Source organism: Burkholderia sp. A2, from assembly GCF_001729305.1.
In the GTDB taxonomy this organism is placed as follows: Bacteria; Pseudomonadota; Gammaproteobacteria; order Burkholderiales; family Burkholderiaceae; genus Burkholderia; species Burkholderia sola.
Map to the genome: position 1 here is coordinate 1 of NZ_LZXX01000109.1, position 56,652 is coordinate 56,652.

Here is a 56,652-nt window from a genome sequence, read left to right on the forward strand (position 1 = left end):
GCGTCTGACTGCAAGAACACACAGTCCACCGACCGCCTGCATGCGCAGGCGGTCGGTCAGCACGTTCCCGTCATTTATCCGAGCGCCGCGTGACCACTACCGAATCGCTTTCTTCCGAAGCGAAGCACCATCACGCGACCTCTGGCGTTCGACGTATCCGCAAGCGCCGTCAATTCACCCCGACAGCACTCCACGCGCGCGCGACCGCCGCGCTTTCGGCCGAGTTCGCGCCATACAGGTCGTTCGCCGCCTGGATCGACGCGCGCCGCGCGTTCGGGTAGCTCGAGTTCGCGTTCAGGTACACGGTGAGCGTCCGGTACCAGATCTTGCCGGCCTTGTCGCGACCCAGCCCGCTGAACGTCGTGTCGCCGTTGCAGACCAGTTGCGCTCTCGACAGGCCGGTGTCGGTCGACGGCACCGACGGCCCTTCCGACAGCAGGTAGAAGAAGCGGTTGCCGACCCCCGACGTGAAGTGCGGATCGTGGCGCGGATTCGACCACGAGAAGCCGCCCGACGGGTAGCAGCTGAACGACCGGCCGTCGAGATCCTGCTTGTACATCTTGCGCAGGCCGCCGCTCACCACGCGCGCGCCGATCACGTAGTTGCCGGGATCGTTCGGGTTGTTCGCGTAGAACTTCACGAGCGTGCCGAAAATGTCGGACGTCGCCTCGTTCAGGCCGCCCGCGTCGCCCGAATAGTTCAGGTTGGCGGTGGCTTCGGTCACGCCGTGACTCATCTCGTGCCCGGCGACGTCGACCGACACCACGGGTTTCGGCAGACGCGTGCCCGGCTCGCCGTCGCCGTACGCCATCACGCGCGACGACAGCCATGCCGCGTTCGCGCCGGTCGTGCCGCTGCCGGTATTGAACACCACGTGAGCGTAGCTTCTCACGCCGCGACCGTCGTTGAAGATGCCGTTGCGATTGTGCGCGGTCTTGTAGTAGTCCCAAGTCAACGCGAGCCCGTAGTCGATGTCTGCCGCAACCGTCTGCCGGTCGGTGGTCGTGTTGTTGCCCCACACGTTCGTGCTGCTCGTGAAGATCGGCAGGTCGGTCGCTTGCTCGACCTCGTCCGAGCTCAGGCCGCGGCCATCGTAGACCGAGCCGCCGCCGCGGCCCGGATCGAGCATCCGGTATGCGTTCGTGCCGGTCTGGTCCGTCGTGAGCGTCAGGTTGCCGTAGTACAGCGACCGGCCGGTGCCGGTCGCGGCGGCGGTCTTGATCAGGTCCTGTGCGTCGAGCACGGCGCCGGTGCGGGCGTCGACGTAGTACAGCACGGCGTCGCCGTGCGTGTCGGTCGACTTGCCGTAGACGCGTACCGCATAGGCCAGCGTCGGCGTGACGTCGCGGGCGAACACGACGAGTTCCGGGTCATCGACGCGGCGCACGTCGGAGTTGAAGCGCGCGGCCGCGATGTGTCTGGCCCGCGTCGCGCCTACGTCGGGTGCGTTGCGTACCACGGCGCGGTTGCCGACCTTGCCGATCGTGCCGGCGAGATTGATCGGTGCGAGCTGCGTCACGCTTGCCTGCTTCAACTGCCCGTTGCGCGAATGGACGACCACGTCGCCGCCGATCACGGGCAGGCCCGCGTGGAAGCGATCGAAGCGCACGTGCTCGGTGCCGTCGGGATCGACGATCACGTCACGCACCTGGAACTGGTCGCCGTCGGTTGGGGCGCCTGCTTGCGGTCCGGCGAACTTCAACGTGCGTGCCGCGCCGCTGGCCGCCACGCTGAAGGTGGTCGGGTTCTGCTGGATCAGTTGCAGCGCCTTGTCGACCGCGGCCGGCTGGTCGCCGGCCTGCGCAAAAGCGCTGAGACTCGCGACGGTAATCGCGGTGATGGGCAGCAGTCGAGACAGTTTCTTCATGTAATTCCCCAGGTTATGAGTGGGTTTGTTCGAGGAATGCATCAAGTGATGACTTTTAAACAAGACATGTCGCGAACAGCAGGGGGATGCTAGGAGGTGATTTTTATAATTACAAGATATTTTCTTTGTTATTAATTTTTCATATCGTTGCCGTTAATCAAGTCGGGATTTGGTGAGGAATTTGAAATGATCGTGTCGATGGCGATAACGGGGCGATGTCTCTACGGCGTGTCACCGCGACGCTTTGCGGCTTTATCGTCGTGGCAGGGTTGTAAGGAGCGCGGGCGATGAGATCTCGAGTTAAGTGAATGGTCGGAATCATTTTTTATTAAATATTGACTTCGATTGTTGATGATCCGCGTGCCGTAAAATCAATTTTTTATGCTTTTGATATCTTCTGGTTGTGACGTGGAGTCATTAAATGTCGATGGGCGTCGGCGAGCGAGGATCGCATGACAACTACGGGAGGTGATTCGGGGGATCTTGCTGATCGCTCACGGCGATGTTCGAGCCTTGGCGGACCGTAGGGCCGCAGACTGCGTGCGGACGGTACTTATGTCGATGTAAATTGACATAATGCGTGTTATCGACATTTTTGTTTGTGGCAGCCATATCCTAATGTCGTGTTCTGGCTATTTACAGATGTCGTGTTTTTGACTGCTGGCATGCTGGACGGCTCGTTGAGCAAGCGCGGGAGCCGACCATGCAGCCAGCCGGATTGGTGACACTGACGATGCGAGAGCTTGATCGACTCAAGGTGATCCAGGCCGTGGTGGATATGGGTTTGAAGCCCGGGCGTGCAGCCGAACGGCTGGGCCTGAGCGTGCGCCAGGTAGAACGGCTGGTCGCCCGGTATCGGGCTGCTGGCCCGGCCGGACTGGCTTCGCGCAAGCGTGGCGTCCCGGTAATCGGCGGCTGGACGCTGATCTGGCCGATCGGGCACTGTCGATCATCCGTGATCGCTACGCCGATTTCGGGCCGACGCTGGCCTGCGAGAAGCTGTATGAGTGCCACGTCCTGGCGCGCCATCGAGACCAACCATACCTTCACTTTGAAGGGGTATATCGGGCTGTCCGGCACGGTGGCGCGGGGAATCTTGAATATCCCGACCAGCCCGACCGCTGCCTTGGGCGTATCGGTGCGGACACCGAGTTCGATCAGCCGCCACACGACATCCCAGTCGGCGCCCCACGCTGTTCGCCATCGTTCTCGGCCCGCAACCGTCAGAACTTGTGCCGAATGCCGATCCGCGCTGCGGTCTGAAAACTCGTGCTGGACGGCGATCCGAGCGCAGCCTCGATTTGAGCGCCGTGTGCATGATCGTGCGCGAGCGCGCCAACGAAATAAACGTCCGTTCGCTTGGAAATGAAGTAGTCCGCACCGATGGTTATCTGATTCGCGCTGCCAACCCCGTTGTTACGCTGTTGAAACTGGAACCCTGCTCCGAGCGAAATATCGGGCCTGACAAAGTATGTCATGCCGCCGTCATAGGTCAGCGCCCGAGCCTGGGTCCCGCTGCTCAGCTGGACATCGGTCACCACGCCGAATATCTGGGCTTTCCCCAGGCTGTAAGTTGCGCCACCGGCGTACTCGGTCAAATTCGCGGAAGTCGTCGCGTTATGCTGCTTGAAATACGACAGCGATGCGGCAAGCCCGCCTTGGCTGTAGTTCAGCAGAAAATTCATCGAACTGTTGGTGCCCAACGAGCCGGCGACATTGCCGAAACCATACATGGCGCCGACACTGAAACCCGAAATCGTGGGCGACAGATACTTCACCGAGTTATTGATGTTGTCGCCCCACAGTCGGTTATCGAGCGTATACCCGCCAGCCGCATACGCCGGGATTCCCCAGCCCAAAATACCCGCCGCCGTGTTGCCCGCAATCGAGTATGCCGGGAAAATATCACCGATGAAGTCGTATTGCCGCCCGAGCGTCAGCGTGCCGAAGCGCCCGTCAAGGCCGACGAAGGCTGCGCGATTGAACAACAGCCCGCTCTGCGCCAACGCGCCGTTGGAAAGTTGAAAACCGCTTTCGAGCGTGAAGATCGCCTTAAGCCCGCCACCCAGATCCTCTTTACCCGTCAGCCCCCAACGATCTCCCTGCGAGGACCCAGACGTAAACTGCACGAGCGCACCATGTCCCGTGCTCGATTTCGCATTGTTCGTGTACGTGATGCCGGCATCCACCAGCCCGTACAGCGTCACTGACGACTGCGCATGTGCCACGCCACACCCAACCGCGGCGCACACCACCATGCTTCGCTTGATGACCGTATTCATATCGCTTTCCTAATTTTATGGCGTAGTTTTCGTTAACGAAATGACTGAGGAAAACGTCCCGCCGGAAATGCGTCGGAATCGTTTGGTCAATGGGCAGGCGTCTCCGGGTAATCCTCCAGCTCGCCTCTACAACGAACAGGCTCAGCACGTCCGCTTCCCACTGTGCGTCTACTCTATGAGCCGCGTTTTTTGAGCCCCATCGTTAGAAATATCGACAGGGACATTCCGGACCGAGCCTGCGCTCACGAAATTCAGGCCCCGCGCGAGCGTCCCATCCGATCCGCAATAGGCAGTGCACCTGACTGCGGCATGAATACAACGGACGGACAGAGGCAGCGAAGTTCGTTGCTGATCAGGATTTTTTGCGCTGCTATGCTTGGTGTGTAATGCGAACCAGTCTTTCAAGGCTGTCACGCATGCTGTCTCCTGATTCTTCCCACCGATGAGGCACCCTTGAAGCCACAAGTTCACGATCTCACGCTCGACGAACTCCGACTTTTCGGCGACATCATCGGACGGCTCGAAGAGCTCGGACCGATCGTGGATGTCAGGCGCGTCGTTTTGTCAGACTTGACCCGGCTGCTGCGATCCGATTTCTGCGTCTCCTACAACTGGGATGCCGAAAAAGGAACCTATGTCGACCCGATTGCGGTCAACGTCGATTCGGATCACGTGCGTCGCTACACGAGCTGGTACCAGCACAATGACCCGATGACGGCGCAACTCTGCAAGCTGCGCAGGGCCACGTTGGTGGAGGAAGTGATGGACCGGCCTGCACTGGAGAAAAGCGAGTTCTACAACGAGTTTCTCGCGCAGGACGGTTTGCATCACGGGATCAACGTGTTTGTCTTCGACGGCGAACGCCAGCTCAGCGATCTGAGAATCTGGCGAACGAGGAATCGGCCTGAGTTCGAGATGCGCGACAAACTCGTGCTCGATGCGATCGAACCGTTCCTTTGCCGCGCGATCAAACGTCGGGCAGGCAGCGCAACGGGACTCACGGACCGTGAGAGCGAGATCGCGCAGCTGGTCGCAAAGGGTTGTACCGATCAGGATATCGGCCGTCTTCTCTGCATCAGCCTGTCGACCGTGCGCACCCATTTGCGGCGGATCATGGACAAGAAGGGATTCTCCAACCGCGCGGAGCTTGCTGCCTGCGTCGCCGCGGCCGTCACGACCGCGCCGTCGTGACGATTGAACGGCGCGGTCGACGGCCACGTACGCACGATGAGACGAATCGCCCGATACGGGAGACTAGACTGCCAACACCGCTTCGAGCCGGTCGCGAGACATATCGATCGAGTCGCCCGACAGCACGACCTCTCCATGATCCAGACCGATGAAATGGTCGGCGATCGACGTGAGAAACGTCAGATTCTGTTCGACGACCACGAACGCCGCTCCGTCCGCGATTCGAGACCGGATGACCGACGCCATCCGCTCCAGATTCTCCTGCTGAACACCTTCCGACGGCTCGTCGATCAGCGTGAGAGGCGAACGCTCTGCGATGACCCTGGCGAAGGAAAGTAACTTTTTTTCACCACCGCTCAACTTCCCGGCCGGTTGGAACAAGCGTTCCTTAAGCCGCGGGAAAATCCGGAAGAGATCGTCGTATGCGTCCAGGCTTCGGGTCTTGAATCCGAGTGTCAGGTTGTCCGCGACGCTCAAATTGTCGAAGACGACCCGCTCCTGCGGCGCATAGCTCATCCCCAAACGTCGCCGTTGATGCGACGGCACTTTGCCCACTTCGCTGCCGTTGACGGTGACCGTACCGGACGCGGGCTGGATGACGCCGGCCAAAGCGCGCATGAGCGTCGACTTGCCCACGCCGTTGCGGCCGAATACGCCCAGTACGCTACCTGCGGCCACCTCGCCGCTGATCCCCTTGAGCACCATCGTGTCGCCGTAGCCCGCGACGATCGACGAAAACCTCAGCATGGCTTCTCCCCGGCGCTCGCTCACTTTCTTCCTCCCGAGTAGACGGCCTTGACGTCTTCCGACATCTTGACCTGTGCCAAAGATCCGACCGCGAGGCTTCTGCCCTGATGCAGGACCACCACGTTGTCGGCGATCTTTTCGAGTGCGCTCATGTCGTGCTCGATCACGATGGCCGACGCGTCCAGTTCGCTTACGGTCGACGTGATCGCGTCCATCATGTGACGGGTTTCGTGCGCCGAGAGACCGGCGCACGGTTCGTCGAGCAGCAAAAGACGCGGCTCGGTGATCGCCACCATCGCGAACTCCAGCATCTGGCGCATCCCTTGAGAAAGATCCCCCGCACGAACGGCCATATTCGATTCGAGAAATCCGAATTTTTCGAGTGTGCGAACGCGTTGAAGCGAATTCCAATGCAGCGGCGCCGCGGCCAACATCTCTCGAGGACGGATCCGGTTCGCCCACAGCGCGATCTGAAGATTCTCGTTGACGGACAACTGCGCAAAAACCGACGGAATCTGGAACTTGCGGCCGACGCCCAGTCGGGCGACCTGCCACGCCGGCGAGGACGAAATCTCGGCCCCGCGAAAGTGGATTTCACCGGAACGAACCGGCAAGCGGCCCGTCATTGCGTTGAACGTCGACGTCTTCCCGGCGCCGTTGGGACCAATGAAACAATTGACGCCCCCTGCTCCCACCTCGAGATCAAGCCCGTTGAGAATGTTGACGCCGCCCTGGCTGACTTCCACCTTCCTGAAACTGAGCAGCGTGGATTGAGCCGGTCGCAGGTCGATCGTCGCGATGTCGTGCGCATCGATCCGTTTCTCCGGAATGGGGCTCGCGACGCGCAGACCGGCCATGCGCGCAAGCGCGGCCGCCGCGCCGGCCAGGCCATCGGGAAATAGCCGCACCACACCGATGAAAATCAGCGCGACCAGCACTTCCCAATAGGTGAACAGGTCACGCCACGTCGCGGCGAGCAGTCCGATCACGACGGCGCCGAGTTGCGCGCCCAATGGACTGCGCTTTCCGCCGACGGCCGCCCAGATGACGAACTGCGCCGACAATGCCACGCCGACCGCCTGCGGACCGACCAGACCTTCGTGCGGCGCATACAGGGCGCCGCCCAAACCAGCGATCGCGCCCGAGAGGCCGAAAGCGGCCGCCTTCAGCTTGTGCGTCGCAAATCCAAAAAACTGGAGGCGATCTTCATTCTCCGAAATCGCTGCCCAGAGCGTCCCGATCGGTCTGCGGTTCAGCCAAGTGATCAGTGCCGTGACCCCGACCGCAGCCGCTGCGATCACGTAATACAGATTTCCATACCGGTCGGTCATCGGCAGATCGGGGATATCGGTGAGCCCGTTGAAACCGCCGGTCACGCTGCTCCATTGATTGGCCAGCAGAAACCCCAACATGCACAACGCGAGAGTAATCAACGAAAAAAACGGCCCGCTGTCGATCCGGCGCGAAAAGACGATGAATCCGATCGCATAGGCCAGCGCCGCCGGCGCCGCTATGGCAAGCGGAAGCAGAATGATCTGCCATTTGCCGCCGGCCGCGCCCGCGGAGCGCAATACAAACGCGCTGACATACGCGCCCAGCCCGAAGAACAGGCTTTGGCCGAGCGGCAAGAAACCCGAATTCCCCCAGCACAAGGCAACGCTTTGCGTCGCCATTCCATACAGCAACAGCAGCCCGATCTGGTTTGCGCTGTAGTCGCCGGCCCACAGCAGCGGCAAGCTCAGAAGAATCGCCGCCGTGGCAACCTGGAGGGCCGTTTCAACGGCGCGAGACGAGGCCATTTGGGCGACTCCACAAGAAATAGATGGACAGGATCAGAACAGCCGTATAACCCGACGTCTGATCGATGAAACTCGACACCGCGACCTGCGTTCCGCCGATGACGAACGTGCCTACCGCGAGACCGAGCAAGCTGCCCAGGCCACCGACGACGAGCACGAAAAACGAATTGAGCAGATAGTCGAGGCCCATGTACGGCTCGACCCGCACGATCGGTGCGAGCAGCACCCCCGCCAGTCCGGCCAGCACCACACCCGTGATGAAAGTGCCGCTGGCCAGTCGCGTCGTGTTGATGCCGGCCGCCTTCGCAAGAATGGGATTCGCGACCATGCCTCGGATCCGCGCGCCCGTCTGGCTGCGGCTGTACCATGCCGCGAGCCCGGCGAATGCGAGGCCCACCGCGAACATCATCGCGAGCCGGAATGCCGGATACGGCGTGCCCAAGACATCGATCGATGCGCCATCCACACCGGCCACGTCCTGGTAACCCTTTCCGAACAATGCGACCACGCCTTCGCGCAGCAGGATCGAAACGCCCCAGGTTGCGAGCAAGGTATCGAATGGCCGCTGATACAAAGGACGCACCAGCAGGCGTTCGACGATCCATCCGACGGCGGCGCATACGACGATCGCCAAAGGTATGGCAAGCAAGGCAGGTAACCCGAGACGCTGCACGACGACAACCGAGTACGCGCCGAGCATGATGAACTCGCCATGCGCCATGTTCAGCACGCCCAGCAGGCCGAACACGATGGCCAGGCCTATCGTCGTGAGCGCGAGGGCCGCACACGCGTACCCGAGATTGAGAAGATAGGAAAGCAGCATGACGTTAACCCGCGCCCGCTCCGCTCGCACAGGTCTCGGCCGAGCCGAGTTGCGAGAACGTCTTGACGATGTCGTAGCGGGCGCCCGATGCCTTCGCGAGAAAGATGTCGGCCGTCACATTGCGGGACTTCATCGTCACCACGCCGCGCGGGCCTTTGTAACTGGCCCCATCGGACGCCTTCGTCAGCTCGCCGATCGACACGGCATTCGCCTTCCTGGCCATCGCGTCATACATCAGGATGCCTTCGTATGTCGACTCGCCAATGCTGCTCAATACCGCCGAAGCGCCGAACTGCTTGTGATAGCGCTCCAGAAACTGCGCGGACGTGGCGGTCGGCGTCGAGAAAAAGCCGGAAGCCGAGTAGAGGTTCCTGGCGTTGGACGCACCGATGCCGATCAACGTGTTTTCCTCGATCATCGTGCCGAAACGGATCATCTTGTCGCTGAGACCGAAGCTCGCAAAACTTCTGTTGAACGTGACGGCCGAGCCGCCCACCAGCGTGATGAACACCGCATCTGCCTTGCTGTCCCGGATCTTGCCGAGTACCGCGTCGAAGTTGTCGACGTCGAACGGCACGTACTCTTCGCCGACCACGGTCGCGCCGGCACCCTGAATCGCCTTCTTCGCCACTTCGTTCGACTTGCGCGGCCAGATGTAGTCGTTGCCGATCAGGAACCAGCGCTTGATCTGGTGTTGGGCGGTCAGCCACGGAATGACCGGCGTCAGTTGCTGCGCGGGCGTCTCGCCGACGAAGAACGTCCCCTTCGCGCAATCGCCCCCCTCGTACATCGGCGTATAGAAGTATGGCACCAGGCCTCGGAACAGACTTTCCAGCGCCGTGCGCACGGCACTGTCGTGCGATCCGACGAAGACCTCCGCCTTGTCGCGCTTCCAGAGGCGGAGCGCCGTCTGCGCCGACTCGGAAGGTGCTGCGCCGGCGTCGCCCACCAGCAACTCGAGCGGGCGCCCCAACACGCCCCCGCGCGCGTTGATCTCCGCGATTGCCATCGCTGCGCTGTTTTTGCAGGCTTGGCCGAAGAATGCGGCCGGCCCGCTCATCGGCGCCATCAGCGCCAACTTCAGCGGCTGATTTGCCGCGCGTACCGATGCCGGCACGAGCCCGCCAACGCCCACCGCGGCACTTGCAGCACCGAGCGCAATACTCTTCAGGACATTTCGACGATTCATTTGCTTGCCTTTCTCGTTAAGCCGTTGCCGGATGGTTCAAACGGGTGTGTCGAGACGCGGGAACGTCGCGGCACACAGGACACGCTCCATTTCCTTGCCGATCTGCAGAATTCGCTGATCCGAATACGGAGCACCGTCCAGCGCCAATCCAACCGGGAGCCCATCCTGGGTCAGACCTGCCGGCACGGTGATGCCGGGTACCCCTGCGTTGCTGCCCGGTTCGGTATTTCGTGTGTATGCGGCAAAGACATCGAGCGCTTCGGACCCGACCACCACCGTTTCAGCGCCGATGCTGCAGGCCGGAATCAGGACTGTGGGAAACAGCAGTGCGTCTGCGTCCACTTCGCGAAGACACGCCACGTACGACGTGCGCGACTGCTCTCGCGCGAGAAGCGCTTCGGCGTATTCGGTCGCGGAAATCGCACCGCCCCCGAGGATGTGGCCGACGATTCGGGCCACATCCGGGCTCTCGATGCGGGCGACGATCTCCGGGAACGTCACGGCTACGCCGCCTGCTTCCAGATAGCGCGCCACGGCACCGGCAAATTCGAAGAAGGGGATGGTGGCGTTCTTCTTCGCACGGAAAAACGGATAACGTCGCAGGTCCACGTCGACCAGTTCGAAGTCGGCTTCCTCGAGCTGCTGCAGCGCTCGTTCGAGTACCGGCCGGGCATCGGGCGACAGCCCCTCCCACATCGTCGAGTACGGGACTGCCAGGCGAAAGTCACGTTCGCCGTCGATCACGGGAAGCGCTGAATCACTTCCCGACAGGATCTCGTCCAGCAGTATCACGTCGGAGACGGTGCGGGCAATCGGGCCGACCGTGTCACGCGTGGGCGATATCGGTACGACGCCCCCGGACGGATAGCGTCCATGCGTAGGACGAAAGCCGACCAGTCCGCACAGCGCCGCCGGTATCCGTACCGATCCGCCCGTGTCGGTGCCGAGCGCCGCCGGCACCGCACCGCTCGCCACCAGCACGGCAGACCCACCGCTGCTTCCGCCGGGAATTCTGGACGGGTCATACGGATTCCGGGCCGGGCCAAAACATCCGTTGTCGTTGGTGCAGCCGAAAGCGAGTTCGTGCATGTTGGCTTTGCCGGCTGCCAGCGCACCGGCCTCGATCACGCGTGCCACGACCGGCGCGTTCGCTCGCGGTACGGCGTGGCGGAGCGCTGCCGTTCCAGCGGCTGTCGGCATGCCCGCACAGTCGATGTTGTCCTTGATGGCCAACGGAATGCCGGCAAGTGACATCCGGCCAGTTCGGGCTGCGAGCGCTTCATCGTGCGCCCGCGCTGCTTGCAACAGCGCCTCGGCGTTGAAATACACGAACCCGTTCAGCGACTCGGTTTTGGCCTGTTGATCGACCAGCGCCTGAACGTATTCCAGGCAGGAAATCTCGCGTCGATCGATCGCGCCTTTTGCGTCGACGACTGAAAGCTGCGGCAGGGTTGGCATCTACGTCTCTCGTGCATGTCGGTCTTCGTAGATTGCGCGCCGACATTTTTGTCGCGCATCGTCAGAAATGACGACGACGCAGTCAACCCTGGCAGCGTCGCCTCATCACCGGACGTTCAGGCCGCGTCGATGTTCGAGACGGCATGCTTCGACGTCGCGGCGGGCACCGTTTCGTCGAGAAACATCCCGACGAACGCGCTCACCAACGACACACACCCGACGATCAGCATCGGATAACCCAGGCCGAACGTGTCGGCGAGCCCGCCTGCCACCACCGGCATCAGGACCCCGCCAATGAGTTCACTGACAGCGGTTGGAACGCCCACGGCGGAGCCGGTCAGCGTCGACGGTACGGATTCGCAAGGAATCACGGCAAGAAAGAGCGGCGCGATCCCGAAGCCACAGATCCCGGCAGCAAAGAGGTTGGCGAACATCACGATCGGGGAAGCGTGACAAAGCACGAACGCCAACATCAGGAGGCCATAGCAGGTCGCGGAGACGACGAGCACGATACGGCGCCCGAGCCGATCCGATATCGCCGGAACGGCGATCATCCCGATGAACCCGCCGAAACCCCATCCGGAGATGATCAGGCCGACCGTACCGAGGCTGAGGCCCACCACTTTGGTCAGATAGAGCGCGACGAACGTCGAGAACACGAACAGGCCCGTCTGGAACAGCGATCCGATGACCGTGGTCAACCAGATGTTCTTGTATCTCAGCACGGTCAACGGGCCGCCCGATGCGGATCGGACCTGCTTGTCGCGACCGGTCTCCGTCTTGCGCATGGTCCTGCCGATCAGGAACGTCAGCAAAAGCCCCGGGATGCCGAGCACGAAAAACACCCACTCCCAGTGCATGTGCATCACGAGCTGGGTAGCGATGATCGGCCCGAGGCCGATACCCAGAAGCGGGAAAAACGACTGATGAATGCCCAGATTCAGGCCGCGCCGGCTCGGCGTCGATATTTCGTCGATGGTCGCAACGCTGGCGCTGAACACGCCACCCTCGCCCACGCCAAGGAGGCCTCGCACGAGCAGCATGCTGTGGAACGACTTGGCGACGCCGGTAAAGGAGGTCATCACCGAAAAGAAGATTGACGACCCAAGAAGGATCTTGCGACGCCCGTGGCGGTCGGACAAACTCCCGAGCACCCAAGTCGAAATGGCCCAGGTCAGCGCGAGAACCGACGCGATGGCGCCGGCCTGCGTGTTGTTCAGCTTGAGCTCCGGCAGAAGAACCGGGAACAGGTACACGATGACCAGACGGTCGAGACCGACGATGCCGAACAGCACCGCAAGCAAGACGACCATCTTCCATTCGTAGCTTCTATTTTCTTTGTAGTTCATATCGACATCCTAACTATATCGTCTTGACTGGATGGTCATCGCTTCGAAGAATAGCCATCCCACCTTAATCGGCATCAAGCCCACACGGCAGCGACACGAAGTCTCCAACCGGCTCGCCATCGAATGACATGGCGAGTCCGGCGGTCCCACTACCGATCTCCGCCACTTCTCGCTGGCTCGGACGGGCAGCTGTTGTCCGATGCAGTCTGATCATCGGCAACCTCCTCCCCAGGCGCTCTGTCGAAAATCTCGGCGACAGGGGGGCGCGCTCGCCGGTCGATCAGCAACCGCAGAACGTCAGGCCGCGAGTAATGCCCCACCGGATCGAAAACGCACTTCGAAAGCGATTGCATGCCGAGATCGATATCGGCGTAGAGCAGGCCTTCCGCGGTTTCGTCGATCTTGTCGAACAGTTCCGCCCCGTCGGGCCCGTATCCGACGCTATGGCCACCGCCTGCCCGCAACAGCTGACGTTTGTCCTCGGTGTCGCAAAGGCTCTCGACCATTTCCTGGGTCACGACTGTCGAAGGCGCGAGGACGAAGCAACCTCCTTCGACGGCATACGTCCGCGAAACCGCGTTGTTCACCTGGTGGCTCAATGCGCTGGCAAATTCATAGAGCGAGAAGCTTGGCCAGGCCGCAACGTGGACCTGTTCGCCTTGCGCATACATGGCGGCCTTGGTCAAAGGCTGCACGTGTTCGGCACAACAAAGCCCGCCGAGCTTTCCCAACGGACTGTCGATTACGGTCAGGCCGCTGCCCTCCCCGTCACCGAAGACCGTCCGCTCGAGGTGGGTAGGCTTGAGTTTCTGTCGTTGCAGGAGGGTTTCTCCGTCGGGGCCGATGATCCATTGGGAGATATACAACGAATGGCCCTTGCGCTCCGAGAGTCCCATCACCACCGTGATGCGGTTTTTTCTCGCCGCGTCCCTCAGTGCATCGGCTTCCGGACTGTCGTAGCTCAGCGAGTTGTCGAAATATCGCTGAACATAGCCTTTGCTCATATACCAGGCCGGTGTACCCAGCCAGACGTAGAACGGGTAGCCCGGCAGCCACACTTCAGGGAATGCGATCAGGGCGGCGCCGGCCTGCGCCGCCTCTTCAATCAGGCGTATGGACTTTTCGATTCCGGCTTGAAGATCAAGGAACGCCGGGGCGGCTTGCACGACAGCCGCCTTATATTGGGGATGGTTGAGAGCCAAGATACTCCTCCACGACTCGCGGGACGGGACGCCCGCAACGTTGTAGAGGAAGTGTCCGGGGCCAATATGGCGGACGCTTGACTCTGACAGAACAGGATTTTTACTTATGCTGCCAGCCGGTGGGATCGCCGCGCAGCCCGCTCAGGGCGATTCAAATAGCGCTGCGGTGCTTCGCACGGTAGTCGCGCGCGGACATGCCGAAGTGACGTCGAAACGTGCGACTGAAATGCGATGCGTTATTGAAACCCCATGCCATCGCAATATCGGTAATCGAGCGGTTTGCGTATGCACGTTGCCGAAGCCACTCGCCGCACCCGTTGAGTCGGGCCGTACAGATGGTCTCGCCGATCGACTCCCCGACCTCGGCGAACAGCCGGTAGAGGTAACGGCTGGACACCCCCAGTTCATCGGCGATCCGTTCGGGTCCCAGTTCCGGTTCGTGAATCCGGTCCTTGATCAACGCACGTGCCCGAAGCAGATGCATCTCTTTCACGTTGGATCTGGGCAGCGGAACCGTGTTGAAATAATCCGCCAACGCCAGCGCGACCAGGTTGGCGGACACATCGCCAAGCCTCTCGCAAGCGGTCATCGCGTCTTTGTCTGACGAAAGCACTCGGTGCAGCGACGCGATATGGTCCGCGGCGATACGGCGTATCCCGGTAGCCGCAGGAATACGCACCGCGGTGTGCTGCCGGCCGCACGGCACCAGTTTCTCCAGCGCCTGGCGGGGAAAGCGGATCGTGTAGTGTTGTCCGGAAAAATGCCAGACGAAATGGCGCGATGAGTCGAACAGCACCATGTCTGTAGGGTCGACGAACGCGGTGCGGGCATCCTGCTCGAGTGCACCTCGCCCCTCGATCTGTATCGACACGAGCAGGTAGTCGTCCGCCGTGCGCCGCACGTCGTCCCAGTCATGAGCCGCGACGTGATCGACCGCCGAGATCCGCGACACACACACTCCGCCGGTGTTCACGCTGGAAATCTCGCCACGAAATCCCTGATCGGATTTGGTGCTGAAAACCATGGGGACGCAACTGGCCCGAACCTGATCCGCCCATGCCAAAAGCCGGTCGTCGCGATGGTAATGATCCGTGGTCGTCACTTGATTCATGGCACAAGGTTCCGGCGGCAAATACGCGGGAGTGTTACCCCGAACAATTGCGCATCCAGAATCCGCCGTCAATGCGCAGTTAACTATGATGGCCGCTTCGAAATATAGCTGCGATCGAGCTCGCCCACCGAGCGACAACCGATGAGCGCGAGCGTCCGGTCAGTTTCCCGTTTGATCATGTCGATGACATCGCTCACGCCGGTTTCTCCTCTGGCAGCCAGCCCGTACAAGGTGGCGCGCCCCAGCATCACGGCGTGGGCCCCCAGCGCGACCGCCTTGACGACGTCGGTCCCCGTCCGGATGCCGCTGTCAAGAATGACCGTCGTACCCGAGGTGCGCTCGACGATATCCGGCAACACGTCGGCCGTCGCGGGCAGGTCGGCGAGTTGCCTGCCGCCGTGGTTCGAAACGATGACGCCGTCCGCGCCGAGCGCGACGCACCGCGCGGCATCGTCGGCCGTCACGATGCCCTTGACGAGGAGTTTGCCCGGCCATTCGTCCCGCAAACGGCGCAGGTCGTCCCAACTGAAGCTCGCATCCATCTGCCGGCGAAGAATCGCCGCCTGGGAGGCGGTGTCCGATGCATCGTCCGTGGCGAAATTCTTCAACTCCGGCATGCCGTTCATCAGATAGGACCAAAGCCAGCGCGGGTGCGACAGTCCGTCGACTGCCGCACGTGCACTTGCCTTGAACGGCATGGCAAAGCCATTGCGAAGATCGCGTCGGCGAAAGCCGTTCACCGCGACATCGGCAGTGAGGATCAAGGTCGAATAGCGAGCCGAACGGGCACGATTGACCAGACTCTTCGCGAGGTTGCGATGAACGACGTACAGCTGAAACCAAAGGTCTCCGTCGGCCCCTTTTGCCACCTCTTCGATGGACATGTTGGAAGCCGTCGATAGCGCAAACGGAATACCGGCCTTGCCCGCTGCGCGCGCAAGTGCGAGGTCGCCCTTCGGCCAGAACGCGCTATTGAGGCCCGTCGGCGCGATCACCAGCGGTAATGGAATCCGCCGCCCTAAAAGCGGCACCGACTGCTCTCGCGTGCTGACATCCGACAGCCGGCGCGGCAACAACTGCAACCTGTCGAACGCCGAACGGTTATGCGTCAATCCCGATTCATCGTCCGCCGCGCCTTCCAGATAGTCGAACACCATGCGCGGCAGCCGCCGTCTGGCTTCGTCACGATAGTCGCTGACGGAGAAAATTCCGGGAAATCCTGTTGTCATGATTGAAGTACTGTCAGAGTAAGTCGTAATGCAAAAAGCACGAGACGCACTGCACGCCGGTTTCGCGCGTCTCCGTCGATCGTCCGAGCCGGAAAACGACCGAGCAACAGCACCGAAAGCTAAACGACAACGCTGCCGACATAGTTTTCCGCCATGGACCTCGCCGCAGTCTCGGACGTAGTCACATGTTCGAGTTCGGCAACCTGCAACTGCTGTTCAAACGGCGAGGCATCGTCGAGGCGATGCATCATGCGGGTCATCCAGTAGGAGAAATGCTCCGCGCGCCAGATCCGCTTCAGCGCGGACTGACTGTACGCAGCGAGTTGCGCTTCATCGCCAGTCCGGTAATACGCGTCCAGTCCACCGCTCAGGATTCGTACGTCGGAGACTGCCAGGTTGAGACCTTTTGCTCCGGTGGGCGGAACGATATGAGCGGCATCACCGGCAAGAAATAGCCTGCCATGCTGCATCGTCGTTGAGACAAAGCTTCTCATGCCGACGATATTCTTCTGAAAAATCTTCCCGTCGACAACGCGCTGACCATCGGCGGAGTCGACGCGTGCGTGCATTTCGGCCCAGATCCGATCGTCGGACCACATATCGACGGAATCTTTCGGGTCGCACTGGAAATACATACGCTGAACCGTCGGCGAACGGGTGCTGACCAATGCAAAGCCACGATCATGACGTGCATAGATCAGTTCGTCGGCGGACGGTGCACCTTCAACCAGAATGCCGAACCAGCCGAAGGGATAGACGCGCTCGAAATCGCGCCGAACGCTCTCGGGAATCGCCGAACGGGACACCCCTTGCGAACCGTCGCATCCGATCACGAAATCACAGTTCAGCGTATGCGATTGCCCTTGATGCATGAACCGTATCGACGGGGCTGACGTGTCGATGTTGTGAATCGAGACATCCGCGACACCAAACAGGATAGAGCCGCCCGCAGCAACGCGAGCCGCCACCAGATCCTTGATGACTTCGTGCTGCGCATAGACGGTGATGGCCCGCCCGGTCAACGCCTTGAGGTCGATGCGCCGCCGCTTGCCGTCGAACGCGAGTTCAAAGCCGTGATGCAACGCACCTTCCGCCTTCATTCGTTCACCGACACCGGACGCTTCAAGCAGGTCCATCGTCCCCTGCTCGAGTACACCCGCCCTGATCGTCGATTCGATCTGCTCGCGTCCGCGGGTTTCGAGCACGACGGACTCGATACCTTTCAGATGCAAAAGATGAGAGAGAAGGAGGCCGGCAGGACCGGCGCCAATAATGCCTACTTGAGTGCGCATGCTATCTCCAACTGAAGGTACTGTCAGACGCTTTCCGTCATTCGGTTGAACATGAGCGACGTCGTTACGTGCTCTGCGCGGAGCTCGTAACATATGTCGCCCTCGACACTAATCTCAGACGCCCTTGATGGGCGGAATATGGCGACGCACGATCATCAGGCAGATAAAGACCATCGCCATCGCTCCACCCAGCATGCCCAGGTACGCAGACGCTCCACCCTGCGTGATCACGAAGGCCCCCGCGAACGCGCTGAGAATCGCGCCGAGCCGCCCAAACGCGAGCGCGGATGCGGTCCCGGTCGCGCGAATCTCAGTGGGATAGACATACGCGCAAAGGGCATACATCGTCGACTGAACCGCGTTGACGAACAGACCGTGCAAACCGATGCCGAACACGAGCAGCGTCGTGTGGGCGGAGACGTCGAGACCGCGCAGAAAAAGCGCGCTCGCGGACGCCATCAGGCAACAGACGAGCAAAGGCCAGCGCGACCCGAACCGACCGATCGCGACTGCGCAGCCCATTGCGCCGAGTACGCCGCCGAGGTTGTAGGCGGTAAGCCCCGAACCCGCCACCGAAGGGCTGAGCCCCTCGCCTGCAAGCATCGTCGGCAGCCAGCTGAATGCGCTGTAGACCGCGACCAGGTTCATGAAGAAAGCGACCCAGATTGCAAGCGTGTCTCGGCCCTGATGGTCGGCGAACAGCGCACGAAAGCCTGGACGCTGTCCTGCCTTCTGCTCCTTCTGATCGGCGAACACGGCGTCCGGCTGAATCGAGCGGGACATGCGGGTCAGCAGGTGACGCAGTTCGTTCCAACGTTCGTGACGGCGGGCCAGATAACGTGGCGATTCCGGCATGACGAAATACAGCAGGAACGCCAGCGCGACGGGAAGCGTGCCGCCAATCAGAAAGAGGCCGCGCCAGCCATAATGAGGCAGCACGACGCTCGCGAACAACCCGGCAAGCATGCCCCCCAACGGTACGCAAACGATGGTTGCGGTCACGGCGAGCGTTCGTCGGCGAGCAGGCGTAAATTCCGCCGTCATGGTCGTCGCGCTCGGCAGTGCGCCGCCGATACCCAGTCCTGCGAAGAAACGCAGGATCGCAATGGTCATGACGTCCGGAGACAGCGCGATCGAACTCGTCGCCAGGCCGAATACCAGCACGCTCCCGATGATTGCCCAGCGCCGACCGAACCGGTCCGCGAAAAGCCCGGCGAACGCGCTGCCGATACCCATGCCGACGAGACCGGCGGCAACGGCGGGCGCAAATGCATTGCGCGTGATGCCCCATTCCTTGATCAGGCTGGGAATGGCAAATCCGATGAGTTGCCCATCGAATCCATCCATCACGATCGCGAGCGCGGCGAGCAGGACGACCATTCGCTGGAACGCCGAGAACGGTCCATCATCAAGTGTGCGGCCGATGTCTACGGTCGGCAGACGCGGATTGCGATCGTTCATTTCGCTCCCCCGGCCCGGCGGGCGAAGTCCGAATCGCGGTCCTGCGTAATGCGTTTTCCGACGTGACGGTCGGACTCGAACCAGGTGCGATCGAGCGACGACTCGAAATTGATGACAGGCATTGCAGTCTCCTTAAGCCGATCGCTCGTCGTTCCAGGAGCGAAGGCGTCTCAACGGTATCGGGTTGTTATTGTGTTCGTGCCCACCATCCGGAAGCCGATCGCATCCATGGCGAGAAACACGCGCGCTGACCGCGGCAGCAATCAGAACGGATAGTGACGAGGCGTCGTTTGCACGGTGATCCAGCGCAAATCGGTAAATTCCGCGACTCCCGCCTTGCCGCCGAAATGCCCGAAACCACTGGACTTCATCCCGCCAAACGGCATTTGCGCCTCGTCGTGAACCGTCGGGCCATTGACGTGGCAAAGCCCGGACTCGATACGCTTCGCTACCGTCAACGCCCGCGCGACGTCACGGCTGAAGACTGCCGCGGACAGACCATATTCGTTGTCGTTTGCACATGCGATGGCCTCTTCGTCGCCATTGACGCGAACGATCGCCTTGACGGGCCCGAACGACTCCTCCCGGTAGATATGCATGTCCGCCGTCACGTGATCGAGCAATGTGGCCGGCATCAGCGTGGTCTCGGCTTTCCCTCCGCATACCAGCGTCGCGCCTTTCGCCAGCGCGTCGTCGATCAGGTCGTTGCACCGCCTGACGGTCGCCATGTCCACGACGGAGCCCAGCACGGCCGGCCCTTTTCTCGGATCGCCAAGCGGCAGGCTTCGCGCCTTTTCCGCCAGTCGCGCGACGAATTCATCGGCGATCTTCGTGTCGACGACGATGCGTTCGGTCGACATGCAGATCTGGCCGGAATTGGCGAACGCCCCGAATGCCGCGCCTTGAACGGCAGCTTCGATATCGGCATCGTGAAGCACCAGAAACGGCGCCTTTCCGCCGAGTTCGAGTACCGAAGGCTTCAGATATTTCGCGCATTGGGTCGCGATGATGCGGCCGACGCGCGTCGAACCCGTGAAGTTCACCCGTCTGACCGCCGGCTCGGCAATGATCGCTTCGACGATGTCGCCCGCATTCGCCGGCGCGTTCGTGACGAAGTTCACGACGCCGCGCGGCAGTCCGGCGTCCTGCAGCGCCTCGATGATGAGGCCGTGGGTCGCGGGGCAGGTTTCGGAGCCTTTGAGCACGACGGTATTGCCGCACGCGAGCGGCAACGCGATGGCACGCACGCCGAGGATGACGGGCGCATTCCACGGTGCGATCCCGAGCACGACGCCAGCGGCCTGCCTCACGCCGAGCGCGAGACTGCCCGGCACGTCCGACGGAATCACCTCGCCCGAAATCTGCGTGATCATCGCAGCCGCTTCACGCAGCCCGTCGGCCGCAAGCTTGACGTTGAAATCCGCCCACAGGCGGGATGCGCCCGTTTCGGTTGCCATGGCTAGCGCGAAAGCGTCGCCTTTTTCTTCGAGCGCATCCGCGGCCCGATTCAGTAGCGCGCGTCGTTCGCCGGGGCCCATCGCCGACCATGCGGGAAACGCGGCGGCCGCCGCTTGCACCGCCGCTTGTGCATCGGCGACAGTCGCGGCCGGCGCCGTCGAGGCAACAGTGTCATCGAGCGGGTTGCGGCGCTCGAATGTCGCGCCATCGCGAGCCATCGCACGCTCGCCGTTAATCAACATCGATACCTGGTTCATTACCGTCTCCTGGAATATTCTTGGAAAACCGGCCTGCCGAATCACCAACTCGCGGTCAGGCCACGACAATTTCGACGACGCGTGTTTTTCCGGAAGACAACGCGTCCTCCAGCGCGGGCTTCAGCAACAGCGCGTCGCTCACTCGAACGCCTTCGCACCCCATACTGTTGGCCAGGGAAACGAAATCCAGCCCCGGGAGGTCGGTGCCCTGTACCGGATCCGACGCGGCGAAGCCGAACACGGGCGCGAATTCCTGCAAGGCGGCGTAGCGCGAGTTATTCAGGATCACGAACGTGATCGGAAGATCGAGCTGGACCGCGCTATAGATCGCCTGCGGCGAATACATCGTCGAGCCGTCGCCGATGAGGCCGATCACGCGGCTGCCGGGTTTGGCCAGGGCCACGCCCACCGCGGCGGGCATGCCGTAGCCGAGACCGCCGCTTGCCATCGTGTAGAACGTCTGACTGCGCGTGAACGGCAGATAACGTTGCATGACGGGGCGTGAACTGGGCGCCTCCTCGACCACGATATCCGCTGCGTTGCGGACCTCGGACAGTGTCTGTAACGCATAGGCAACCGACATCACTGCTGCGGGCTCGGCTCGCTCGATGACCTCGCGCGGCGCCGGCAGAGGCCGGCCTTGCGGTGCCGGACGGGCGAGCAGGTCCGCGAGCCCCAGGCGAATGTTCGCCACCACCGACGTGCCGACCGGTGTCCACGCAGCGGTAGCCGGATCGTCGATGAGCTGGTACAACGCCGCGCCGTCGGGCACATGCGGCCCACTGCCTTCGACGTGATACGCGAAAGCCGGCGCCCCGACGGCGAAGACCAGGTCATGTCCGTCCAGAATCCGAACGATTTTTTCGCGCATCGCGGGCAGGAATCCGGCGAAAAGACGATGATCTTCAGGGAAGCTGCAGCGTGACGACATCGGCGCAACATAAACCCGTGCGTTATGACGCTCGGCCAGCTGGATTGCCTCGCTCCAGGCATCGGCACGATCGAGTTCCGCGCCGACGACGATGGCCGGCCGTTTGCAATTGTCCAGCGCATCGCCGATCTCCGCGATCCGTACTGGATCGGGACGGAACCGGGTACTGACCCGCGTCACCTCGACGAAGTCGGCCTGCCGGTCCCAATCGTCGACCGGAATGGAAACGAACACCGGGCCGCGCGGCTCCTGCATCGCCACGTGGTAAGCACGGGCGAGCGCCAGCGGAACATCCGCGGCACGCGCCGGTTCAATGCTCCACTTCACATAGGGCCGTGGCAGCTCAGTTGCTTGCGAGGCCGACAAAAACGGATCGAACGGCAGGATCGAACGGGCCTGCTGGCCGGCCGTGATGATCAGCGGCGTCCGGTTCTTGAAGGCCGTGAAGATGTTGCCCATCGCGTTGCCGACACCGGCCGCCGAATGCAGATTAACAAGGGCGGCATTGCCGGTCGCTTGAGCATACCCGTCCGCCATACCGACCACGACCGCCTCCTGCAACCCGAGCACGTACCGGAAGTCCTCCGGGAAATCGCGGAACATCGGTAGCTCGGTCGAGCCGGGATTGGCAAACACCGACGTCAATTCGAGGCGCCGCATCAAGTCCACGACGGCATCGCGAACGGTCGGCTGCCCACTTGTGTTTCGTTGCATCTCGAATCCTCTGCGGTTCGCCACTCAGGCTGGCGGTGACTGGATGAGCCGCAGTATGGGATTCGATGCCTTGTTTGAAAATTGCAAAATATGCTAAAAGTCATTACATTTTGGCATGCTCGATCAGCTTGCCGGATGCCCCAATTTCGCCCCGAAGCCTTGCTGGCCAAGGTTTTCCGGCGTCATCACGGGCTCGGTGGCAGCCGCATTGAGCGGGCACGGCGATTCCGTTCAGGGAAGACACCTAGCCAGCGCTGGCGAGCCGGGATCGCCTTCGCTCCCTTCACCCCTTTCAATCCTGGTTCGTCACGATGAGTTTCAATCTGCAGCAGTTGATGATGTTCACCACGATCGTCTCCGCGGGTAGCCTGGGACGAGCCGCGACCATACTGAACATGACGCAGCCGGCGCTGAGCAGATCGATCAAGCGGCTCGAGGAATCCGTCGGGGCGCCGCTTTTCGAGCGCCACACCAAAGGGATGCAACTGACCGCGCTCGGCGAAGCATTGATGCCGCATGCGATGTCGCTGCAAAGGGAGGCTGAACAGGCGCGCGAGGAATTGGACGCGATGCGGGGCCTGGCGAAGGGGGTGATCAAGGTTGGCGCGGTGGGCAGCATAGCGAGCCTCGTCTTACCGATGGCCATCGCATGTGTGCTCGAGAAATGGCCCAATCTGCGCGTCGAGGTGATCGAAGGCGTGTGGGATCGTCTCGTCGAGGGCTTGCTCGCTTATGAAATCGACCTGGCGCTATGCACATCGGGAGTGGAAACCGAGGATGTCGCTGCGCTCTCCGATTGTTCATGGACCGACAGGAGTTTCGTGGTCGCGGCACCCGATCATCCGCTGCGCGCGAAGCGCGGTCTTCGACTCGATGACACATTGACACAACGGTGGGCACTCACGCCCAAGGGAACCGGACCTTATGCCCACATGCAGGAAACCTTCAAGGCCCGCGGTCTGCCGATGCCGGCCATCGCGGTCGAGACCCGTTCGGTCACCGTGCTCAAAAGCCTCGTAGCACGATGTGGCTTTGTCTCCTGGATGGCCGAACCCATGTACGACACTGAAAGCAAAGCCGGCGTCATCGACGCCCTGGATATCGAAGGCCTGGATGCGCAACGCACTCTGACGGCGTTTCGGCGCAGGCGAGGCACGCTACCCACGCCCGCCGTCAAACTGCTGGACGAACTTCGTCATCTGACAGGATCTTTGCGCAAAGAAGGGCAACGCCCGTCTTAATAGCCTTGAATCACGCATGTCGACAATCCGATCCACGTGTTCAGGGAATATCCGAAATGAATGGGAACATAGTCCTGACTATCCCGACTTTAATTTCTTGTTCCGCGTTTTCGACGATCGGCCCGGAAAGCGCCGGCTTGGCAACCAGATAGCAACCATTTGAATGAAAACCAATATTTATTGGTAGTCCGCGAGGCCGCATACAACCGAGTTCGCCCTAACCGGAAAATTGCGTGGAAATCAAAGTCACGCCAGTCGTTGACCGTTGCCTGCATGCGCTGCGTGTTCCACGCGATCACGAGGTTCGTCAGCAACGTCAACGACCCCGAGATCGCGACCATTTCATCTCGGCGTCGGCCGCGCTCGGGGGCCACACGACCAGTGTAAATCGCACGCTGAAGCTGGTGGACCGACTCGCCGCGATTCAGCAGCGTATGCAGCTCCCGGCGGAACGCTGCGTTACTGAAGTAGTCGCACAAGAAAAGCGTGCGCAGCAACTTGCCGAGCTGATCGGCGGCCCGATACACCGGGTCACCCTGTGCAGCACTGCAACCCGGCACGAAGAAACCCCGCCGGTTCACGGTGGCTGACATGGAAACGGCGATTCTGGAAGTTGCGTCAAAAGCAGAAACTGAGCGGCGGTCTGCGAAGGCCCGCGGGTGAACGTCAGCGCCCTGCTGCTTCAGACTCGGCGCTTCAACGTTCAATGATGGAAAGGCCGATGAAACATGCGACATCTGAATTTAGCTGGCGCTACGACATCTGAATCCGGGTATGACAACGGGGCCCGATTAATATTGAAATTCGCTCGTTATGCGCGCCGGCGCCAAACAGTTGACGAACCCAGGCACCATCAGCGCTTCGAACGATGCGAGCCGTCGTCTCCCGCAGAACGTCAGGCCGGCTCTGAACCACCTCGTTCGCTGCGAGCCTGTTTGCCCTGATCATAGCGTGCCCGGTTGTTCTCGATCGCTTCGAGATGCTCGCCCGCCCACGCACCGAGTGCGCGAACCGGCACCGCCAGGGATTGTCCGAGCGGCGTCAGCGCATATTCGACTTGCGGGGGCACCGTCGGGTAGACCGTGCGGCTGACCATGCCGTCACGCTCGAGTGCCCTCAGGGTACGCGTAAGCATCTGCTGTGAGATGCCGCCGACTGTCCGTTTGATCTCGTTGAAGCGGCGTGGCCGCTCGACCAGCACTCTGACGATCATCACTGTCCATTTGTCGCCGACGATTGCGAGCACCTTGCCGACCTGATGGCATTGGGTGCTGACGCCCGGTGAGGCAGGCATATCCATCTGACCTGGTCCTAAAAATATGCGTTCTTGGCGGATTGCCTCTAGTTACATAGCATAGTGCCGGTCACAAATCCATACCGGAGGCATCCAGTGAAACTGCTTCATCTCGATTCCAGCATCATGGGCGCAAACTCGGCGAGCCGCGTGCTCTCTGCCGCCATCGTCGAGCGGATCGTCGCAACCAACGACGCCGTGAATGTCACCTATCGCGATCTTGCCAGCGAGACGCTCCCGCATCTCTCCTTCGACGCGTTCATGACGCTCGACGCCGGCAAGGACGTGCAGCAGTTCCTCGAAACCGACGTCGTCGTGATCGGGGCCGGCTTCTACAATTTTTCGGTTCCCACCCAGCTCAAGGCCTGGATCGATCATATCGTCGTGCGCGGCAAGACCTTCGCGCGCGGTGAGAGCGGACCTATCGGTCTCGCCCAGGGCAAGCGCGTGATCGTCGCGCTGGCGCGCGGCAATGTTTACAGCGAGGGCTCCCCGTATCAGGCGTTCGAACATGCCGAGACCCTGCTTCGCTCGGTGTTCACGTTCATGGGTGTCCAAGATATCGAGTTCATCGTCGCGGAAGGGCTCGGACGCAGCGAGGAGGTGCGCCGCGCCTCGATTGCGAGCGCACTCGAAAAAGCGCGCGAGGTCTCTCCGAACGCTGCGGCTCCGGCTACGCCGGGCGCTTGAGCGCACGGGCGCGGATACACGGCATGCCCGGTTTTCGCGCCGCAAGACAACGATGGGATCGGCGCGCCATTCCGCGCCCCTGGTTTCGGCCGCACTTCGCTCCACTGACCGCAATGTCGTCGGCGTACGCTCGGACACATTGCGCGAGGCTGTGGCATCCATGCCTTCGCTCCTGGCGGGAAACATGCCCACCGGCCCTGCGCGAAGGACTTCTCGCGCCATGACGGAGGAATCGCTGCTTCGATTGCTCGAACGAAACGCCTGACACCGGATCCCCTGCCCGCGTCCCGGAGTCAGGCGCCCGTCCGGATCAGCCTTCACGATTCCTGCGCACTCGATTCCGCTGATCTCGGCCGCTTCGGGCCATGTGCCCTCGCGCATGTGGGTATCGGCGCGATTCACGCCGACAAAGCCGATCCTCGGCTCGAGTACATCGACTTGTGCGTGGTGAAACTCGTCCCTGTTGTAGCGCCGGGATTTCTTCATTTGCCCATCTCGGACGAGATCACGCCTGAGCAGATGCGTGGCTACGTCCAATGCGTGATACGAGACACGGCGCGTCACATCGATCGGCCGAACTACTACCTCATCGAGGGAGCGCGGACCTGCGCGGTGGGCGATCAGTTGATGAAGAAGGAGATCATCATGCAGGGCGCGGCCTGGGGCCATCCCCACGATTATCCGATCGAACAGGAGTTGCGGGACGGACGCCTTCCGTCGATTGGCGGACGGCATCTGCAAGGAGGGCGGGTCGAAATCACGGCAGCGCGCCGGCGCGATTTACCGCACGGGCCGATCGCAGATCTGCTTTGGAAACACATCAGGGAGGCGGCTGCGGACTTCAGAATTGATAGACAGGCGTGAATCGGAGAGACGGAGCGAACCTGTCCGAACCTTTGTGGGCAACGCATAAACTGACGGCCAAGGCGCCGCGTTTATGCTGCTGACAGTTGCAACACCAGGCGTATTTCCCGCAGCGACCGGGCCCATCGCACAGCATGGCCGATTTTCGGCAGGCCCTCGCGTAGCGTTAGAATAGCGCCCCTTCTCATGGGAGACGACAATGTCCTGGTTCGTTTATGAAGTGCCCGAATACCACGAAGACGCCGCGCGCATCGAACCCTTCAGCGAGCTGCGTAGCCGTGTGCTGAAAGCCGGCGGCCCGGCCATGGCAGACGACCTGGAAAGCGTTCGCGAAAACGCCGCGGCGACGGCAGACACGCCGGAGCGGCCGCTGCGTACCCCGGAAAATCCGCAGGTCTTTCCGATTCCTTACGCCGACTCCATGATCCTCGTCGGGTTCATCTTCGATCTGAAACGAGAATTCAGGCAGCTGATCGTGTCACCCGTGGAAATGCCGTGGCTGAAAGACGCGTAAAGCGTTGCGCCGGCGTGGTGTCGCACCCGGCGATCCGTTTCTCGGGATTCGTGTCAACGTACGCTTTCGTACGCCGCGCTTTATCGGCGCGCCGTTCATCGTCGCGGGGGGCGGACATGATCGCCACGGTGCTCCAGGCCGTCGGGTGGCGCTTCGCGGAGCTCGTGAACGCCAAGCTGCTGCCGCTGCCCTTCCCCGCGCCCACATACGAACTTTACTGCACTGGCATCCGCGCTTTCATCACGAGCCGGCCAACCGCTGGATCTGCGACGCGATGAGCGAACTCGTCAGAGGGCCGATGCAGCACGAGCCGTTGTCGAATACGAAGCGGCAGCGTTCGACGGCGGCGCGGTAGCCCGCACGGTGGCGAATGGCTAGCGCGCCCGATCGCGCAGCAGCAGGCGCGACCCGACCTCCACGATCGACGTAATCGCCGGCAGCAGTTCCTGGCCCAGCGACGTCAACTCGTATTCCACGGACGGCGGCGACGTCGGCAACACGCTTCGCCGGATCACACCCCGCTCCTCGAGATCACGCAGCCTGCCGGTCAGCACCTTCGCGGTGATGGTCGGGTTGTCGCGCCGCAACTCCGAAAACCGACGCGGGCCTTTGCTCAGGCACCAGATCAGTTCGGGCGTCCACAGACCGCCGATCAACGCCATGCATTTCGACATCGGGCAGCCGGGAAGCGGCTCCACCTTCTTTCTCATTCTCAAACCCATCGTCGTCCCGGGGATGGTTTCCATTTGGTTACTTGAAAATGATGGTAACTGATGGATAGATGGTTTCCAACGGAAACCTTCATCCCTACACTTGGAGCCTCACCTATCGATACACGGAGAACATGAACATGTATGCAATAACGGGAGCATCCGGGCAACTCGGGCGCCTTGTGATCGACGCATTGCTTGAAGCCGTGCCGGCCAACCGGATCGTCGCGGCGGTCAGGAATCCGGCGAAGGCACGCGACCTTGAAGCGCGCGGCGTGGTGGTGCGCGAGGCTGATTACAAGCGGCCTGAAACGCTCGCCACCGCGTTCGTCGGTGTCGACAAACTCCTGCTGATCTCATCGACGGAAGTCGCCGGCCGCCTGCCATTGCACCGCGCGGTGATCGACGCGGCCCGGCGGGCTGAAGTCTCGTTGCTTGCCTATACGAGCATGCTGCGCGCCGACACGTCGCCCGTCCGACTCGCGATCGAGCACCGGCAGACGGAAGAAGCCATCGCGGCCTCCGGCCTCCCCGCCGTCATTCTTCGCAATGGCTGGTACACCGAGAACCATCTGATGGCCCTTCCCGCTGCGCTCGAGCATGGCGCGTTCATCGGGGCCGCGAAGGACGGACGCTTCTCTGCCGCCGCGCGGAAGGACTATGCGGCGGCGGCGGCCGTGGTATTGACGACGGACGGCCACGCAGGAAAAACCTATGAACTGGCGGCAAACGATGCGTACACGCTGGCGCAACTGGCTGCCGAGGTTTCGCGGCAGTCCGGCAAGACCGTCGTCTACAACGATCTTGCGCAGGACGCTTATGCAGACGTGCTGACGAGCGCCGGGTTGCCACCCGAGTTTGCCAGCGTCCTGGCCGATGCCGACGTGGCCGCCTCGCGCGGTGCGCTGTTCGACGACGGCGGCGCCCTCGCGCGACTGATCGGTCGGCCCACGACGCCGTTGGCGAGCGTCGTCGCGACTGCGTTGCGCGATTAGGGCGAACAAGCCCCGATGAGGCATCAGCCAGCGCGGCTGCAGCGTGCGCGTTCGGGTGATGCTGCCGGGACGCGCGCCCGGCACGTGCTCCGGTGACAACGCTCGCCACCCGATGGCGGGCACGTGGCTCACAACCGGTAAGTTCGCATCGCATTGCGGACGAACAGCGCCTCGCGCTCGTCGTCGCCGGCGCCCGCGACAATCGCCGCATAAGCGTGCCAGAGCGCTTGATAGCCGGCATGGAGCCGATCGACCGGGAAGTTCGACGCGAACATGCAGCGCGCCGCGCCGAACGCGTCGATCGCCTCCAGCACGTACGGGCGGAAACTCTCGACCGTCCAGCGATGGTCGAACATCGCGAGCCCGGACAGCTTCATCGTCACGTTCGCCCGCCGCGCGAGCCCGCGCAGTCCGTCGCGCCATTCGCGCCAGCCGTGCACGCTGGTCCGGTCGACGAACATGCCCGTGTGATTGACGATTACGGGCGTGTCGGGGTGCGCGTCGATGACGGTGAGCGCCGCGCCGATCTGGGCGGGGTACAGCTGCAGGTCGAACGACAAACCGAACTCGCTCAGCATCCCGAAGTTCTCTCGCCAGCGCGGCTCGGCCAGATAGTCCACGTCGACGTAGTTGTACCAGGGGTCCGGATGCCGGTTCAACACCTGCCGGATACCGCGCACGTTCGGGTGCGCCGCCGCGCCCGCGAGCCGGATGCGTGCGTCCGGCGCGAACAGGTCGACGCCCGCGACGATGCCGTCCGGCATCCCGCCGCTCGCCGGCGCATCGGCAAGCGCCTGCAGCCAGTCGACTTCGCTCGGCGTCGTCCACGCATCGTGGATCGCCTCGACATGCACGACCTTCAGCACGTCGATATCCGCGCCGGCGTCCGCGCGCAGGTCCGCGGGCAGGTAGCGGCGCGGCAAGTCCGCCACCGCGCCCGAAAACGCCGGCTGAGCGCGATCGAGCCAGCTGTAGCTCAACGCGTCGGCGTCCCAGAAATGGACATGGGGATCGACAACCTGCATGTGGGCTCCGTGAGTTGATACGATACGATGATCCGCTGCAATGGGTCGGCACACGTCGAGCGCTGCCCATCCGTTGAACGGGCCGGCGTCATTCCAGATGAAACATCGGCTCCAGCGATTTCTCGACCGGACGTCCGTCCGGCCCGGTCGCCATCAGGTCGGCCATGTACGCCCACCAGCGGCGCATCACGTCCGTTTCGGCGAGTTGCGCGATCCGGTGATCGGCCGGCCGTTTGAGCACGGCGAACAGGTGATGGGTGTCGTCGTCGAGAAAAATCCAGTAGTCCGATATGCCCGCTGCACGCAGCGCGTCGGCGAGTTCCGGCCAGATCGCATCGTGCCGGCGTCGGTACTCATCCCGCTTGCCGGGGTGCAGGCGCATCCTGAAGGCGATCGTTTCCATGGTCATGCCTCGCGGTTTCATTGCAGGTTCACGTACATGCCGCCGTCGACGAGCAGCGCGGCACCGTTCACGTAGCGCGCCATGTCGGACGCGAGAAACACGACGCAGTCGGCGACGTCGTCCGGCTCGCCGAGGCGGCCGAGCGGAATCCGGCGCTCGAAGTATTCGGTCTTGCCGGGCGCGGCGAGATCGTCGTCGTTGATTTCGGTGCGGATCGTGCCGGGCAGCACCGAATTGCAGCGGATCCGATGCGGCGCGAGCGCGACCGCGCACGACTGCATCAGCGCATGGACACCGGCCTTGGTCGGCGTGTAGTGCGTCTGCATGCCGCCACCGACCAGCGCGCTGATCGAACTGGTCGCGACGATCGCGCCGCCGTGCCCTTGCGCGGCCATTTGTCGGGCGACGGCCTGGGTCACGTAGAACGCGCCGTGCAGGTTCACTTCCATCGTTCTTTGCAGCAGCTCGGGCGGCAAGTCCAGGAAGCCGTGGAACGGGCAGATTCCGGCATTGCTCGCCAGCACGTCGATCCGCCCGAATCGCTCGACCGCAGTCGCGACGAGTGCGCTTGCCGTGTCGGGCTGCGCGACGTCGCCCGGCACGGCGAGCGCGTCGCGCCCCGTCGCGCGGATCGCGTCGACGAGCGCGTCGATCTCGTGATCGGCCTGCGCGGGCAGCAGCGGGTTCGTCCAGTAGTTGACGACGACGTCGGCGCCATGCCGCGCACACGCCAGCGCGATCGCGCGGCCGATCCCGCGCGATCCGCCCGTCACGACGACGATCCTGTCTTCGAGCAACTTCGTCATTGGGCCCCTCCGTACACTCAGTGTTCATACGGGCGCTGCATGCGCACGTCCGGATTCAGGCGCACGCCGAAACCGGGGGTATCGGGCACCTTCATCCGCCCGCCGACCGGCACCGGCTCGTCGAGCAGCAGCGGATCGAACATCGGCACGACACGATCGGCCTGCGGCGCCATCATCAGGAATTCGGCGAACGGGCTGTTGTGCCGCGTCGCGACGAAGTGATAGCTGTAGACCGACGAGCCATGCGGAATCACCAGCACGCCACGCGCATCGGCGAGCGCCGAGATCCGCATCAGCTCGGTGAGCCCGCCGCACCAGCCCACGTCCGGCTGAATGATGTCGCAGCACTCCATCTCCAGCAGCATGCGAAAGCCCCAGCGGGTCGCCTCGTGCTCGCCGGTCGTGACGAGCATGCCGCGCGGCACGTCGCGGCGCAGCTTCGCATAGCCCCAATAGTCGTCGGGCGGCAGGCATTCCTCGATCCATTTCAGGCCGAGCGCATGCGCTTCGTGCGCGAGCCGCGTCGCATACGGCACGTCGAGACTCATCCAGCAGTCGAGCATCAGCCAGAAATCCGCGCCGACGCGCGAACGCATCTCGGCGAGTGCATCGAGATTGCGGCGCAGGCCGACCTCGCCCTCGGCCGGGCCGTGATGCAACGGCAGCTTGCCGCCGATGAAACCCATCTCCTTCGCGAGATCGGGTCGCGCGCCGGTCGCGTAGAACGCCAGCTCGTCGCGCACCTTGCCGCCGAGCAACTGGTGCACGGGCTCCTGCCGGACCTTCGCGAGCAGATCCCACAGCGCGAGGTCGACGCCCGAAATCGCATTGAGCACGACACCTTTGCGCCCGTAGTACAGCGTCGCGTAGAACATCTGATCCCACATCTTCTCGATGTCGGTCACGCGCTGCCCTTCGATGAAGCGCGCGAGATGCCGCTCGACGATGAACGCGCCGATCTCGCCGCCGGTCGTCACCGCGAAGCCGACCGTTCCATCGCTGGCCTCGACTTCGATCACGAGCGTGCCGAGCACGTTGATGCCGAACGACTGGCGGCTCTGCCGGTATTCGGGGTAGCGCGACATCGGCGTCGCAATGTGGTCGTCGATCCAGTGACAGGCATCCTGATCGTGGTAGTCGGCGCCGCCACCACGCACCGTCAGCGCGCGGACCGCGCGTATCGTCGGCATGCTCATTCTTCGGGTTCCTTGGTTGGGTGATCGAGTGAGAAGGCCGCCCGTACGCGTCGTGCGTGCCGGCTGCGGCGGAAATCGCAACGTCGTGCTGCGAGGCGGTTGCGTCAGCGTGCCCAGCGCAGCACCAGCGCGTCGAGCCGTCGCGCAATTTCGATCAGACCCGCGCGCGTCGCCGGATGCAGCGGCGCGAGCGGACGCCGCGGCGCGTCCGATGCGATCACGCCGCCCTCCTTCATCAGCGCCTTCGCCGCCAGCAGGCCGGCCTGACGGTTCTCGTAATTGATCAACGGCAGCCATTGCTCGTACTGGGCGACCGCCTCGTCGCGCTCCCTGGCGAGATATGCGGCGAGAATCGGCCGCAGCCCGTCCGGATAACCGCCGCCGAGGATGCTGCCGGTTGCGCCGGCATCGAGATCGGCGAGCAGCGTGATCGCCTCCTCGCCGTCGAACGGCCCTTCGATCGCATCACCGCCGAGCGCGATCAGCTCGCGCAGCTTCGCCGCCGATTGCGGCACCTCGATCTTGAAATAGCGCAGATTCGGAATCGTGTGCGCGATGCGCGCCAGAAACGCGGCCGATACCTGCGTGCCGCTCATCGGCGCGTCCTGGTACATGATCGGGATCTCGATCGCATCGGAGAGTTCGGCATAGAACTGCTCGATCGCGGCCTCGCCGCAACGAATCGTCGCGCCGTGGTACGGCGGCATCACCATCACCATCGCCGCACCGGCCGCTTGTGCGGCGCGGCTGCGCGCCGCGCAGATCGTCGGATTGAAATGCGTGGTCGTCACGATCACCGGCACGCGCCCCGCAACGTGCTCGAGGATCGCCGCGATGAGCCGCTCGCGCTCGTCGTCGGTCAACGAAAACTGTTCCGAGTAGTTCGCGAGGATGCACAGGCCGTCCGCGCCCGCGTCGATGATGAAGTCGACACAGCGCTTCTGGCCCGGCATGTCGATCTCGCCCGACTCGGTGAAGATCGTCGGCGCGACGGAGAACGCGCCCGTATAGCGGCGGTGAATCGGCGTAGTCAGGCTCATCTGCAATCCTCTCTTATAGTAAGTGATCCGAATTGTATGGCGCGTCGGTCATGCGCCAATACCACGATAAATCACGCGTCACACGCGCCCGTACCGCCCTCGCAGCCCGTCCGTCACGCCGCAATAGATTGCCTTCAGCTTCAGACGCTTGTTGCGCGCATGCAGCAGCACGAATGCGACGTGCTTGAGCGTGATGAGATTGATCAGCAGCATCGCCGGATAGCGCCGCCAATAGTCGCGCGCGACGAGAATGCAGTTGCGCGCCGCATAGTAGTGGCGTAGCGCGCTCTGGTCGAATATCTCGACGCGCGGCCAGTGCTGCTGCGCGGACGGGCTGCCGAGTTCGTGGGGCAGCGACACGTCGGCGTTGACGCGCACCGGCACGCCGTGCGCCTGCGCGCGCATGCAGTATTCGGCGTCGACGTGGTCGATGAAGAAGTCCTCGCGGAAGCGGCCGAGCGCGCGATACGCGTCGAGCGAGATCGCGGTGCCCGACGAGATAATGACCGAGCACGACAGCAGGCCCTGCGCGCCGCCGTGGATCGGCGTGATCTGCGCGGACCAGCGGCGCACCGTGAACAACGGCAGGTCGCGCTGAAAATTGCGGTTGAAGATCCGCGGGCCGACCAGGAAGCGGCTGTCGCCCACCCGCGCACAGCCGGCGAGCATGCGGTCGAAATAGTCGTCCGGAACGTGCGAATCCTGATCGAAGATGAAGAAGACGTCGCAGCCGCGGCCGATCAGGAATTCGACGCCGGCGTTGAACGCACCGGCGATGCCGCCGCGATTGTGATTCGCGATGACGTCGACGCCGCCTTCGGCGAGCCGCGCGTACAGTGCGCGGTCGGCGACGGGCGAATTGTCGACCGCGACGACGGCGGGGCTTTTCGCAGGCAAGGTCAGCAAATGCTCGATCTGCGCTGCTGACGGCTTGTACAGCGTGACCAACGTACCGTGTGTCATGACGGCACCTCGTGACGATCAAGTAGCGATGCGCCGCGCCGGTCGATCCGGGCGGCCCGTCCTCCTTTGCACGACTGCTTGTCTCGTCGACCGGCCTGCCCTGCCCGTTCGCGTGCTGCACGCGATCGTCGCAGGCGCCGCGGCCGATCTTGCTTTATTTTGCGTACAGCTTGACGACGCTCGCCTGGACGACGCGCGTGATTTCCTCCATCCGCCAGCGGATATGCGTGTCGGTCAGTGTCGCGCACCGCTCCGCATCGCGTTCGGCAAGCGCGTCGAGAATCTCGAGATGCTCGGTAAACGCCTCGTTGCGTCGCTGATCGACATCGACCCAGCGCACGTAGTGAATCCGCGCGTTGATCCCTTGCAGCACCCGGCCGATCTCGGCATTGCCCGACAACGCGGCGAGTTCCAGGTGAAACTGCTCGTCCTTGACGACCAGCTCCGACGACGACATCCGCGCGGCATTCTTCATCACCTGCTTCCAGAAGCGACGCAGCGCCTTGATGTCGTTGTCCGACGCGCGCTCGCATGCGAGCATCACCGCGGTCGTCTCGATCGAGCGACGCAATTCGAACAGATCGAACACATCCTTCCCCTCCAGTTCCCGAATGAAGAAACCGCGGTTCGGCACGAACACCAGCAGGTTTTCGGCAACGAGCCGGTTCAGCGCCTCGCGAATCGGCGTGCGACTCACGTTGAAGCGCTCGGCAAGCTCCAGCTCGTTGAACCGTTCACCCGGCCGGATCTCGTACAGCACGGCCATCTGTTTCAACTGCTCGTAAATCTCGTTGACCGTGAGGCCCGTGCGCGTCGGCGCTGCGGTCTCCCGGCCAGCCATAACGGAAGTCGACATCTCGTCTCCTGGTTCCACCTGTTGTCACCGCGCGTCATTATCCATCGGCAATTTGCCCGCGCGCGTCTTTTTACATGCACGCGCTATGCGTCAGCGCATCAGCAGGCTGCCGAAGCCCGGCACGGGATCGTCGATGCCCGCGAGCCTCAGCGCGTGCCAGGCGAGCGCATGATTGCTCGACAGCACGGGTTTGCCCGCACGCGCTTCGATATCGGCCAGCGCATCGACGATGCGCAGGCTCGTGCACGACACGAATACGGCATCGACGGCCGGATCGGCGGCGAGCGTCAGCACCGCGTGCTCGATCGACGCGCGCTCGATGCGGGCGACCTCGTTGTCGTCGCGGTGCTCGAACGAGCCGACCCGCACGATATCGACGCCGCGTGCGCGCAGGTACGCGGCCATCGCTTCGTTGATCGTGCGCTCGTACGGCGTCAGCAGCGCGACCCCGCGCGCGCCGAGCGCCGTCAGCGCGATGCGCGCGGCGGTAATCGGCGTGGTGCACGCGACGCCGGGCCGCGCCTCGCGGATGCGCTCGAACACGCGCTCCTCGCCGAGCACCATCGACGCCGACGTGCAGCCGAACGCGACGACGTCGAGGCGCTCGCCCGGCCGGATCAATTCGACCGCGGCGCAGATCCCGCCGTCCATCTGAGCGAGCGTCTCGGCGGTGATCTCCGCGGAATTCGCGATCCGGCTTTCGTAGAACGCGACGCCATCGATCGCGAGCAGACGTCGCCACTCGTATTCGATCGTATGGTCGGTCGCCAGCACGACGAGGCCGATCGCCGCGCGCCGCGCGATGCCGGCGTCGAGCGAGAAATCGAAGCGGGCGTACGCATCGCGCGCCGGGCCCGCGCCGACACCCGGATCGGACGCCTCGGAGGTGGAAAGAAGTTCGCTCATTGCAGGGTCATCCCGGTGATGTCGATGTCGGGCTGCTTGCCGTGGATCAGATCCGCGACGATCTTCGCGGTGCCGCACGACATGGTCCAGCCCATATGGCCGTGGCCGGTGTTGAAAAACAGGTTGCGGTGCCGGGATGCGCCGATGATCGGCGTGCCCTCCGGCGTCATCGGCCGCAGCCCGGCCCAGTACGACGGCTTCGCGTAGTCGGCGCCGTTCGGGAACAGCGCCTGCGCGGTCGCGAGCATGTGCGCGAAATCGCCCGGCGAATGCGTGGTGTCGTAGCCGCTGAACTCGGCGGTCGCGGTCAGCCGCAGCCGGTCGCCGAAGCGCGCCCATGCGACGAGCTGATTCTCCTCGACGCCGCCGAGCGCGGGCGGCTCGTGCGTGTCGTCGATCGGCAGCGTGACCGAGTACCCCTTGACCGGATAGATCGGCAGCCGGTAGCCGAGCGTGCGCGCGACGAACGGCGAGTACGCGCCGAGCGCGAGCACGTATCGATCGCCGGTCACGCGGCCCTGCGACGTCTCGACGTAGTCGATCGCATCGGCGCTCGCGCGCACGCCGTCGATCGACGTGCCGAAGCGGAATTCGACGCCGAGCGCGCGGCAGCGCTCGGCGAGCGCGCGCGTGAACAGATGCGCGTCGCCGCTCTCGTCGCTCGGGCAATGGATCGCGCCCGCGATCGCGCCCGCCGCGTGGCGCAGCGCCGGCTCGCGTTCGACGGTGGCCCGCGCATCGAGGATGTCGAGCGGCAGGCCGTTGTCGGTCAGGATCCGCATGTTCGCGACGCCGCGCTCGAACGATGCAGGGTCGCGATACAGGTACAACAATCCTCCGCTCGTCCGGTCGTACTCGAGCAGTTCATCATTCGTCGCCTGCTGAAGCCGCTGCTGCGCGTAACGACACAGCCGCACCTTGATCGACGTGTTGCGTCGCGAGCGCTCGGCCGTGCAGTTCTGCAGGAACAGCGCACACCAGGCCCACATCCGCCAGTCGGGCGTCCATTTGAGCCGCAGCGCCTGGCCGTCGGCAAACAACGACTTGAAGAGAATCTTCGGCGCACGCGGCGATGCCCAGGTATACGAATGGCCGGGCGCGATCAACCCCGCATTCGCGAAGCTCGTTTCGAGCGCGACGCCGTCGCGACGTTCGATCACCGTCACCTCGTCGCCCGCCTTCGCGAGAAAATACGCAGTGGTCACGCCGACGATGCCGCCGCCGAGCACGATCGTCTTCATACTCCGCTTCTCCTGTACTAGCTCGCGGCGATCGCCGCGATCTCGACCGTGTACTGCGGAAACGCGAGCTTCGATTCGACGCACGCGCGTGCCGGCGGCTCGCCCTGCGGCACCCACGCGTCCCATACGCTGTTCATCTCGGCGAAGCTGCGATAGTCGGCCAGCCAGATGCTCGCGGACACGATCCGGCGCTTGTCGAGCCCGGCGTCTTCGAGCAGCCGGTCGATCTTGTCGAGAATCTGACGGGTCTGCCCCGCCACGTCGAGCGACGTATCGTCCGCCACCTGCCCGGCGACGAAGGCCAGCCCGCCCGCGACCACCAGTTGGCTCATCCGTTCACTCACGCCGTATCGCTTGATCTCCACCATCTGACTGTCCTCCGAGGTCGTGTCGAGTTGGGCTGATTTAAGCACTGCAATTCACCTCTGTATACACTTTTTTCAGAAATATCCTCCATTGCGCCAGATTGGCGCGCTTGTGCACCACGACTATCCACGCTCTTTGAAAGCGTGCATAAATGCATGAAAACAGGGATATTTTTCTATCGTTCCAGAGACTTTCACGATTCCGCACAGCGACTCGAAAATTTATTTGCAAACGATTTTTGATCTGTGATTCTGTCGACACTTCTGTATATCAAACCAGGCCGACATCCGTGCGGCCGACCATGCGACGGGAGAACGAAGATGAAGGCAAGTCAGTGGAGTGTCGGTGTCTGGATCGCACTCGGTGCGCTTGCGTCGGGCGCCGCGCAGGCCGACGTCAGCGTGGGTGCGGTGCTGCCGCTGACCGGCGCGAGCGCGTCGATCGGCGAAGACCAGCGCCGCGGCATCGAGCTTGCCGTCGCGCAGATCAATGCGAAAGGCGGCGTGCTGGGCCAGAAGCTCGCCGTGCGCATCGAGGATTCGGGCGGCTCGGCCAATACCGCACTCGACGCCGCGCGCAAGCTCGCGACCGTCGAGCACGTGCCGGTCGTGCTCGGCGAGTTCTCGTCGTCGGTGACGATTCCAGTCGGACAGTTCCTGGTGCGTCAGGGCGACGTGCATATCAACATCGGCTCGTCGAGCCAGCAGGTGCGCAAGATCGGCGCGGGCTCGTTCAGCGTGATCGGGCTGGACGACCTGTCCGCGCGCTTCGCGGCTCAGGACGTGTACGCCCGCAAGCTGCGGCGCATCGCACTGATCGCGCCGAACAACGGCTATGGCCAGGGCATCGCCGGCGAATTCAAGAAGCGTTTCGAGGCGCTCGGCGGCACCGTGGTGTCGACGGTGCTCTACACGGAAGGACAATCGACCTATCGCCGCGAACTTGAGCAGGCATCACGCGCGCAGCCCGACGCGTATGTCTACAGCGCCTATGGCCAGGAGGCCGCGACGCTGAACCGGCAGGCATTCGAGATGCGTCTGAACCAGCACCCGTGGTACGGCATCTATCTGACGATGTGCACGAGCGACACGCCCGCGCAGATCGCGCAAGGCCAGATCGGCCTCGAAGTCGCCGCGCTCGGCGCGGGCGCGAAAGCGTATGCGAGCGCCTATCAAGCCGCGTACAACGAGGCGCCGCGCTCGGCGTTCGGCAGCTATGCGTACGACGCAACGCTGTTGTCCGCCGCGGCGATCGGTCGCGCGCAATCCATCGACCCGGCGAAGATTCGCACGGCGCTCGCGGCATTGGGCAAGTCGTATACCGGCGTGACCGGCGCGATCGCGTTCGATGCGGACGGCCAGCGGGAAGTCCAGCCGTACGAGAAGGTGGTCTACCGCCAATCGGTCGTCGCGCAGCAGTAAGCGCCCGCCCGGATGAACCAGAGGACCTCGCCATGCTGTCATTCATTGTCGACGTATTGATCCGCACCGCCGATCTGCTGCTGGTGTCGGTCGGCCTGTCGACGCTCTATTCGCTGATCCGCTTTCCCAACATCGCACATGTCCAGTACGCGATGCTGGGCGCATTCGCGACGCTCTGGCTGGAACGCGCGGGGCTGCCGTTCGCACTCGCGACGGCCGTGTCCTGCGCGCTGGTCGGCACCGCCGCGACGCTGCTGAACCTGTTCGTTTTTGCGAGACTGCTGCGCTCCGGCAGCGCGGTGGCGATGATCGGCTCGCTCGCGATCTCGATGCTCGCGGTCGCGCTGGTGCTCGGCATCGCCGGCTCGCGACCGCAACAGTATGCGCAGGACGTGCATCCGCCGATGGTGATCGCCGGCGTCGCGCTGTCCGTGCCGCAACTGGGCTCGATCGCATGCGGCGCCGGCGCGCTCGCGATATTCGCGGCGCTGCTGTACCGCACCGGGCTCGGGCGGGCGATGCGTGCGCTCGCCTCGAATCGCGCGCTGGCGCTCGCGACCGGCATCGACGCGACGCGCGTGACCAACGTGATCACGTTCGCGAGCGGCGTGCTGGCGGCGCTCGGCGGCACGATGCTCGGCGCCACCGAGAGCGTGCATGTGAATCTCGGCTACGGACTGCTGATCCCGGTATTTTCCGCGGCGATCCTGGGCGGTCTCGGCAACCCGCTCGGTGCCGCGGCCGGCGCGCTGTTGATCGCGGTGGCCGAAACCGTCGCACTGAACGTCGATTTCGGCGGGCTCGTCGATCGCCCGATGCAATTCTTTCCGGTCGAGTACGTCGGCGCGGTGTCGTTCGCGATCCTGCTCGTCGCACTGATCTTCCGGCCCTACGGCATCTTCGATCGGGAGGTACGGCGTGTCTAGCTTCGTCATCCATCTGCTGACCGTCGGCTGCCTGTACGCGACGATGGCGCTCGGGTTGAACCTGCAGGCCGGCTATGCGGGCCTCGTCAATTTCGGTTTCATTGCGTTCAGCGGGCTCGGCGCGTATGCGGCCGGCATCGCGTCGCAGCTCGGCTGGCCGCTGCCTTCGGCGCTGACGCTCGCGCTGGCCGCCGCGGGTGCGCTGGCGATCGTTGTCGCACGGCTCGGGCGGCAGCTCTCCGCCGACTACTGGGGGATCGCGACGCTCGCGATCGCCGAGATCCTGCGCACGATCGCGCTCAACGAAAGCTGGTTGACCGGTGGCGCGCAAGGCATCGGCGGCATCGCGCCGCTATTCCCCGGGCTGCGGGCGCCGTGGGCCGAACTCGCGTTCCTCGCGGTCACGGCCGGCTGCCTCGCGCTCACCTATGCGACGTACCGGCGCCTGACCGCAAGCCGCTTCGGCCGGGCGCTGAAGGTGATGCGCGAAGAACCCGCGCTCGCGGTCTGCTTCGGCTACGATCCGCTCGCGCTGAAAACGCGGGCGTGCATTGCCGGCGCGCTGCCGGCCGCGCTCGCCGGGGCACTCGCCGCGTGGTACATCGGCTATGTCGGGCCGGACGCGATGATCGCGTCCGAGACCTTCGCGCTGTGGACCGTCGTGATGGTCGGCGGCCTCGGCAGCCACGCAGGCGTGCTGGTGGGCACGCTGATCGTGCAGGCCGTCTACGCGCTGGCGCCGTTTCTCAAGGACTGGCTCGATGTCGGCAGCGACCTGACCGGCGCGGTGCGACTGGGCCTGGTCGGCCTGATGCTGCTCGCGTGTGTGCTCTGGCGTCCGCACGGGCTCGTACCCGAGCGCCTGGAGGTGCGGCCATGAGCGCGCTGCTCGATCTCGACGGCGTGACGATCCGCTACGGCGAGAACGTCGTCTTGTCCGGGGTCACGCTGTCGGTCGACGGCGGCGAGATCGTCGGACTGCTCGGCCCGAACGGCTCCGGCAAGAGCACCGCGCTCAACGCGATCACCGGGTTCGCGCCGCTCGCGGCGGGCGCCATCCGCTTCGACGGTCAGCGGATCGACGCGCTGTCGCCGCACAGGATCGCGCGGCTGGGCGTGCGCCGCACGTTCCAGTTGCCGTCGATGCCCGCGCGCATGTCGGTGCTCGAACTCGCGATGGCGGCTTCGTCCGCCCACCACGGAATCGCCGCCGCCCTCTGGCGCGGCCGTGCGACGCGCGCGCTCGATGCCGATACGCGTGCACGCGCCGCCGCGCTGCTGGACGAACTGAAACTGTCCGGCGTCGCGCACCTTTGCGCCGCGTCGATCTCCGGCGGCCAGAAGAAGCTGCTGGGCATCGCGTGCGCGATGATGACCGAGCCCAAACTGCTGCTGCTCGACGAGCCGACCGCCGGCGTGCACCCGAACCTGCGCGGCGAGTTGATCGACGAACTGCGACGGATTCGCCAACAGGGCGTCACGCTGGTCGTCATCGAGCACGACATGCATTTCATCCGCGAGCTGTGCGACCGCTGCGTCGTGCTCGACCGCGGCGTGACGATCGCGAACTGCCGGCCGGCCGAGCTGGAGCGCAACCGTCGCGTACTCGACGCGTATCTGGGGCGCGCCCATGCCGCCCCTCGTCCGCTGGAGGCGTCATGATCGACGTGCGCGAACTCGTCGCCGGCTATACGCCCGAAGTCGACATCCTGCATGGCGTGTCGCTCACGGTCGGCGCCATCGACATCGTGACGATCCTCGGCCCGAACGGCTGCGGAAAATCGACGCTGCTGAAGTCGATCGCGGGCTTCGTGCTGCCTCGTGCGGGCAGTGTGACGATCCAGGGCACGGACGTGGCGCGCGTGCCGGTCCACCGAAAGATCCGCGAGTACGGGATCGGCTTCGTGCCGCAGACCGACAACGTGTTCGCGTCGCTGACGGTGCGCGAAAACCTGATGCTCGGCGGCCAGTCGATGTCGGCGTTTCCGCGCGAGGCGCGGATCGACGAGCTGTGCGAGCAGTATCCGGTGCTTCGGCGTCGCTACCGGTCGCTGGCCGGCGCATTGTCCGGCGGCGAGCGGCAAATCGTGTCGCTCGCGCGTGCACTGATGCCGCGCCCGGTGTTGCTGCTGCTCGACGAGCCGTCGGCCGGCCTGTCGCCGAAGATGGTCGACGAGGTGTTCGACGCGATCGTCCGGATGCGCGACACCGAGCATATCGGCGTGCTGATGGTCGAGCAGAATGCGATCGAGGCGCTACGCATCGCGGATCGCGGCATCGTGCTGACGATGGGGCGCGTCGCGCTCGAAGGCCCCGCGGCCGAGCTGCTCGACAGCGACGAGATGCGGCGCCTGTACCTCGGTGGGAGGGCCGCATGAGCGGCGGGAGCGCCACGCCGGCCGCCGGCGCATACACATCCGCCGCGGCGCGTCCCGTGCTCGTGATGGTCGCGCTCGCGTGCGGCTTCGTGATGGCCATGCTCGACGTGACGATCGTCAACGTCGCGCTGAAGGCGATGGAAAGCAGCCTGTCGATGTCGCTGACGGCGCTGGTGTGGGTCGTCGATGCGTACACGCTCAGCTTCGCCGCGCTGTTGCTGCTCGGCGGCGCGGTAGCGAATCGCTACGGGTCGAAGGCCGTCTACGTCGCCGGGCTCGCGCTGTTCGTCGGCGCGTCGGTGCTGTGCGCGGCCGCGCAGTCCAGCGGCGCGCTGGTCGCGGCGCGCCTCGCCCAGGGTGTCGGCGCGGCGCTGTTCATGCCGAGTTCGCTGAGCCTGCTCACGCTCGCGTTCCCGCCGGGACCGATGCGCACGCGGATGATCGGCATCTGGGGCGCGCTGGTGTCGGCCGCGATGGCGCTCGGGCCCTGCGTCGGCGGCGTGCTGGTCGACGCGATCGGCTGGCGCGGCATCTTCTGGGTGAACCTGCCGGTCGGCGCGGCCGGCCTGTGGCTCACGTACCGGCATATCGCGCGGGCGCCGCGTCATCCCGGCCCGCTGAATGCGCTCGGCCATCTGTTCGGCGCGCTCGCGCTCGCCGCGCTGAGCTTCACGCTGATCGAAGGGCCGAGCGCCGGCTGGCACTCGCCGTCGATCCTCGCCGGCGTGGCCACGACGTTCGCCGCCGCCGCGGCATTCGCGTTACGCGAGCGCTACGCGAATTCGCGCATCCTGTCGCCGGCACTGCTCGCGAACCGGCGTTTCGTCGCGGGCAGCACGCTGGGCCTCGCGATCAACTTCGGCATTCTCGCCGAGATCTTTCTGTTGAGCCTCTATTTGCAGAACGTCCGCGGCGCGAGCGCGCTCGTCGCCGGGTTCGAATTGTTTCCGCTGATGGCGATGTTCGGCATCGGCAATCTCGCGTCCGCGAAGGTCAGTGCCCGGTTCGGCGCGCGCCGCACGCTGCTCTCCGGGCTCGCGCTGGCCGCGCTCGGCAGCGTGGCGCTCGTCGGCGTCGCGGCGATGCCGTATCCGGTGCTGGCCGTCGCGATCGGCTTGGCCAACTTCGGCGCCGGCCAGGCCATTCCGGCGATGAATCTCGTCGTGATGCAGTCGGCCGATACGGCGGACGCGAACCTTGCCGCCGCGTCGCTGAACGCGAGCCGGCAGATCGGTTCGCTCGTCGGCATCGCGATCGCGTCGGTGATCCTGCACGTGATCGACGATCCGGATCGCGCGACGGCCGTCGGCTTCGCGGTGATCACCGCGCTGTACGCGCTTGGCTTCGCGATCGTATTCCGTGCGATTCACGTTGACGGTGCCGAGCAGCCGTAGCCGGGCGCGCACGGTATCGAAGGCAATCGGGCGCAATCGAAGCATTCGGTGTATTCCGCGTATCACGCACGCACTTTTCCTCTTGCAGCGAGGGACCTCATGCAAACAGCGATTGGCCGTAAAGGACTGATTCTGGCGGGCGGCTCGGGCACCCGGCTCCACCCGCTCACACATTCGGTATCGAAGCAATTGATGCCGGTGTACGACAAACCGATGATCTATTATCCGCTCAGCACGATCATGCTGTCCGGCATCCGGGACGTGCTGATCATCTCGACGCCGCGCGATCTCGACGCGTTCCGGCAACTGCTCGGCGACGGCAGCCAGTGGGGCATGAGCTTTTCGTATGCGGCGCAGCCGAGCCCCGACGGTCTTGCGCAGGCATTCGTGATCGGCGCGCCGTTCATCGGTCGCGACGCGGCGACGCTCGTGCTCGGCGACAACATCTATCACGGGCCCGCGCTGTCGTCGCTGCTGCAACAGGCCGCCGCACGGACGACCGGCGCGACGGTGTTCGGCTATTACGTGCGCGATCCGGAGCGCTACGGCGTCGTATCGTTCGACACGGATGGCCGCGCGATCGACCTCGAGGAGAAGCCGCGCGAGCCGAAGTCGAACTACGCGGTCACCGGCCTCTATTTCTACGACAACGACGTCGTCGAACTCGCGAAGGCCGTGCGACCGTCCGCGCGCGGCGAACTGGAAATTACCGACCTGAATCTCGCGTATCTCGCGCGCGGCGCGCTGAACGTCGAGATACTCGGGCGCGGCTACGCATGGCTCGACACCGGCACGCACGAATCGCTGCTCGACGCGGCCAATTTCATCCAGGTGATGCAGGCACGGCAGGGCCTGCAGATCGCGTGTCCCGAGGAAATCGCGTACCGGCTCGGCTGGATCGATGCGGAGCAGCTCGAAACGCTCGCCCACAAGCTCGCGAAAAGCGGTTACGGCCGCTATCTGCTCGATCTGCTGAGCAAGGAGGTCGCGGCATGACACGCGTGATCGAAACGCCGTTGCCCGGCGTGCTGCTGATCGAGCCCGGCGTGTTCGGCGATGCGCGCGGCTTTTTCGTCGAAAGCTTCCGGGCAAGCTGGCTGCGCGACGCCGGCGTCGACGCCACCTTCGTCCAGGACAACCAGTCGCGCTCGCGTCGCGGCGTGCTGCGCGGGCTGCACTACCAGCGGGTGAATCCGCAAGGCAAGCTGGTGCACGCGGCGCGCGGCGCGGTCTACGACGTCGCCGTCGACATCCGGCGCGGCTCGCCGTTCTTCGGCTGCTGGTTCGGTGCACGGCTCGACGACGTGTCGCACCGGATGCTGTGGATTCCGCCCGGCTTCGCGCACGGCTTTTGCGTGTTGTCCGACGAGGCCGACTTCGCGTACAAGTGCACGCAGTACTACGATCCCGATTCGGATGCGGGCGTGCGCTGGGACGATCCGGAGATCGGCATCGACTGGCCGGATTCCGGCGCACCGTATCAGTTGTCGGACAAGGATCGTCGGCAGCCGCCGCTCGCCGAACTGGCAGCCGGCGCGCCGGCGCTGCTGCCCGTATACGGGGGTGCGCGATGACGATCGTCGTGACCGGCGCGCTCGGCCAGGTCGGCCGCGAACTGGTGTTGCGCGCGGGCGAGCAGCCGCTCGTCGGGCTGTCGCGCGCCGCGCTCGACATTGCCGATGCCGGCTCGGTGCGCCGCGCGCTCGACGAACACCGGGCCTCGCTCGTGATCAATGCCGCCGGATGGACCGCCGTCGACCGCGCGGAGGCCGAGCCCGACGCCGCGTGGCGGGCGAACCGCGACGGGCCGGCCGTGCTGGCCGACGCGTGCGCCGCGCTCGGGATTCCGTTGATTCATCTGTCGACCGACTACGTGTTCGACGGCCGCATGCCCGGCCCGTACGCGGAAACCGCCGCCGTCGCGCCGCTCGGCGTGTACGGCCGGAGCAAACTCGCGGGCGAGGAAGCGGTGCGCGAGCGACTGCCCGACCGTCACCTGATTCTGCGCGTCGCATGGGTGTTCGGCGCGCACGGCGGCAATTTCGTGCGCACCATGCTGCGCCTGGCGCGCGAGCGCGAGGTCGTCGGCGTCGTCGCCGATCAGTACGGCGGCCCGACGCATGCCGGTGCGATCGCCGACGCGCTGCTGACGATCGCGGCGCGATATCGGACCGGTGAAGTGCTGCGCTGGGGCACCTATCACCTGTGCGGCACGCCCGTGACGACATGGCACGGCTTCGCCGAAGCAATCTTCACCGAGGCGCGGCGCGCCGGCCTCATCGACCGCGTGCCGCTGGTCCGGCCGATCCGGACCGACGCCTATCCGTTGCCTGCGCCGAGACCGGCGAATTCCGCGCTCGACTGCAGCCTCCTGCGAGAACACTTCGGGGTCGAATCGCCTTCGTGGATCGCGGGTCTCACCGACGTGTTTGCCACCTGGAAGCGAACCCAATGAGCTATCGACCCAAACATGTTCTCGTGACGGGCGGCGCCGGTTTCATCGGCGCCAATTTTGTCCGGCATCTGCTCGAAAGCGACCCGCAGGTCAGCGTCACCACGCTGGATCTGCTGACCTATGCGGGCAGCCTCGACAATCTCGGCGACGACCTGCCGGGCGCCGATCGTCATCGCTTCGTCCTCGGCGACATCTGCGACCGAACGCTTGTCGAGTCGCTGCTGCGCGATCATGCGATCGACACCGTCGTCCACTTCGCGGCCGAAAGCCACGTCGACCGCTCGATCGACGGCCCCGGCGAATTCGTGCGCACGAACGTGCTCGGCACCTGGACGCTGCTCGACGCGTGCCGCCAGCTTTGGCTGAACGACCAAAAACTCGGCCGGGCCGACGCCCTCGCGCGCCGCCGCTTTCACCATATCGGCACCGACGAGGTGTATGGCTCGCTGGGTCCCGACGACCCGCCTTTTTCGGAAACGACGCCGTATGCGCCGAACTCTCCGTACTCGGCCACCAAGGCAAGCTCGGACCATCTGGTCCGGGCCTATTTCCATACGTACGGATTGCCCGTCACCACGACGAACTGCTCGAACAATTACGGGCCGCGCCAGCACGGCGAGAAGTTCATTCCGACCGTGATCCGTCATTGCATCGAAGGCACCGACATCCCCGTGTACGGCGACGGCGCGAACGTGCGCGACTGGCTGTACGTCGACGACCATTGCCGCGCGATCGACGCGGTCATCCGGCGCGGGACGGTCGGCGAGACCTACACCGTCGGCGGCTGCAACGAATGGCGCAACGTCGACATCGTCGCGCTGATCTGTACGCTGCTCGACGCGCGACGGCCCGAACACGCGCCGCATGCGCGCCTCGTCCGGTTCGTCACCGATCGCGCGGGTCACGACCGGCGCTATGCGATCGATGCGGGGAAACTCGCCCGCGAACTGCAATGGCGGCCGGCGGAGAGCTTCGAAACGGGGATCGTGAAGACGCTGGATTGGTATGTATAGAGGCGGTGGCGCTCGGCACGTCGAGGTCGCGCCGTGCCGAGGGTCGAGGTCAATCGCCAGGCCGTGGTTGCTGATGGCATCGCGTGAACCTTTCCATTTGAAAGCCTGGCGCGGCCCGCGCCTTGCTCCCCTGCAACGTGCGCAACATCCCAGGTTGCGACCAGGAGAGCAAGATGACACGTCAACAGCCACAGGCAGACAAGCAGACAGGTAACGAGAAGCCCGCGGAGAAACGCGACGACGGGCAGCAGACCTTCGAAACCGATATTTCGGAAACCGGCGACGACGGCACCACGGTGCGTCAGGCCGAGGTTCGCGAGGACGACCTGTCCGAAGTGAAGCCGCCGTCCGGGCCGTCACGCTGAACAGTGGACACGACGCGGCGGCGGAGGTACGCCGCCGCGTCTTTTCCAGCGTGCCGTTGCAAATTCCGCCCTCTATCGCCGTGCTCCGATCCGCGCAACGTCGGACATGTCGGACCCTGCCGTCTCGACGTCGACCATGCCGGTCCGCTCCAACGATGAGTCCCCCACATGGCACCCGCACGTATCGACAGAATGCCGATGCCCCCCTTGAAATCCACGCGCCGTATCCTATTTTAGGTATCGCTCGAGGCAGTCGCGGTTGACGCGCTGCGTGTTTCGATTTGTTTGTCAGCGACCCTGTCGCGGATGGACGAACTGGAGCGCGTGGTCCGGTTCGTCCCTTCGCAAGGGACACAACAGGAGCCAGTCATGAGCGATATCTTCTTTCCCACCGATCTGCTGGCGGAATTCGACCGCCTGCAACGGCAGATGGCCAGCGTGTTCACGGGCTTTCCGGCCAGTCTGCGCGCGCCGCGGCCCGGTGCGTTTCCACCGGTCAATATCGGCAGCACCGACGACACGATCGAGATCGTCGCGTTCGCGCCGGGTCTCGCCCCCGAGAAGATCGACATCTCCGTCGATCGCCGGCTGCTGACGATCAGCGGCGAGCGTACTCCCGCGGACGACGCCGCAACCGGCGACGAGCGGCGCGTTTACGCGAACGAGCGGTTCATGGGCGCGTTCCGCCGCGTGGTCGAACTGCCGCAGCACGCGGACCCCGACAAGATCGAGGCGCGCTATACGAACGGCTGCCTGACGATCAGCGTCGGCAAGTCGGAAGCCTCGAAGCCGCGGGCGATCACCGTCCAGTAAACAGCACGACGTCACGAACGCATGACGGAGGACATCATGAGTGACACGAACACGACTGAACTGACCACCCGTCCGGCCGAAACGCGAACGGCCGTGACGAATCGGGAAGCGGCTCAGCGCGACACGCCGCGCACGCGGATTGCGCCAGCCGTCGACATCGTCGAGGACGCGCACGGCATCACGTTGTACGCGGACCTGCCGGGCGTGCCGCGCGAGAAGCTCGACGTCCGCGTGCACGACGGCAGCCTTGCCATCGAAGCGGAGGCCGTCGTTCCGACGCCACCGGGATTGCGTCTCCAGCACGGTGAAGTGCAGCATCCGCACTTCTCGCGCGCATTCACGCTGAGCCCGGATTTCGACGTGTCGCGCATCGACGCGCAACTGCGCGACGGCGTGCTGAAACTGAGCATCCCGCGACGCGAAGAAGCGAAGCCGCGGCGGATCCCGGTGACGACCGGGTGAGTGGATGCGCCGGGAGCGTTTCATCGACCCGGCGCGGTCCGCGCCGCTTGGCTTGCGCTCGCGGCGTGAAGTGCCGGCGCCCCGCTTCCGCGGCGGCGCCGGCGCCGCCGCGTCGTCACACATGCCGCATTTCCCTGCAGGAGGCATCTGATGCATACCAACAGGACGATCGAACATGGCGGATATACGGTCCGGGCCGTGGTCACCGACACGGAGACGGGCCGCTACTCGGCGGCGGCGATCCTCACGGATCGCGACGGTGAAACCCGGACGCTCGGCGTTGACGGCGACTTCGCCGATACCCGCGAAGCAAGTGACCAGGCGCTCGAACTCGCGCTTGCATGGATTCAGCGACGGTCGGTGGTGTCGGATCGGTATGTCAGACGATATCGAGCCATGTCGAGCAGCGATCCGGATCACGGACAACACGCACGGCGCTAGTCGCGCCGGACGTTGAGCATGCTTCCGGCGTGGGCCCGGGTGGCCGACGCCGGCGCTTGAGCATTGCCCGCCCAAAAGCGATACGGTACATCAGGAAGCCGTGTCGGGAGGCCCGATTAGCGGTGCGGGCCGCGGGATTCCGGCCGGCCGGGCCGCCCACCGTGCCACGCCAACACTGCCGCATGGACGACGCAACACGCATGACGCCGACGGAATCATGCAAAATGCTGCGCATCTGAGTGGCGGAGCGTGACCGGTGGGCATCAATTTCGATTTGACGGACTTGCAGGCGTTTCGCGCGGTCGTGGAAACGGGCAGTTTCCGCAAGGCCGCCGAAGCGGTCAGCCTCTCCCAGCCTGCGTTGAGCCGCCGGATCGACAAGCTCGAGGACGCGCTCGGCGTGCGGCTCTTCGAGCGCACCACGCGCCGCGTCGCGCTTACCACCGTCGGCCGCGTGTTCGCGCAGAGCGCCGAACAACTGCTCGACGATCTCGACGCCGCGCTGCTCGGCATCCGCGACGTGTCGTCGAGCCGCCTGGGGCATGTGACGATCGCGTGCGTGCCGTCGGTCGCCTACTATTTCCTGCCCCCCATCATCGCCCGCTATCATCAGCGCTTTCCGCGCATCCGGGTGAAGCTGCTCGACGCCAGCGCCAACGAAGTGCTGGGCGCCGTCATCAGCGGCGAGGCGGATTTCGGCGTGAGCTTCATCGGCAGCCAGGAGGCGGAAATCGAGTTCAAGGTGCTGCTCCAGGAACGGTTCGTCGCCGCCTGTCGCCGCGACCACCCGCTCGCGCGCAAGAAGCGCGTGACCTGGAACGAGCTTTACGAGCACGATTACGTCTCGGTGGACAAGACGTCCGGTAACCGCCTGCTGCTCGACCAGGCCTTGGCGGCCGTCGCGCCGCGCAAGCCGAGCGTCTGCGAGGCGCGCCACGTCACGACGCTGCTCGGAATGATCGAGGCGGGGCTCGGCGTCGCCGCGGTGCCGTCGATGGCGATGCCGGGGCATGACCATCCTGTCCTCACGAGCGTGCCGCTCGTCGAGCCGGCCGTGAAGCGGCGCGTGGGCATCGTCAAGCGGCGCGGCCGCTCGCTGACGCCGGCCGCCCAGGCGTTTCACCGGATGATCGTCGACGCGAAGCGCGGCGACGCCGGCAGCGGCACATCGGCATGACGACGACGGAACGGAAACAAAGGAAGGCGGCATCGTGAGGTGGACCCGGCTGTTCAAATCGCTTTACGTCCAGGTCCTGCTCGCGATGCTGCTCGGCATCGGCATCGGTCACGTGTGGCCGGCGGCGGGCGCGATGCTCAAGCCGCTCAGCGACGCGTTCGTCGCGCTCGTGAAGATGACCATCGCGCCGATCGTCTTTTGCACGATCGTGTCGGGCATCACGTCGCTGTCGAACGGGCAGGCGATCGGCCGCACGATCGTGCGCGCACTGGCGCTCTTCTATCTGTTGACGGCCGCCGCGCTCGCGTTCGGGCTCGTCGTCGCCTACGTGCTGCAACCGGGCGCCGGCATGCATATCGACGTCCATCATCTGGATGCGAGCATCCTCGCGCCGTATGCGAAGCATGCGGAGCCACGCAGCCTCGTGGCGTTCGCGCTCGGCATGATTCCGGACACGATGCTCGGCGCGTTCGCGACCGGCGAAGTGTTGCCGGTGCTGCTATTGTCGCTGTTGTTCGGCTTCTCGCTGAATGCGCATCCGCGCGCCGCCCGGCCCGTGCTTGCGCTGATCGACGGCATCGCCCAGGTCGTCTTTCGCGTGCTCGCGATGATCATGCGGCTCGCGCCGCTCGGCGCATTCGGCGCGATGGCGTTCACGGTGGGCCGCTTCGGCATCGGTTCGGTCGGCTCGCTCGCGAAGCTGATGGCATCCTTCTACGTGGCCTGCGCGCTATTCGTCGCACTGGTGCTCGCCCCGCTCGCGCGCGCACACGGCTTCGCGCTGTGGCGGCTCCTGCGCTACCTGCGCGAGGAGCTGCTGATCGTGCTCGCGACCTCGTCCACCGAGCCGGTCCTGCCGCGCCTGATCGTCAAGCTGGAAGCGCTCGGCTGCGACAAAGGCGTCGTGGGGCTCGTGCTGCCGGCCGGCTATTCGTTCAATCTGGACGGCACCGCGATCTATCTGACGCTCGCGGCGTTGTTCATCGCGCAGGCATGCGACGTCCCGCTTTCCGCGCCACAGGTCGCGACGATGCTCGCGATCATGCTGGTCACGTCCAAGGGCGCGGCCGGCGTGTCCGGCAGCGGGCTCGTCGCGCTGGTCGCGACGCTCGCCGTGATGCCCGACCTGCCCGTCGCCGGCGTCGCGCTGCTGGTCGGCATCGACCGCTTCATGTCGGAGGCGCGCGCGCTGACCAGCGTGATCAGCAATGCGTGCGCGGTGATTTTCGTGTCGTCGTGGGAAGGTGCGTGCGATCGGACGCGTCTGGTGCAGCGGCTCGCGGCGGCCGGGCCGGCCCTGGCGGACGCGGCCGATGAAGACAGTGCCGCGGCAGGCGGCGGGAGTGACGGGAAGACGGTCTGATGCACGCCTTCCCGTCGATCGGGCTCAATGCGCGGAAACGGAATCCAGGCCGGTCGATTTCACGTCGGCCTGCACGTCGGGCGACGCCAGATAGTCGAGCAGCGCCTTCGCTTCCTGCGGATGCTGCGCGCCGACCGGGATACCGGCGGCGAAGCGCGTAACGGACTGCAGCGATTCGGGGATCTTGCCGACGAAGGTCGCGCCCTTGACGGGCAGCAGCTCGCTGACCTGCTGGAAGCCGATTTCGTAGTCGCCGTTCGCGACGACCGACGCCACCGGAATCCGAGGGATCATCTTCGCCTTCGACTTCACCTGTTCCTCGATCCCGAGCTTCTTGAACAGTTCGCGTTCGATATACACGCCGCTCGCGCTGTCCGAATAAGCGATCGATTTCGCGTGCAGCAGCACCTGCTTGAGCCCTTCGGCGGTGCCGATATCGGGCTTGGCCGCACCGTCGCGCACGACCATGCCGATGCGCGAGTCGGCCAGATCGACGCGCGATTCGGGAATGACCTTGCCCTGCCTGATCAGATCGTCCAGCGCGTAGCCGACCATGATCACGGCGTCGGCGGGCTCGCCGCGCGCGAGTCGGTTCGGAATCGCTTCGGGCGACTTGCCCATCGACGGGCCGAGCGCGGTCGCGAGCGTATTGCCCGTCGTGGCCGCGAACCTCGGGCCGAGCACCTTGTACGCGGCGGTGAAGCCGCCCGAGCTCATCACGTGCAGTTCGGCGGCGTGGACGTTGGCCGCGACCGCCGCGGTGGCGACGAGCGCGGTCGCGCAGCATTTCAGGAACAGGTTTCTCATGGTCGTGGTCATGCGGATGCGTGGGTGTGAATGAACGTTCCGGATCGGCCGGACATCAATGCGCGGGCGTCAACTTGGGGGTGCGGTGACGATAGAGCGCGAACGTCGCGAGCAGCGCGCACACGGCGGCGAAGCTCATCCAGTAGCCGGGCGCGGCCTTGTCGCCCGTCGCGTGAATGAGCGCGGTCGAGATGGCCGGCGTGAAGCCGCCGAACACGGCCGTCGCGAGGCTGTACGCGAGCGAGAAGCCCGCGACGCGCACCTGCACCGGCATCACTTCGGTGAGCGCGACGACCATCGCACCGTTGTAGATACCGTACATGAACGACAGCCAGAGCAGGACGAGCAGCATGTTGGCGAACGACGGCGCGTGAGCGAGGAACGACAGCGCCGGATAGGCGGTCACCACGGTGAGCATCGTCATGCCGACCAGCAGCGGCCGACGGCCGATCCGGTCGGACAGCGCCCCGCCGATCGGCAGCCACACGAAGTTCGACACGCCGACGCAGAGTGTCACGAGCAGGCTGTCGGCGGTGCTCAGGTGCAGCACGGTCTTGCCGAAGGTCGGCGCGTAAACGGTGATCAGATAGAAGCTCGTGGTGGTCATCGCGACCAGCATCATGCCGGCGATCACGACGCCCCAGTTCTGGACCAGCGTGCCGAACACCTCCTTCATGCCCGGACGATGCTTGCGGGCCTTGAACTCCTGGGTTTCCTCCAGGTTGCGGCGCAGCAGGAAGATGAACGGCACGATCATGCAGCCGACGAAGAACGGCACGCGCCATCCCCAGGCGCCGATCTGCGATGCGCTCAGCCACTGATTGAGCGCAAAGCCGAGGGCCGCCGCGATGACGATCGCCACCTGCTGGCTGGCCGATTGCCAGCTCGTGAAGAAGCCCTTGCGGCCGGGCGTCGCGAGCTCGGCGAGATAGACCGACACGCCGCCCAGTTCCGCGCCCGCGGAGAAACCCTGCAGCAGCCGTCCGATCAGCACGAGTACGGGCGCGAGCAACCCGATCGTCGCGTAGCCCGGCACGAACGCGATCAGGATGGTGCCGCTCGCCATGATCGACAGCGTGACGATCAGGCCCTTGCGGCGGCCGACCTCGTCGATGTACGCGCCCAGCACGATCGCGCCCAGCGGGCGCATCAGGAAGCCGGCGCCGAACACGGCGAAGGTCATCATCAACGATGCGAACTCGCTTTGCGCGGGGAAGAAGACGTTGGCGATCTGCGTGGCGTAGAAGCCGAACAGGAAGAAGTCGAACTGCTCGAGAAAATTGCCGGCCGTGACGCGAAAGATCGCGGCGGCCTTCGAGCGTTCGGCCGGAAGGCTGGACGAGGGGTGCATCTGGGTGTCTCCTGAAAATCCTGGAATACGCGGGAGGGGCTGGTCGATTGTCGTTTTCCGGCATGTTGGCGCGGTATCGATCAAACGATAAGTGCGATTTTTGGAAGGATTGATGCAGTCCGGTTATCAATCGACGTGATCGGCGCGGGGCCGGACGGCGCTCGAGCCGTATCGCCGCATGGCCGCACACGTTTGCGTCGTCGCGTCGGGCCGTGGTCGTCGATGGGCGGCCATCCCGGCCTCGATTTTTTGTCGGCCGTGCCGTTAACGGGGATTGGACCCGCGCCGGCGCAAGTGCAGCCGGCGTCTCAACACGAGCGCGAGCATGCCCGCATTCACTTCGATCGAGAAAATCGCCGACTGGGCCGGACGCCACCCGTTCGTCGTCGGCGCGTTGGGTACGCTGATGTCGCTCGCGGCGCTCGGGATCAGCGCGGTGACGCTGTGGGTCGCGCGCAGCGAAGTCGTCGAGCATGCGCATGAGACGTCGCGCAACGTCGCGGCCGTGCTCGCGAGCCAGATCGCGAGGACGGTCGAAACGTCGAACAACGCGCTGATCGCGCTGGCGGCCGACCTCGGCAAGCCGGCCGTGCAGCGCATGGACGCCGGATTGCGGCACGACCTGCTGTTCGAGCGCACGGCCGCGCAGTACGTGACCGGCATGGGCGTGACCGACAGTCGCGGCCGGCTGATCGACGGGTGCTGCAGCACGACCCACCGCTGGGACTTCGCCGATCGCGACTACTTCAAGGTCCATCGCGATGCGGACAACGTCGGGCTCTACGTCTCCCAGCCCTATCGCGCACGCTCGCGCGGCGGCAAGGAATCCATCGCGCTGTCGCGACGCATCGAACGGCCGGATCATGCGTTCGACGGGATCGCGGTCGTCGCCGTCGATCTCACCTACTTCGAGCAGCTGCTGTCCCGCCTCGACGTCGGACCCAACGGGGTCAGCGCGATTGTCCGCGCGGACGGCACGATCCTCGCGAGAAACCCGTCGCTGAACGAAGGCCAGATGAACCTTCTGCGTCGCTCGACGTCCTTCAAGCGGATGGTGAACAGCGAATCGGGCTTCTATCCCGCGCGTTCGAGCATCGACGGCATCGTGCGGTTGTATACCTACCAGCGGATACCGGGCACCCCGCTGATCGCGGTCGTCGCGCCGGCCGAAAACGACGTGCTGGCCGGCATCCGGCGCCTGTCGTGGACGGTCGGCGTGTCGGCATCCGTGATCTGCGCATTGTTCTGTGCGGTGGTCTGGCTGCTGGCCTTCGCCCTGCGCGACAATTTCCGCAAACAGACGCTGCTGACCGATCTCACGCGTACCGATCCGTTGACCGGATTGTGCAATCGTCGCGCGCTCGATACCGCGCTGGCCAACGAATGGGAGCGGCTGCAGCGCGGCAGCGGCGGCACCCTGTCGGTGCTGTTCATCGACGCCGACCATTTCAAGCAGTACAACGACCGGCACGGGCACGCGCAGGGCGACACCGCGCTGCGCTTTCTCGCCGAATGCATCCGCGCGCATACGCGGCGGCGCGGCGACCTCGCCGCGCGCTACGGCGGCGAGGAATTCGTCGCGGTGTTGCCGGATACGGATGAAAACGGCGCCGCGCGGGTCGCCGACGCGATTCGCCGCGAGGTGGAGCGTAACCGGCTCGACGGGTTTAAGGAAACCGTGCCGGCTTTCACCGTCAGCATCGGCTGTGCGACCGGCCGGCGCGCGCGGCACGCCTCCGTGCACGCGCTGTCGCATCAGGCGGACATGGCGCTCTACCGCGCCAAGCGCGAAGGCCGGAACCGCGTGTGTTGCGCGCGGCCCGAGCCGGCGTGAACGCGGCGGTTCGAGTCGGAACGGGCGGCGGTACGCGCGCTGCCGCGACCATCATGGTCGTTTCACTGCCCCGGTTCGATGTATGCCGCCAGTTCTTCCGGCTCACCTGACGGAAACGCGTCCTTCAGGTGATCGAGAAACGCGGACACGCGCGCGCTCAATAATCGCCTGGACGGATACAGCGCCCACAGCGCGATATCGGAACCCGGCACGTCGCCCCAACTGACGAGCGTGCCGGCGGCCAGGTCGCGGCTCACCAGCGACGCCGGCAGGCACGCGGCGCCCAGGCCGAGGCGGACCGTATCGCGCACCATGCTCAGCGACGACAGCCTTGCGACGGGTTCGATCGGGATACGCGCGGTCCCCGCCGGTCCGGCGACCTCCCAGGCAGTGCGCGTGTCGTTCCCGTCGCGCACCACGGCCGGTGCCGGTGTGGGCGCGTCGCCGCCGGGCCGCGCCAGCTCGGGCTTCGCGACGACCACCAGCCGGTCGCGCAGGAACACGCGCCCGATCAGGCTCTCGTCGGGGGCCGGGTTCACGCGGATCACGAGGTCGTATCCTTCCTCGATCATGTCGACGGGCCGGTCTTCGGTCGTCACCTCCAGCCGGACGTCCGGGTATCTCAGCGCGAACGTCGCCACCAGCTTCCCCATCGCGAACTGGGAAAACAGCATCGGCGCGCTGATCCGCAGCCGGCCGCGCGGCCGCTCGCTCCCGGCTGCGATCGCCGACGCGCTGTCGGCCAGCTCCGCGAGGAGCGCGCCCGTCCGCTCGTAGAGCGCGCGCCCTTCCTGCGTGAGCTTCACGCCGCGCGAGCCGCGCTCGAACAGACGCAGCGACAGACTGTTCTCCAGTTCCGCCACGCGGCGCGACAGCGTCGCCTTCGGGCGATCCGCGACCCGCGCGGCCTCCCCGAAGCTGCCATGGCGGGCGACGAGATTGAAATCGGCGAGAGCGAGCAGGTCCATGTGTTCCACCAGTG

Annotated in this window: 54 protein-coding genes and 2 pseudogenes; 24 read left to right on the forward strand and 32 right to left on the reverse strand. The window is 64.4% G+C overall.

Annotated features, from left to right (window positions below):
- Positions 1-169: 169 nt before the first annotated feature.
- Positions 170-1,867 carry a M4 family metallopeptidase gene (locus tag A9Z05_RS24920; protein ID WP_069620448.1) on the reverse strand — a complete coding sequence of 566 codons (1,698 nt, stop codon included), beginning with the start codon at positions 1,865-1,867 and terminating at the stop codon, positions 170-172.
- 703 nt (positions 1,868-2,570) lie between these two features.
- Here A9Z05_RS24920 and A9Z05_RS35265 point away from each other — a divergent pair.
- Positions 2,571-2,881: pseudogene (locus tag A9Z05_RS35265) on the forward strand (helix-turn-helix domain-containing protein); the annotation flags it as partial.
- A gap of 209 nt (positions 2,882-3,090) precedes the next feature.
- Here the strand turns inward: A9Z05_RS35265 and A9Z05_RS24925 are convergent.
- Positions 3,091-4,149 carry a porin gene (locus tag A9Z05_RS24925; RefSeq protein ID WP_084044419.1) on the reverse strand — a complete coding sequence of 353 codons (1,059 nt, stop codon included), beginning with the start codon at positions 4,147-4,149 and terminating at the stop codon, positions 3,091-3,093.
- Between the two features lie 453 nt (positions 4,150-4,602).
- Between A9Z05_RS24925 and A9Z05_RS24930 the strand changes: the two genes are divergently transcribed.
- The gene (locus A9Z05_RS24930; protein WP_039350043.1) at positions 4,603-5,340 is read left to right on the forward strand and encodes a helix-turn-helix transcriptional regulator; all 738 of its coding nucleotides are present in this window, start codon (positions 4,603-4,605) and stop codon (positions 5,338-5,340) included.
- A 63-nt stretch (positions 5,341-5,403) separates the two neighbouring features.
- Here A9Z05_RS24930 and A9Z05_RS24935 read toward each other — a convergent pair whose 3' ends face one another.
- From A9Z05_RS24935 to mdlC, 14 genes are all read right to left on the reverse strand, one after another.
- Complete coding sequence (locus A9Z05_RS24935) at positions 5,404-6,087, reverse strand: ABC transporter ATP-binding protein (protein WP_069620449.1); 684 nt, start codon at positions 6,085-6,087, stop codon at positions 5,404-5,406.
- 20 nt (positions 6,088-6,107) lie between these two features.
- On the reverse strand, positions 6,108-7,886 hold the full coding sequence (locus tag A9Z05_RS24940) for an ATP-binding cassette domain-containing protein (protein WP_069620450.1): 1,779 nt from the start codon (positions 7,884-7,886) through the stop codon (positions 6,108-6,110).
- Complete coding sequence (locus A9Z05_RS24945) at positions 7,864-8,709, reverse strand: branched-chain amino acid ABC transporter permease (protein ID WP_069620451.1); 846 nt, start codon at positions 8,707-8,709, stop codon at positions 7,864-7,866. The genes A9Z05_RS24940 and A9Z05_RS24945 overlap by 23 nt, the downstream gene beginning before the upstream one ends.
- A 4-nt stretch (positions 8,710-8,713) precedes the next feature.
- A complete protein-coding gene (locus A9Z05_RS24950) occupies positions 8,714-9,898 on the reverse strand; it encodes a substrate-binding domain-containing protein (RefSeq protein ID WP_069620452.1) in 1,185 nt (394 codons plus the stop codon).
- Between the two features lie 36 nt (positions 9,899-9,934).
- Positions 9,935-11,356 (reverse strand): indoleacetamide hydrolase, encoded by a 1,422-nt coding sequence (gene iaaH / locus A9Z05_RS24955; protein ID WP_069620453.1) that lies wholly within the window; start codon positions 11,354-11,356, stop codon positions 9,935-9,937.
- A gap of 116 nt (positions 11,357-11,472) precedes the next feature.
- Entirely contained in the window at positions 11,473-12,705 is a 1,233-nt protein-coding gene (locus A9Z05_RS24960) for an MFS transporter (protein WP_218077820.1), read from the reverse strand.
- 149 nt (positions 12,706-12,854) lie between these two features.
- Positions 12,855-13,907 carry a carbon-nitrogen hydrolase family protein gene (locus A9Z05_RS24965; RefSeq protein WP_069620454.1) on the reverse strand — a complete coding sequence of 351 codons (1,053 nt, stop codon included), beginning with the start codon at positions 13,905-13,907 and terminating at the stop codon, positions 12,855-12,857.
- A 151-nt stretch (positions 13,908-14,058) separates the two neighbouring features.
- On the reverse strand, positions 14,059-15,018 hold the full coding sequence (locus A9Z05_RS24970) for a helix-turn-helix domain-containing protein (protein WP_069620455.1): 960 nt from the start codon (positions 15,016-15,018) through the stop codon (positions 14,059-14,061).
- An 83-nt stretch (positions 15,019-15,101) separates the two neighbouring features.
- The gene (locus A9Z05_RS24975) at positions 15,102-16,247 is read right to left on the reverse strand and encodes an alpha-hydroxy-acid oxidizing protein (RefSeq protein ID WP_084044420.1); all 1,146 of its coding nucleotides are present in this window, start codon (positions 16,245-16,247) and stop codon (positions 15,102-15,104) included.
- 119 nt (positions 16,248-16,366) lie between these two features.
- Positions 16,367-17,539 carry a 4-hydroxybenzoate 3-monooxygenase gene (locus tag A9Z05_RS24980; protein ID WP_069620457.1) on the reverse strand — a complete coding sequence of 391 codons (1,173 nt, stop codon included), beginning with the start codon at positions 17,537-17,539 and terminating at the stop codon, positions 16,367-16,369.
- A gap of 114 nt (positions 17,540-17,653) precedes the next feature.
- On the reverse strand, positions 17,654-19,000 hold the full coding sequence (locus A9Z05_RS24985) for an MFS transporter (RefSeq protein WP_069620458.1): 1,347 nt from the start codon (positions 18,998-19,000) through the stop codon (positions 17,654-17,656).
- On the reverse strand, positions 18,997-19,122 hold the full coding sequence (locus A9Z05_RS37985) for a hypothetical protein (RefSeq protein ID WP_256122085.1): 126 nt from the start codon (positions 19,120-19,122) through the stop codon (positions 18,997-18,999). Before A9Z05_RS37985 ends, A9Z05_RS24985 begins: the two co-directional genes overlap by 4 nt.
- Before the next feature lie 141 nt (positions 19,123-19,263).
- The gene (locus A9Z05_RS24990) at positions 19,264-20,715 is read right to left on the reverse strand and encodes an aldehyde dehydrogenase (RefSeq protein ID WP_069620459.1); all 1,452 of its coding nucleotides are present in this window, start codon (positions 20,713-20,715) and stop codon (positions 19,264-19,266) included.
- A 55-nt stretch (positions 20,716-20,770) separates the two neighbouring features.
- Positions 20,771-22,360: a benzoylformate decarboxylase gene (mdlC, locus tag A9Z05_RS24995; protein ID WP_069620460.1), complete on the reverse strand. Its 1,590-nt coding sequence runs from the start codon at positions 22,358-22,360 to the stop codon at positions 20,771-20,773.
- A gap of 311 nt (positions 22,361-22,671) precedes the next feature.
- Between mdlC and A9Z05_RS25000 the strand changes: the two genes are divergently transcribed.
- The gene (locus A9Z05_RS25000) at positions 22,672-23,601 is read left to right on the forward strand and encodes a LysR family transcriptional regulator (protein WP_069620461.1); all 930 of its coding nucleotides are present in this window, start codon (positions 22,672-22,674) and stop codon (positions 23,599-23,601) included.
- Between the two features lie 248 nt (positions 23,602-23,849).
- Here A9Z05_RS25000 and A9Z05_RS35270 read toward each other — a convergent pair.
- Together A9Z05_RS35270 and A9Z05_RS25005 are read right to left on the reverse strand one after the other, a co-directional pair.
- A pseudogene (locus tag A9Z05_RS35270) lies at positions 23,850-24,149 on the reverse strand (Tn3 family transposase); the annotation flags it as partial.
- A 347-nt stretch (positions 24,150-24,496) separates the two neighbouring features.
- Positions 24,497-24,901, reverse strand: a complete 405-nt coding sequence (locus A9Z05_RS25005) for a helix-turn-helix domain-containing protein (RefSeq protein WP_069620462.1) — start codon at positions 24,899-24,901, stop codon at positions 24,497-24,499.
- 90 nt (positions 24,902-24,991) lie between these two features.
- Between A9Z05_RS25005 and A9Z05_RS25010 the strand changes: the two genes are divergently transcribed.
- The 3 genes from A9Z05_RS25010 (at position 24,992) to A9Z05_RS25020 (ending at position 26,963) form a co-directional block, all read left to right on the forward strand.
- A complete protein-coding gene (locus A9Z05_RS25010) occupies positions 24,992-25,585 on the forward strand; it encodes an FMN-dependent NADH-azoreductase (RefSeq protein ID WP_084044421.1) in 594 nt (197 codons plus the stop codon).
- Positions 25,586-25,966: 381 nt separating this feature from the next.
- The gene (locus tag A9Z05_RS25015) at positions 25,967-26,449 is read left to right on the forward strand and encodes a LysR substrate-binding domain-containing protein (RefSeq protein WP_069620463.1); all 483 of its coding nucleotides are present in this window, start codon (positions 25,967-25,969) and stop codon (positions 26,447-26,449) included.
- A 199-nt stretch (positions 26,450-26,648) separates the two neighbouring features.
- Complete coding sequence (locus tag A9Z05_RS25020; protein WP_069620464.1) at positions 26,649-26,963, forward strand: helicase; 315 nt, start codon at positions 26,649-26,651, stop codon at positions 26,961-26,963.
- Positions 26,964-27,337: 374 nt separating this feature from the next.
- On the opposite strand, the gene A9Z05_RS25025 is transcribed toward A9Z05_RS25020, so the two are convergent.
- Positions 27,338-27,709 carry a helix-turn-helix domain-containing protein gene (locus tag A9Z05_RS25025; RefSeq protein ID WP_256122086.1) on the reverse strand — a complete coding sequence of 124 codons (372 nt, stop codon included), beginning with the start codon at positions 27,707-27,709 and terminating at the stop codon, positions 27,338-27,340.
- 104 nt (positions 27,710-27,813) lie between these two features.
- Here A9Z05_RS25025 and A9Z05_RS25030 point away from each other — a divergent pair, with 104 nt between their 5' ends.
- A complete protein-coding gene (locus A9Z05_RS25030) occupies positions 27,814-28,668 on the forward strand; it encodes an SDR family oxidoreductase (protein WP_069620503.1) in 855 nt (284 codons plus the stop codon).
- Positions 28,669-28,796: 128 nt separating this feature from the next.
- Here A9Z05_RS25030 and A9Z05_RS25035 read toward each other — a convergent pair whose 3' ends face one another.
- The 10 genes from A9Z05_RS25035 to A9Z05_RS25080 all read right to left on the reverse strand — a co-directional run bounded on the left by A9Z05_RS25035 (position 28,797) and on the right by A9Z05_RS25080 (position 37,472).
- Positions 28,797-29,693, reverse strand: coding sequence for an amidohydrolase (locus A9Z05_RS25035; RefSeq protein ID WP_069620466.1), 897 nt, complete (start codon positions 29,691-29,693; stop codon positions 28,797-28,799).
- Between the two features lie 88 nt (positions 29,694-29,781).
- The gene (gene rhaM / locus A9Z05_RS25040; protein ID WP_069620467.1) at positions 29,782-30,096 is read right to left on the reverse strand and encodes an L-rhamnose mutarotase; all 315 of its coding nucleotides are present in this window, start codon (positions 30,094-30,096) and stop codon (positions 29,782-29,784) included.
- A gap of 17 nt (positions 30,097-30,113) precedes the next feature.
- Entirely contained in the window at positions 30,114-30,902 is a 789-nt protein-coding gene (locus tag A9Z05_RS25045; RefSeq protein WP_069620468.1) for an SDR family NAD(P)-dependent oxidoreductase, read from the reverse strand.
- 17 nt (positions 30,903-30,919) lie between these two features.
- Positions 30,920-32,098 carry an L-rhamnonate dehydratase gene (rhmD, locus tag A9Z05_RS25050; RefSeq protein ID WP_069620469.1) on the reverse strand — a complete coding sequence of 393 codons (1,179 nt, stop codon included), beginning with the start codon at positions 32,096-32,098 and terminating at the stop codon, positions 30,920-30,922.
- Between the two features lie 104 nt (positions 32,099-32,202).
- Complete coding sequence (locus A9Z05_RS25055; protein ID WP_069620470.1) at positions 32,203-33,138, reverse strand: dihydrodipicolinate synthase family protein; 936 nt, start codon at positions 33,136-33,138, stop codon at positions 32,203-32,205.
- A 78-nt stretch (positions 33,139-33,216) separates the two neighbouring features.
- Positions 33,217-34,101 carry a glycosyltransferase family 2 protein gene (locus tag A9Z05_RS25060; RefSeq protein WP_069620471.1) on the reverse strand — a complete coding sequence of 295 codons (885 nt, stop codon included), beginning with the start codon at positions 34,099-34,101 and terminating at the stop codon, positions 33,217-33,219.
- A gap of 154 nt (positions 34,102-34,255) precedes the next feature.
- On the reverse strand, positions 34,256-34,957 hold the full coding sequence (locus A9Z05_RS25065; protein WP_069620472.1) for a GntR family transcriptional regulator: 702 nt from the start codon (positions 34,955-34,957) through the stop codon (positions 34,256-34,258).
- A 90-nt stretch (positions 34,958-35,047) separates the two neighbouring features.
- Entirely contained in the window at positions 35,048-35,863 is an 816-nt protein-coding gene (locus A9Z05_RS25070; RefSeq protein ID WP_069620473.1) for an aspartate/glutamate racemase family protein, read from the reverse strand.
- Complete coding sequence (locus A9Z05_RS25075) at positions 35,860-37,104, reverse strand: D-amino acid dehydrogenase (RefSeq protein ID WP_069620474.1); 1,245 nt, start codon at positions 37,102-37,104, stop codon at positions 35,860-35,862. The genes A9Z05_RS25070 and A9Z05_RS25075 overlap by 4 nt, the downstream gene beginning before the upstream one ends.
- 17 nt (positions 37,105-37,121) lie before the next feature.
- The gene (locus A9Z05_RS25080; protein ID WP_069620475.1) at positions 37,122-37,472 is read right to left on the reverse strand and encodes a RidA family protein; all 351 of its coding nucleotides are present in this window, start codon (positions 37,470-37,472) and stop codon (positions 37,122-37,124) included.
- Between the two features lie 318 nt (positions 37,473-37,790).
- Here A9Z05_RS25080 and A9Z05_RS25085 point away from each other — a divergent pair, with 318 nt between their 5' ends.
- The 16 genes from A9Z05_RS25085 to dctA all read left to right on the forward strand — a co-directional run bounded on the left by A9Z05_RS25085 (position 37,791) and on the right by dctA (position 51,678).
- Positions 37,791-38,891, forward strand: coding sequence for an ABC transporter substrate-binding protein (locus A9Z05_RS25085; RefSeq protein WP_069620476.1), 1,101 nt, complete (start codon positions 37,791-37,793; stop codon positions 38,889-38,891).
- 32 nt (positions 38,892-38,923) lie between these two features.
- Positions 38,924-39,817, forward strand: coding sequence for a branched-chain amino acid ABC transporter permease (locus A9Z05_RS25090; RefSeq protein ID WP_069620477.1), 894 nt, complete (start codon positions 38,924-38,926; stop codon positions 39,815-39,817).
- Positions 39,810-40,697, forward strand: coding sequence for a branched-chain amino acid ABC transporter permease (locus A9Z05_RS25095; protein WP_084044425.1), 888 nt, complete (start codon positions 39,810-39,812; stop codon positions 40,695-40,697). Before A9Z05_RS25090 ends, A9Z05_RS25095 begins: the two co-directional genes overlap by 8 nt.
- Positions 40,694-41,479: an ABC transporter ATP-binding protein gene (locus A9Z05_RS25100; RefSeq protein ID WP_069620478.1), complete on the forward strand. Its 786-nt coding sequence runs from the start codon at positions 40,694-40,696 to the stop codon at positions 41,477-41,479. The genes A9Z05_RS25095 and A9Z05_RS25100 overlap by 4 nt, the downstream gene beginning before the upstream one ends.
- The gene (locus A9Z05_RS25105) at positions 41,476-42,195 is read left to right on the forward strand and encodes an ABC transporter ATP-binding protein (RefSeq protein WP_069620479.1); all 720 of its coding nucleotides are present in this window, start codon (positions 41,476-41,478) and stop codon (positions 42,193-42,195) included. The genes A9Z05_RS25100 and A9Z05_RS25105 overlap by 4 nt, the downstream gene beginning before the upstream one ends.
- The gene (locus A9Z05_RS25110; protein WP_069620480.1) at positions 42,192-43,589 is read left to right on the forward strand and encodes an MFS transporter; all 1,398 of its coding nucleotides are present in this window, start codon (positions 42,192-42,194) and stop codon (positions 43,587-43,589) included. The genes A9Z05_RS25105 and A9Z05_RS25110 overlap by 4 nt, the downstream gene beginning before the upstream one ends.
- A gap of 99 nt (positions 43,590-43,688) precedes the next feature.
- On the forward strand, positions 43,689-44,585 hold the full coding sequence (gene rfbA / locus A9Z05_RS25115) for a glucose-1-phosphate thymidylyltransferase RfbA (RefSeq protein ID WP_069620481.1): 897 nt from the start codon (positions 43,689-43,691) through the stop codon (positions 44,583-44,585).
- Positions 44,582-45,163 (forward strand): dTDP-4-dehydrorhamnose 3,5-epimerase, encoded by a 582-nt coding sequence (gene rfbC / locus A9Z05_RS25120; protein WP_069620482.1) that lies wholly within the window; start codon positions 44,582-44,584, stop codon positions 45,161-45,163. The genes rfbA and rfbC overlap by 4 nt, the downstream gene beginning before the upstream one ends.
- Positions 45,160-46,044, forward strand: coding sequence for a dTDP-4-dehydrorhamnose reductase (gene rfbD, locus A9Z05_RS25125; protein ID WP_069620483.1), 885 nt, complete (start codon positions 45,160-45,162; stop codon positions 46,042-46,044). Before rfbC ends, rfbD begins: the two co-directional genes overlap by 4 nt.
- Complete coding sequence (gene rfbB, locus A9Z05_RS25130) at positions 46,041-47,057, forward strand: dTDP-glucose 4,6-dehydratase (protein ID WP_069620484.1); 1,017 nt, start codon at positions 46,041-46,043, stop codon at positions 47,055-47,057. The genes rfbD and rfbB overlap by 4 nt, the downstream gene beginning before the upstream one ends.
- A 173-nt stretch (positions 47,058-47,230) precedes the next feature.
- Complete coding sequence (locus A9Z05_RS36415) at positions 47,231-47,422, forward strand: hypothetical protein (protein WP_027810892.1); 192 nt, start codon at positions 47,231-47,233, stop codon at positions 47,420-47,422.
- Positions 47,423-47,791: 369 nt separating this feature from the next.
- Complete coding sequence (locus tag A9Z05_RS25140; protein ID WP_069620485.1) at positions 47,792-48,235, forward strand: Hsp20/alpha crystallin family protein; 444 nt, start codon at positions 47,792-47,794, stop codon at positions 48,233-48,235.
- Positions 48,236-48,271: 36 nt separating this feature from the next.
- Entirely contained in the window at positions 48,272-48,697 is a 426-nt protein-coding gene (locus A9Z05_RS25145; RefSeq protein WP_069620505.1) for an Hsp20/alpha crystallin family protein, read from the forward strand.
- A 150-nt stretch (positions 48,698-48,847) separates the two neighbouring features.
- The gene (locus tag A9Z05_RS25150; RefSeq protein ID WP_069620486.1) at positions 48,848-49,138 is read left to right on the forward strand and encodes a hypothetical protein; all 291 of its coding nucleotides are present in this window, start codon (positions 48,848-48,850) and stop codon (positions 49,136-49,138) included.
- Between the two features lie 256 nt (positions 49,139-49,394).
- The gene (locus tag A9Z05_RS25155; protein ID WP_069620487.1) at positions 49,395-50,315 is read left to right on the forward strand and encodes a LysR family transcriptional regulator; all 921 of its coding nucleotides are present in this window, start codon (positions 49,395-49,397) and stop codon (positions 50,313-50,315) included.
- A gap of 34 nt (positions 50,316-50,349) precedes the next feature.
- Positions 50,350-51,678, forward strand: coding sequence for a C4-dicarboxylate transporter DctA (gene dctA, locus A9Z05_RS25160; protein WP_069620488.1), 1,329 nt, complete (start codon positions 50,350-50,352; stop codon positions 51,676-51,678).
- Positions 51,679-51,702: 24 nt separating this feature from the next.
- Here the strand turns inward: dctA and A9Z05_RS25165 are convergent, their stop codons facing one another.
- Together A9Z05_RS25165 and A9Z05_RS25170 are read right to left on the reverse strand one after the other, a co-directional pair.
- Positions 51,703-52,485 carry a substrate-binding domain-containing protein gene (locus A9Z05_RS25165; RefSeq protein ID WP_069620506.1) on the reverse strand — a complete coding sequence of 261 codons (783 nt, stop codon included), beginning with the start codon at positions 52,483-52,485 and terminating at the stop codon, positions 51,703-51,705.
- 55 nt (positions 52,486-52,540) lie between these two features.
- Positions 52,541-53,836 carry an MFS transporter gene (locus A9Z05_RS25170; protein WP_069620489.1) on the reverse strand — a complete coding sequence of 432 codons (1,296 nt, stop codon included), beginning with the start codon at positions 53,834-53,836 and terminating at the stop codon, positions 52,541-52,543.
- Positions 53,837-54,161: 325 nt separating this feature from the next.
- Between A9Z05_RS25170 and A9Z05_RS25175 the strand changes: the two genes are divergently transcribed.
- On the forward strand, positions 54,162-55,670 hold the full coding sequence (locus A9Z05_RS25175) for a diguanylate cyclase (protein ID WP_069620490.1): 1,509 nt from the start codon (positions 54,162-54,164) through the stop codon (positions 55,668-55,670).
- Positions 55,671-55,732: 62 nt separating this feature from the next.
- On the opposite strand, the gene A9Z05_RS25180 is transcribed toward A9Z05_RS25175, so the two are convergent.
- The gene (locus A9Z05_RS25180) at positions 55,733-56,638 is read right to left on the reverse strand and encodes a LysR family transcriptional regulator (protein WP_069620491.1); all 906 of its coding nucleotides are present in this window, start codon (positions 56,636-56,638) and stop codon (positions 55,733-55,735) included.
- Positions 56,639-56,652 lie beyond the last annotated feature (14 nt).

Excerpts from the sequence above, each read along its gene's own strand:
- A9Z05_RS24920 (WP_069620448.1), bottom strand. The coding sequence starts at position 1,867 with ATGAAGAAACTGTCTCGACTGCTGCCCATCACCGCGATTACCGTCGCG.
- A9Z05_RS24925 (WP_084044419.1), bottom strand. The coding sequence starts at position 4,149 with ATGAATACGGTCATCAAGCGAAGCATGGTGGTGTGCGCCGCGGTTGGG.
- A9Z05_RS24935 (WP_069620449.1), bottom strand. The coding sequence starts at position 6,087 with ATGCTGAGGTTTTCGTCGATCGTCGCGGGCTACGGCGACACGATGGTG.
- A9Z05_RS24940 (WP_069620450.1), bottom strand. The coding sequence starts at position 7,886 with ATGGCCTCGTCTCGCGCCGTTGAAACGGCCCTCCAGGTTGCCACGGCG.
- A9Z05_RS24945 (WP_069620451.1), bottom strand. The coding sequence starts at position 8,709 with ATGCTGCTTTCCTATCTTCTCAATCTCGGGTACGCGTGTGCGGCCCTC.
- A9Z05_RS24950 (WP_069620452.1), bottom strand. The coding sequence starts at position 9,898 with ATGAATCGTCGAAATGTCCTGAAGAGTATTGCGCTCGGTGCTGCAAGT.
- iaaH (WP_069620453.1), bottom strand. The coding sequence starts at position 11,356 with ATGCCAACCCTGCCGCAGCTTTCAGTCGTCGACGCAAAAGGCGCGATC.
- A9Z05_RS24960 (WP_218077820.1), bottom strand. The coding sequence starts at position 12,705 with ATGAACTACAAAGAAAATAGAAGCTACGAATGGAAGATGGTCGTCTTG.
- A9Z05_RS24970 (WP_069620455.1), bottom strand. The coding sequence starts at position 15,018 with ATGAATCAAGTGACGACCACGGATCATTACCATCGCGACGACCGGCTT.
- A9Z05_RS24975 (WP_084044420.1), bottom strand. The coding sequence starts at position 16,247 with ATGACAACAGGATTTCCCGGAATTTTCTCCGTCAGCGACTATCGTGAC.
- A9Z05_RS24980 (WP_069620457.1), bottom strand. The coding sequence starts at position 17,539 with ATGCGCACTCAAGTAGGCATTATTGGCGCCGGTCCTGCCGGCCTCCTT.
- A9Z05_RS24985 (WP_069620458.1), bottom strand. The coding sequence starts at position 19,000 with ATGAACGATCGCAATCCGCGTCTGCCGACCGTAGACATCGGCCGCACA.
- A9Z05_RS37985 (WP_256122085.1), bottom strand. The coding sequence starts at position 19,122 with ATGCCTGTCATCAATTTCGAGTCGTCGCTCGATCGCACCTGGTTCGAG.
- A9Z05_RS24990 (WP_069620459.1), bottom strand. The coding sequence starts at position 20,715 with ATGAACCAGGTATCGATGTTGATTAACGGCGAGCGTGCGATGGCTCGC.
- mdlC (WP_069620460.1), bottom strand. The coding sequence starts at position 22,360 with ATGCAACGAAACACAAGTGGGCAGCCGACCGTTCGCGATGCCGTCGTG.
- A9Z05_RS25000 (WP_069620461.1), top strand. The coding sequence starts at position 22,672 with ATGAGTTTCAATCTGCAGCAGTTGATGATGTTCACCACGATCGTCTCC.
- A9Z05_RS25005 (WP_069620462.1), bottom strand. The coding sequence starts at position 24,901 with ATGGATATGCCTGCCTCACCGGGCGTCAGCACCCAATGCCATCAGGTC.
- A9Z05_RS25020 (WP_069620464.1), top strand. The coding sequence starts at position 26,649 with ATGTCCTGGTTCGTTTATGAAGTGCCCGAATACCACGAAGACGCCGCG.
- A9Z05_RS25025 (WP_256122086.1), bottom strand. The coding sequence starts at position 27,709 with ATGGAAACCATCCCCGGGACGACGATGGGTTTGAGAATGAGAAAGAAG.
- A9Z05_RS25030 (WP_069620503.1), top strand. The coding sequence starts at position 27,814 with ATGTATGCAATAACGGGAGCATCCGGGCAACTCGGGCGCCTTGTGATC.
- A9Z05_RS25035 (WP_069620466.1), bottom strand. The coding sequence starts at position 29,693 with ATGCAGGTTGTCGATCCCCATGTCCATTTCTGGGACGCCGACGCGTTG.
- rhaM (WP_069620467.1), bottom strand. The coding sequence starts at position 30,096 with ATGGAAACGATCGCCTTCAGGATGCGCCTGCACCCCGGCAAGCGGGAT.
- A9Z05_RS25045 (WP_069620468.1), bottom strand. The coding sequence starts at position 30,902 with ATGACGAAGTTGCTCGAAGACAGGATCGTCGTCGTGACGGGCGGATCG.
- rhmD (WP_069620469.1), bottom strand. The coding sequence starts at position 32,098 with ATGAGCATGCCGACGATACGCGCGGTCCGCGCGCTGACGGTGCGTGGT.
- A9Z05_RS25055 (WP_069620470.1), bottom strand. The coding sequence starts at position 33,138 with ATGAGCCTGACTACGCCGATTCACCGCCGCTATACGGGCGCGTTCTCC.
- A9Z05_RS25060 (WP_069620471.1), bottom strand. The coding sequence starts at position 34,101 with ATGACACACGGTACGTTGGTCACGCTGTACAAGCCGTCAGCAGCGCAG.
- A9Z05_RS25065 (WP_069620472.1), bottom strand. The coding sequence starts at position 34,957 with ATGTCGACTTCCGTTATGGCTGGCCGGGAGACCGCAGCGCCGACGCGC.
- A9Z05_RS25070 (WP_069620473.1), bottom strand. The coding sequence starts at position 35,863 with ATGAGCGAACTTCTTTCCACCTCCGAGGCGTCCGATCCGGGTGTCGGC.
- A9Z05_RS25075 (WP_069620474.1), bottom strand. The coding sequence starts at position 37,104 with ATGAAGACGATCGTGCTCGGCGGCGGCATCGTCGGCGTGACCACTGCG.
- A9Z05_RS25080 (WP_069620475.1), bottom strand. The coding sequence starts at position 37,472 with ATGGTGGAGATCAAGCGATACGGCGTGAGTGAACGGATGAGCCAACTG.
- A9Z05_RS25085 (WP_069620476.1), top strand. The coding sequence starts at position 37,791 with ATGAAGGCAAGTCAGTGGAGTGTCGGTGTCTGGATCGCACTCGGTGCG.
- A9Z05_RS25090 (WP_069620477.1), top strand. The coding sequence starts at position 38,924 with ATGCTGTCATTCATTGTCGACGTATTGATCCGCACCGCCGATCTGCTG.
- A9Z05_RS25100 (WP_069620478.1), top strand. The coding sequence starts at position 40,694 with ATGAGCGCGCTGCTCGATCTCGACGGCGTGACGATCCGCTACGGCGAG.
- A9Z05_RS25105 (WP_069620479.1), top strand. The coding sequence starts at position 41,476 with ATGATCGACGTGCGCGAACTCGTCGCCGGCTATACGCCCGAAGTCGAC.
- A9Z05_RS25110 (WP_069620480.1), top strand. The coding sequence starts at position 42,192 with ATGAGCGGCGGGAGCGCCACGCCGGCCGCCGGCGCATACACATCCGCC.
- rfbA (WP_069620481.1), top strand. The coding sequence starts at position 43,689 with ATGCAAACAGCGATTGGCCGTAAAGGACTGATTCTGGCGGGCGGCTCG.
- rfbC (WP_069620482.1), top strand. The coding sequence starts at position 44,582 with ATGACACGCGTGATCGAAACGCCGTTGCCCGGCGTGCTGCTGATCGAG.
- rfbD (WP_069620483.1), top strand. The coding sequence starts at position 45,160 with ATGACGATCGTCGTGACCGGCGCGCTCGGCCAGGTCGGCCGCGAACTG.
- rfbB (WP_069620484.1), top strand. The coding sequence starts at position 46,041 with ATGAGCTATCGACCCAAACATGTTCTCGTGACGGGCGGCGCCGGTTTC.
- A9Z05_RS36415 (WP_027810892.1), top strand. The coding sequence starts at position 47,231 with ATGACACGTCAACAGCCACAGGCAGACAAGCAGACAGGTAACGAGAAG.
- A9Z05_RS25140 (WP_069620485.1), top strand. The coding sequence starts at position 47,792 with ATGAGCGATATCTTCTTTCCCACCGATCTGCTGGCGGAATTCGACCGC.
- A9Z05_RS25145 (WP_069620505.1), top strand. The coding sequence starts at position 48,272 with ATGAGTGACACGAACACGACTGAACTGACCACCCGTCCGGCCGAAACG.
- A9Z05_RS25150 (WP_069620486.1), top strand. The coding sequence starts at position 48,848 with ATGCATACCAACAGGACGATCGAACATGGCGGATATACGGTCCGGGCC.
- A9Z05_RS25165 (WP_069620506.1), bottom strand. The coding sequence starts at position 52,485 with ATGAGAAACCTGTTCCTGAAATGCTGCGCGACCGCGCTCGTCGCCACC.
- A9Z05_RS25170 (WP_069620489.1), bottom strand. The coding sequence starts at position 53,836 with ATGCACCCCTCGTCCAGCCTTCCGGCCGAACGCTCGAAGGCCGCCGCG.
- A9Z05_RS25175 (WP_069620490.1), top strand. The coding sequence starts at position 54,162 with ATGCCCGCATTCACTTCGATCGAGAAAATCGCCGACTGGGCCGGACGC.
- A9Z05_RS25180 (WP_069620491.1), bottom strand. The coding sequence starts at position 56,638 with ATGGACCTGCTCGCTCTCGCCGATTTCAATCTCGTCGCCCGCCATGGC.